We start from the raw sequence: 55,700 nt of genomic DNA on the forward strand, positions 1-55,700 counted from the left end.
GCGCAGTCGATCAGATCGCTCATGCCTTCCAGGGTGCGGATGACGTCGCCCAGCCGGTAGTGATCGGCCGGGCGCGCCAGCGCCAGCCCGCCGCCCTTGCCTCGGGTGGTGACCAGCCAGCCCTGCTGCGCCATGAAGTGCACCACCTTGACCAGATGGTTGCGCGACACGGCGAAGCGCTCGGCGATTTCCGGGATGGTGACCGGGGTGTCGCGTTCGCGGTGGGTCAGGTACATCAATACCCTGAGGCCGAGGTCGGTGAAGCGGGTCAACTGCATGATCGGTTCTGTCTCGAATGATGCGGGCAGGATACCCCTCCCACCCGCGCGGCACAATCAGCCGGCTATGGTATGCGAGCCGAACACTTCGTAGTGGATGCGCCCGCCGTCCACCCCGGCTGCCAGCAGCCAGTCGCGCTGCGCCAGCATGAACGGCAAGGGGCCGCACAGGTAGTAGTCGGCGTCGGGCAGCAGCACCTGCTCGCGCACGGCGCCCAGGTCGACGCGGCCTTGCAGGTCGTAGTCTTTGCCCTGGCGGTCGTCGGCACCCACTTCTTCGTAGAACACCACCTTGCTGACGTTGTCGCATTCCGCCGCCAGCTGGTTGACGTGGCGCTTCATGGCGTGCACCGCACCGTTGCGGCAGCCGTGGACGAAGGCGACGCGGCGCGGGCTTTGCGTCAGCACCAGGTGGTTGAGCATGGCGATCATCGGCGTCTGGCCAACCCCGCCGCTGATCAGCACGACCGGGGTGCTGCGTTCTTCGTGCAGGAAGAAGTCGCCGCCCGGCGGGGCCAGTTCGAGCTGGTCGCCTTCGTGCACGGTGTCGTGCAGCAGGTTGGAGATGCGTCCGGCCGGGGTGGCGCCGTTGCCGGGTTCGCGCTTGACCGAGATGCGCAGGTAGTCCTGGCCTGGCGCGTCGGACAGGCTGTACTGGCGCGGCTGCAGCAGCCCCAGCTCGGGGACGTAGCGTTTCAGCGTGATGTACTGGCCGGGACGGAAGCCGGGCACCGCGCCCTTGTCGGACGGGGAGAGGTAGAACGAGGTGATCTCGCTGCTTTCCGCCACCTTGCGGGTGACGGTGAAGCTGCGTACGCCGGACCAGCCGCCGCGGCTCAGCGCGCCGTCGGTGTAGAGCTGTTGTTCCGCCGCGATCAGCAGGTCGGCAAGCTGGCCGTAGGCCAGGCGCCAGGCTTCCAGCAACTCGTCGCTGGCGGCCTCGCCCAGCACTTCGCTGATAGAGGACAGCAGGTGATGGCCGACGATCGGGTAGTGCTCGGCCCGGATGCCCAGGCCGACGTGCTTGTGGGCGATGCGCATCACCACCGGCGCCAGCACCGAAGGGTCGTCGATGTGTTCGGCGTAGCCCAGTACCGCCAGCGCCAGCGCCTGCTGCTGCTGACCGGCCTCCTGTTTGGCCTGGTTGAACACGTGCTTGAGTTCCGGGTTGTGGCTGAACATGCGGCGGTAGAAATGGCTGGTCAGGGCGACGCCGTGTTCGCGCAGAACCGGTACGGTGGCTTTGACGAGTTCGCGGTGCTGGCTGCTGAGCATGTGAAGTCCTTATAAGTTGTCAAAAAAATACATCTTATCGGCGATACCTATATCAGCATGTTCTGATGCTGGACGCGCCGTCACTAAAGATGTATCAATAGTACATGTTTAAAAAGGATGCTGTCACCTGGCACGTGCAGCGCCGTCGGCAAAAGGTGCGAATCATGCAACAAGGAATGGAACGTATTGCCCTGGTCACCATGCTGGTGTCGTTGTCGGTGTTCAGCGTCGGGGTCTACACCGCCTATTTTCGCGACGCGGAGGTGGCGATGCCGCTGCTGATCGCCGCGCACCTGTCGCTGACGGTCGCGGCCGGTCTGTTCAAGGTGGGGGCGGTGGTGCTGATGGCCTGCCGCAAGGCGCGACGGACCGCGTGACGAGGTTGGCCGAAGGGCTTCGGCCAACCTTTGGCCTTTACTGGCGCGCGGTGCGCACGTTGGCCGGCGCCGGCTCGCCGCTATTGCTGCGGAAGGGGTTGATGTCGAGGCCGCCGCGTCGGGTATAGCGCGCGTACACGGTGAGCTGCTGCGGCTGGCAGGCGCGCAGCACGTCGGTGAAGATGCGCTCCACGCACTGCTCGTGGAACTCGTTGTGCTGGCGGAAGCCGATCAGGTAGCGCAGCAGGCTCTCGCGCTCGATGCGCGGTCCGATGTAATGGATCTGCACGCTGCCCCAGTCGGGCTGGCCGGTCACCAGGCAGTTCGACTTCAGCAGGTTGGAGCACAGCGTCTCGCTGACGATGTGCGACAGATCGGCCGAGAGCCGTGCCGGATCGGGGTGATAGTCGCAGACGTCGATGTCGATGTCGTCGATGTACTCGCCGGCCAGCTCGTCGATCCGTTCCCGCGCAAAATCCTGCGGACTCGCCAGGCTGACGGCGACCGCGCCACCGGCCGCGCGCGACAAGTCCAGGGCGAGCTGGGCCTGCAATTGTTCCATGCTGTCGAGCCGGGTCTGGTTGAAACTGTTCAGGTAGAGCTTGAACGACTTCGACTCGATCAGGTTCGGGGTGTCCGCCGGGATGCGGAAGGTGGCAATCGCCACCTGCGGCTTGCCGCGGGCGTTGAGCCACGACAGCTCGTAGCCGGTCCAGATGTCGACGCCGGCAAACGGCAGCGCCGAGCCGTCCACGCCGATCTCGTCGCGCTTTTGCTGGCGCGGAATCGGGAACAGCAGCTCCGGTGCGTACTGGTCCTGGTACTGCACGGTCTTGCCGAGCGGCGACTGTTCGGGGGTCTTGGTGTTGTTCGCCATCGTCTCGTTACTTTCCTTATTCCGGACAGGGCCAAGGCCGGCCCTGTCCCGTTGCTCAGTGTTCGCGGCGCATGAAATCGCTGGGTCGGAAACCCTGTGCGAACAGCAGGCCGAAATACATCACCACCCCGGCCATGATGATGGCCGACAGCCAGGTCACACGCAGCCAGGAATGGCCGTGCCAGTTGATCGGCAGCCACAGCGCTGCCACCAGCAGCGCCGCCATGCCGCCCACCGCCACGCCCAGGCGCAGCAGGAAGGAGCGCCAGCCCGGCTGCGGTTCATACACCCCCTGCTTGATCAGCAGGTAGAGCAGCAGCCCGGCGTTGAGGCAGGCGCCCAGTCCGATCGACAGCGCCAGCCCCGCGTGTTTGAGCGGAAACACGAAGGCCAGGTTCATCAGTTGGGTCAGCAACAGGGTGAGGATAGCGATCTTCACCGGCGTCTTGATGTTCTGGCGCGCGTAGAAGCCGGGTGCCAGCACCTTGACCAGGATCAGCCCCAGCAGGCCGATGGCGTAGGCGATCAGGGCGCGCTGCGTCATCAGCGCGTCGTGCGCCGAGAACTTGCCATACATGAACAGCGTCGCGATCAGGGGCTGGGACAGCACCGCCAGGCCAACCGTGGCCGGCACCGCCAGAAGCAGCGACAGGCGCATGCCCCAGTCCAGCAGCTTGGAGTAGTCGTCGGCGGAATTGTTGGCGGCGTGCTTGGACAGCGACGGCAGCAGGATGGTGCCGAGCGCCACGCCCAGCACCCCGGTGGGGAACTCCATCAGGCGATCGGCGTAGTACATCCACGACACGCTGCCGGAGGCCAGGAACGAGGCGAAGATGGTGTTGATCACCAGCGAGATCTGCGCGATCGACACCCCGAAGATCGCCGGCCCCATCTGCCGGATGATGCGCCATACCGCGGCATCCTTCAGCGCCAGGCGCGGCCACGGCAGCATGCCCACCTGCTTCAGGTAGGGCAGCTGGTAGGCCAGCTGCAGGATGCCGCCGATGAACACCGCCCACGCCAGCACCAGCACCGGCGGGTGGAAGTAGGGCGCCAGCACCAGGGCGCACAGGATGAAGGAAATGTTCAGGAAGGTCGGTGTGAAAGCCGGCACCGAGAAACGGTTCCAGGTGTTGAGCACGCTGCCCGCCAGCGACGACAGCGAAATGAACAGGATATAAGGGAAGGTGATGCGCAACAGCTCGACGGTCAGGTCGAACTTGCCGGTATCGTTGGCGAAGCCGGGTGCCGAGATCCAGATGATCCACGGTGCGACCAGCATGCCGAGCGCCGTCACCACCAGCAGCACCAGCGCCAGCATGCCGGACACCGCGGCCAGAAAGTGCCGCGTTTCGTCCTCGCCGCGCTGCTGCTTGTATTCCGCCAGCACCGGCACGAAAGCCTGGGAAAACGCGCCTTCGGCAAACACCCGGCGCAGCAGGTTGGGGAGCTTGAACGCCACGAAGAAGGCGTCGGTGGCGAGCCCGGCGCCGAAGACGCGGGCGATGATGGCGTCGCGGACGAAACCCAGCACGCGCGACACCATGGTCATGCTGCTGACGGTGGCAAGAGCCTTGAGAAGGTTCATTGGGCGGAAAAACCGGTTGGGAGGATTTGCAAGCCGGCTAGTTTACGCGGGACGCATTGCTGTTGCAAAACCAGAGTATAGGGCTTAGAATCGCGGGTTTCAGATTCCGCTCATCAGGAGAAAGTTTCATGGCTAATAGCGCACAAGCTCGCAAGCGTGCACGCCAGGCTCTCAAGCAGCGCGCGCATAACGCCAGCCTGCGTACTGCGTTCCGTACCGCAGTGAAGAAAGTGATCAAGGCTGTTGAAGCCGGTGACAAGGCTGCTGCCAAAGACGTGTTCCAGGCTTCCGTTAAAGTGATCGACCGCATTGCCGACAAGGGCGTGTTCCACAAGAACAAGGCTGCTCGTCACAAGAGCCGTCTGTCCGCCCAGATCAAGGCCATGGCTGCCTGATCCGTCCGCAAGGACAGCGAATATGCAAAGGCCCCGCGATGCGGGGCCTTTTGTTTTTCGGAACCGCCGGTGCCGGCTGGGGGTCATACCTTCTTTTTTTGCCGATGACGCCCATGTCCATTCTGCGCTGGCTGCCGGGCTTGCCGCTCCTGCTGCCGCTGATGAGCCATGCCGAGAGCGCCGAGGAGGCGTTGGGCCGATGCGCCGCCTTGCCCGCGGCCGAGGCGCGGCTCGCCTGTTTCGACACTGCCGCCATGGCGGCCCGGCCACCGGTCGCTACCATCGCCGCCGCGCCGGCCCCGGCAGAACCCGCCCCGAATCTTACCGAAGCGATGCCCGCACCCGCTGCCATTCCACCTGCCGCGGAAGAGCGTGCCGAGCCGGTGCCGGAGAGCACGGCGCTGGCCAAGCTGTGGGATCTGGATCGGGACGCCCCGCACCGTACCTTCCTGCTGCGCGGCCACCGGCCATCGTATTTCCTACCCGGCTGGTACCAGGTTGCTCCCAACTCGACACCGTCCACGCCGACGCACGGCGTCGCCGGACAGGATCTCGACCACACCGAAGTCAAGTTTCAGCTCTCGTTCAAGAGCAAGATCTGGCAGAACGTGCTGGGCACACCGGCCGACCTGTGGTTCGGCTATACCCAGCAGTCGCACTGGCAGCTCTACAACAAGCCGCAGTCTTCGCCGTTTCGCGAAACCGACTACGAACCCGAAGTCATGGCCAGCCTGCCGGTCGATTGGTCCGTGCTGGGCTGGCGGGTGCGTCTGTTGGGCGGCGGCTTCGTGCATCAGTCTAACGGCCAGAGCGACCCGTTGTCGCGCAGCTGGAACCGGGTGTACGGTATGCTGGGCATGGAGCGCGGCCCGCTGACGCTGACGGCGCGCTTGTGGCAGCGGCTGCCGGAGCCGCTAGAGAGCGACGACAACCCCGACATCCTGCGCTACTACGGCTATGGCGACCTACAGGCCCAGTACCGCTGGAACGACCATACCCTGGCGGCGCTGGCGCGCTACAACCCATCGTCCGGTAAGGGCGCGCTGCAACTGGGCTGGACTTTTCCGCTGGCCGGCCGCCTGCGCGGCTACTTGCAGTATTTCAATGGCTACGGCGAGAGCCTGATCGACTACAACCATCGCAACCAGGGCATCGGCTTCGGCCTGATGCTCAACGACTGGGCGCAGGGCTGACGTCGGCGCTCAGCCCAGCAGCGCGGCGGCGCTACGCAGCATTTCGCCTTCCTCGTCGGTGGGGATCATCCAGGCGCTGCGCGGGCTGGCTGGCGTCGTCAGGCGGCGCGCTTGCGCCAGGTTGGCCGAAAGATCCAGTTCGAAGCCGAGCCAGCCCAGCTGCTTGACGACGCGGGCGCGGATTTCCGGCGAGCGCTCGCCGATGCCGGCAGTGAAAATCACTGCGTCCAGCCCCTTCATCGCCGCCGCCAGTGCGCCGATTTCCCGTACCACGCGGTAGCAGAACAGCTCGACCGCCTCGCGTGCCGCCGGTGCGTGGCTGGCGAGCAGTTCGCGCATGTCCGCCGACAGCCCCGATACCCCCAGCAGACCCGAGTTCTTGTAGAGCTCGCGCCGCACCTCGGCCACCCCCATGCCCTCGTGCTCCATCCAGTACAGCAGCACTTCCGGATCGAGCGCGCCGGGGCGGGTGCCCATCAGCAGGCCGTCCACCGCGGAAAAGCCCATGCTGCTGGCAACGCTGCGCCCCTGCACCATGGCGCAGGCGCTGGCGCCGCTGCCAAGGTGGCACACCACCACCTTGGCTTCGGCCAACCCCAGTTCGGGCAGGCGGTGCGCGATGGCGGCGTAGGAGAGGCCGTGAAAACCGTAGCGCCGCACGCCCTCCGCATGCCAGTGGCGGGCGATGCCGAAACGTGTCGCCACCTCCGGCTGGCTGGAGTGGAAGGCGGTGTCGAAGCAGGCGATCTGCAGCAGCCGCTCGTCCAGTGCGGTGAAGGCGTCGATCACCGCCAGGCTCACCGGCTGGTGCAGCGGGGCGAGTGCGACGAATTCCTCCAGGCTGACGCGCACCTGCGGCGTGAGCCGGACCGGTTCGCTGAAGCGGTTACCGCCGTGCACCACGCGGTGCAGCACCGCCGCCACCGTCAATTGGCGGTCGGCCAGGGCGTTGATCACCGCCGCCACCGCCAAGTCGCGGCCGGTGCCGGCCAGTTCCTGCTTGAGCAGCGGCAGCCCCTTGCCATCGGTCAGCGTCAAGCGCCCGCCGTCCTGGCCGAAGTGTTCCACCAGCCCCTTGACCAACAGGCCATGGCTGTCGGCGGCGTAGGCGCGGAACTTCAGCGTGGCCGAGCCGGCGTTGATCGCCAGATGCACTTTCCTCATGCCAGCGACTCCCGCCTTTGCTTGCCGTGCGCCAGCAGGTTCGCCACCGCGGTGGAGGCGAGCCGGCCGTTGGAGTCGTCGGCGCGACTGGTGAGCACGATCGGCACGCGCGCGCCCATCACGATCCCGGCCGAGGCGGCGGCGGCGAGGTAGGACAGCTGCTTGGCCAGCATGTTGCCGGATTCCAGATCGGGCACCAGCAGGATGTCCGGGTCGCCCGCCACCGGTGAGACGATGCCCTTGGTCGCCGCCGCCTCGCGCGAGATGGCGTTGTCGAAGGCGAGCGGGCCGTCCAGGATGGCGCCGGTGATCTGGCCGCGGTCGGCCATCTTGCACAGCGCGGCGGCGTCGATGGTGGAGCGCATCTCCGGGTTGATGGTCTCCACCGCCGACAGGATCGCCACCTTGGGCCGGGCGATGCCCAGGGCGTGGCACAGGTCGATGGCGTTCTGGCAGATGTCGCGCTTGGCGGTGAGGTCGGGCTCGATGTTGATCGCCGCGTCGGTGATGAACAGGTAGCGCGGGTAGCTCTCCACCTTCATGATGAACACGTGGCTGATGCGGCGCTCGGTGCGGATGCCGCTGCTGCGCGCCGTCACCTCGGTCATGAATTCGTCGGTGTGCAGGCTGCCCTTCATCAGGATGTCGGCGTAGCCGTCGCGCACCAGCGCCACCGCCTGCTCCGCAGCGGCGTGGCTGTGCGGCACGTCGATGGTCTCGAAGCGCGTGAGGTCGACGCCGAGTTCCTCGGCCAGTTTCTTCAGCTTGACCTGCGGCGCGATCAGGATCGGCCGGGCGATGCCGTGGTCAGCGCTCTCCACTGCGCCCATGAGCGCCTCGCGGCTGCACGGATGCGCCACTGCCATCGGCAACGGCCCGAGCTGCTCGGCCTGTTGCAGGATATCGTCGAAGGCTTGATCGTCATGCGTCATGCTCGGTGCCTCTCTTAGGCCATGATGTGGTAGCCGCCGTCGACATAGAAGGTGTCACCGGTCAGCGAACGCGCCGCGTCCGAAATCAGGAAGGCGCAGGTCTGGCCGACGTCCTCGATGTCCACCAGGCGGTTCTGCGGCGCGCGCGCGATGGCGTCGTCGATCAGTTGGTCGAAATGCGCGATGCCGGAGGCGGCGCGGGTTTTCAGCGGCCCCGGCGACACCGCGTGCACGCGGATGCCCTGGCTGCCCAGCTCGTGCGCCAGATAGCGCGTGACGCTCTCCAGCGCCGCCTTGACCGGTCCCATGATATTGTAGTTCTGCACCACTTTGTCGGCGCCGTAATAGCTCATGGTGATCAGCGTGCCGCCGTGTTTCATCAGCGGTTCGGCCAGGCGCGCGGTTTCGATGAAGGAATAGCACGATACCTGCATCGCCTGCTGGAAACCGGCCAGCGACACGTCGGTGACGCGGCCGTGCAGATCCTGCATCGGGCAGAAGGCGATGGAGTGGATGACGAAGTCCAGTTCGCCCCACTGCTGACCGATGGCGTCGAACACCGCGGCGAGCTGGCCCGGCTGTTCCACGTCGAGCGGCAGCACCAGCGGCGCCGCCAGCGTGTCCGCCAGCGGGCGCACGTACTTCTCGGCCTTTTCGTTGAGATAGGTGACGGCACACTCCGCTCCCTGCGCCTTGAGCACTTTGGCGCAGCCGTAGGCGATGCTGTGCTCGTTGGCGATGCCGATGATCAGGCCCTTCGTGCCGGCGAGCGGTGACTGACTGTTTTTCATGAGCTTCCCTTTCCTGCTGACGCGTTCAGACAACAGCTTCGCCGTGTGGGATTGCGGTGGTGTGACGAAACAGTATTTTTGTGTTGCACTGGCAGTCAGATATAATCACTCGTTTGTGGACCGCTGCTTGCGTTGCGGTGGGATGCCCCCACCTGAGCGGAAGCCAGTACTGGCAAGCGTTCACTGTAGCAAGAAACATGCCGTCTATGCCATTGTCAATGGCGGGTGAAGGAGAGAAACATGCCGATTTATGAATACCGTTGCGATGCCTGCGGGGTTGCCAAGGAACACCTGCAGAAAATGAGCGATGCGCCGATTGCCGCCTGCCCCGAGTGCGGCAGCCACGACTACCGCAAGCAGCTGAGCGCGGCCGGTTTCCAGCTCAAGGGTTCGGGCTGGTACGCCACCGACTTCAAGAACGGCAGTTCCCCGGCGCCGGCCGGCGGCCACAGCTGCGGCACCGGCGGCTGCGGTAGCTGCAGCTGATGCCGCGTCTGCAGCTCAATTTCAAAGGGCACCTGGTCACGGGCCTGCTGATCTGGCTCCCGGTGGCGGTGACGCTGTGGGTGCTGAACCTGATCGTCGGCACGCTGGACCAGACCCTGACCCTGCTGCCGGAGCACTGGCGTCCGGAGGCGCTGATCGGGTTCCACATCCCCGGTCTCGGTGTACTGCTGTCGGTGTTGATCCTGCTGGGCACCGGCATTCTGGCCGCCAACGTGCTGGGCCAGCGGATGTTCAGTTTCTGGGACGCGCTGATCTCGCGCACCCCGGTGGTGAAGTCGATCTACAGCAGCGTCAAGCAGGTTAGCGACACGCTGTTGTCCGACTCCGGCAATGCGTTCCGCCAGGCCCTGCTGGTACAGTTTCCGCACCAGGGCGCCTGGACCGTGGCATTCCAGACCGGCACCCCGGCGGCCGACGTGGCTTCGCACCTGGACGGTGAGGAATACGTCAGCGTGTACGTGCCGACCACGCCCAACCCGACTTCGGGCTACTTCATCATGGTGCCGAAGAAGGATACGCGCGAACTCGACATGAGCGTGGATGCCGCGCTGAAGTACGTGATTTCCATGGGGGTGGTAGCCCCCCCGGGCAAGGACGAATAAGGGGCTCATTAGGCGGCTGCGCCTGCGCATCTTGAGCGCCGGTAATGTTCGGAATCCTCATGTACTTTGTGTACATTCCGGTTCCTGTGCGTTGGCGGCACTCAACCTGCTTTGGCTCGCTCGCCTACTGAAATGGACTCTGAAGCTTTACCGAATTTTTACGATTGAATTCAGGATATTATGCGAACCAATTACTGCGGGCTGATTGACAAGGCCTATCTCGGCCAGACCGTGACGGTGAAGGGCTGGGTGCATCGTCGTCGCGACCACGGCGGCGTGATTTTCATCGATCTGCGCGACCGTGAGGGTCTGGTGCAGGTGGTGATCGATCCGGACACCCCGGAAGCGTTCAAGACCGCCGACAGCGCGCGCAACGAATACGTGCTGTCGATCTCCGGCATCGTGCGCGAGCGCCCGGCCGGCACCGCCAACGCCCACCTGGTTTCCGGCGGGATCGAAATCCTGGCCAAGGACATCGAGATCCTGAACTCGGCCGCCACCCCGCCGTTCCAGATCGACGACGAAAATCTGTCGGAAAACGTGCGTCTGACCCACCGCGTGATCGACCTGCGCCGCTCGGCGATGCAGAAGAACCTGCGCCTGCGCTACCGCGTGGCGATGGGTGTGCGCCAGTTCCTCGACCAGCAGGGTTTCATCGACATCGAAACCCCGATGCTGACCCGCTCCACGCCGGAAGGCGCGCGCGACTACCTGGTGCCCTCCCGCGTGCACCCGGGCGAATTCTTCGCGCTGCCGCAGTCGCCGCAGCTGTTCAAGCAGCTCCTGATGGTGGCCGGCTTCGACCGCTACTACCAGATCACCAAGTGCTTCCGCGACGAAGACCTGCGTGCCGACCGTCAGCCCGAATTCACCCAGATCGACCTGGAGACCTCGTTCCTGAACGAGGACCAGATCATGGACATCACCGAAGGCATGGCGCGCCAGATCTTCCGCGACGTGATGGACGTGGAACTGGGCGACTTCCCGCGCATGAGCTACGCCGACGCCATGCACTACTACGGCTCCGACAAGCCGGACCTGCGCGTCAGCCTGCAGTTCACCGAACTGACCGACCTGATGAAGACCGAGGAATTCAAGGTGTTCCGCGGTGCCGCCGACCTGCCGAACGGCCGTGTCGTGGCCCTGCGCGTGCCGGGCGGCGCGGCGCTCTCCCGCAAGGAAATCGACGACTACACCCAGTTCGTCGGCATCTACGGCGCCAAGGGGCTGGCCTACATCAAGGTCAACGACAAGAGCAAGATCAGCAACGACGAGAACAGCGGCCTGCAGTCGCCGATTGTGAAGTTCCTGTCGGTGAACGCGCTGAACGAGATCATGGCGCGTACCGCAGCCGACAACGGCGACATCATCTTCTTCGGCGCCGACAAGGCCAAGGTGGTGAACGAGGCGATCGGCGCGCTGCGCATCAAGATCGGCCACGAGCGCGGCCTGGCCGGCGGTTACTTCGTCAAGGAGTGGCGTCCGCTGTGGGTGGTCGACTTCCCGATGTTCGAGTACGACGAGGACGACGATCGCTGGACCGCCTGCCACCATCCGTTCACCAGCCCGAAACCGGGCCACGAGGACCTGATGGACAGCAACCCGGGCGCCTGCCTGGCGCGCGCCTACGACATGGTGCTCAACGGCTGGGAAATCGGCGGCGGCTCGGTGCGTATCCACCGCGCCGACATCCAGGAGAAGGTCTTCGCCGCCCTGAAGATCAGCCCGGAAGAGCAGCAGAACAAGTTCGGCTTCCTGCTCGACAACCTGAAGTTCGGCGCCCCGCCGCACGGCGGCCTTGCGTTCGGTCTGGATCGTCTGGTCACGCTGATGGCCGGCGCCGAGTCGATCCGCGACGTGATCGCCTTCCCGAAAACCCAGCGCGCGCAGTGTCTCTTGACCAACGCGCCGGGCGCGGTGGACGAGAAGCAGCTGCGCGAACTGAACCTGCGTCTGCGTCAGAAGACCGAGACCAAGGCCTGAGCCTTGATCTCACCATGACAAACGGGAGCCTTGGCTCCCGTTTTTTTTATGGTGCTTATAGCGGGTCGCTGGAAGTCGTGTCGGCGTACGGTGGTCGTCTCAGGCCTGAGATGCGGGGCCGGCGGCTCGCTCGATCCTCAGCGGCAGCGAGGCGTAGCCGCTGGCCGGGTAGCTCGCCCGCACCGGAGCCTTGCCTGCCACGGTTCCGATCCGCTCCGTTTGACTGAGCAGGGCTTCCATCACGATCTTCAATTCGAGCCGGGCCAGCGGAGCGCCGGGGCAGACATGAATCCCTGCGCCGTAGAGGAGGTTGTCGGCCGGATCGCGGTCAAGGCGGAATTCGTCGGCGTCGCCGAAGACGGTTTCGTCGCGATTGGCCGAAGCCCATATCAGAGTGACTCGTTCGCCGGCTTTCAACTGGCGGCTGCCGATTTCCACATCCCGGGTGGCGATTCTGCGGTTGGCGATCAGGGGCGCATGGATGCGCAGGATCTCGTCGATGGCGGCTGGCAACAGCTCCGGCTGCCGTCGCAGCCGTTGCTGCAACTCGGGCCGTTCGGCCAGGTACTTGGTGAGAATCCCGACGCAGGAGGAAATGGTGGACAGCTCGCCGACCGTCCAGTTGCGCACGATGCTGACGATCTCGGCGTCGCTCAGTGTCCGGCCCTGCAGCGTTTCCCCGAGGAGGCGGCGGGTCACGTCATCGGGGGCCTGGCCGCCCGCCGCCCGGCGGGCGTCGAGTTGCGCCCGGATGTAGCCGTCGAATTCGAGCGCGACGGCCGCCATGGCCGCGCGATCCGCCGCCAGCGTGGCTGCGCGATTCCGGTGGGTCCAGCGGCGCAGGGGTTCGTGCAGCGCCACCGGCCACCCCATGAAGGCGCACTGGATTTGCAGGGCGAAGTCCTCGGCGAATTGCTCCATCAGCTCCACTTCGCCCGCTGACGGCAGCTCGTGCACTAGGTCTGCGGCGATACGCCGGCACACCGGCTCGAATCGGGCCATGGCCTCGGGGGCAAAATAAGATTCGATCAGCATGCGGTAGGCCGTGTGCTCGGGTGGGTCCATGCCATTGGGGATGGACGGGTAGCTGGAAACCGCGTTGCTGAAGGTCTTGGGGTCGGCCAGGGCCTGCATCACATCGTCGTGGCGGAACAGCGACCAGTTCAGGTACTCGCTGTAGGCCACCGGGCAACGATGTCGCATGTCGTCGTAAGCCCGAATCTGGTCCTGGAGGACGGCAGGGGCGCGGGCATCCCAGTCGGGGCTTGGCCGTTGCGCCCCGGCGTCCCGAGGCGCTGTCTGCTTTGTGTTCATGTGATCACCTTTCATTGCTGCGCTGAAGCGGCGCCCGTCCGCCCCGACGAGGAAGCGGCATCGTCCATCGTGGAGGACAAGGGCTGCCGTGGCAAAGTGCGGGGTAAGGCACCGGTCGGGCCTGGTTGGCTTCCCGAAACACGCCCGTCGATGCTGCGTAATGTTGAGTAATTTACTCGGATATTCGGCCGCAGCATTGATGCCGGTCAACGCTGTCCGGATCACTGACGAATTGACCGGCGGTGTTACCAGTGCGACCATCGCTTGCCGCCACTCCGCCATGATCAGTGCCTCCGGGTAACCCGTCCTTGCTACCCGTGCATGGGGCATCGCTCCGAATCCGGCGTCCTTTCATGTCTTCTTGTGCGGACGTTGCGGTGGCCTGTTGCTGATGTGCGGAGGATCCACCTTGGCGCTACTTGAAAAACCGCCATGCGGGTACCACAACGATAAGACTCCACTACGGTGGCCAATATGATTGGCATTCGCTATCGGCATGATATGGAATTCCAATTGGCGGCGACCGTTCACCCTGATTTATAAAACCCCGCATTGACGATGGCCGCCCGCTGCTAGTGGACGGTCCATCCTGTGATGACCTGAAAGGAGCAATTCCATGGCTGTACTGGTAGGCAAACAAGCCCCGTTCTTCGATTGTGCCGAGAAGACCTTCGCTGCGGTTCAAGGCGATGGCCAGATCGTTGAAAACTTCAACTTCAAGAACGCTACCGCCGGCAAATACGCTGTGGTGTTCTTCTACCCGCTGGACTTCACCTTCGTCTGCCCGTCCGAGCTGATCGCTTTCGATCACCGCCTGGAAGAGTTCAAGAAGCACAACGTGGAAGTGATCGGCGTGTCCATCGACAGCCACTTCACCCATGCCGCCTGGCGTAACACCCCGGTGGACAAGGGCGGCATCGGCGCCGTTGGCTACACCCTAGTGGCCGACATCCAGCACGAACTGTGCAAGGCCTTTGACGTGGAAGCCGACGGTGGCGTGGCGTTCCGCGGTTCTTTCCTGATCGACAAGTCGGGCGTGGTGCAGCATCAGGTGGTGAACAACCTGCCGCTGGGCCGCAACATCGATGAAATGCTGCGCATGGTCGACGCGCTGCAGTTCTTCGAAGAGAACGGCGAAGTGTGCCCGGCCGGCTGGAGCAAGGGCAAGAAGGGCATGCAGGCGAGCCCGGAAGGCGTGGCCGCTTACCTGGCGGAAAACGCCAAGGACCTGTAATCCGCCACGCGGAGCACGGACCACGAAAAACCCCGCAGCGTGCTGCGGGGTTTTTTACGTCCTTTTGGGGTGGGGGCGGCGCCGTGCGCGTGGACGCGCCGCCTCAGGGCGCGCCCAGCACGGCGGCGAATTGGGCCAGCCAGGCGGGATGGGCCGGCCAGGCCGGCGCGGTGACCAGACGGCCGTCGGTGACGGCGGCGGTCACGGCGATCTCCATGTACTCGGCTCCGGCCAGCCGCACTTCGGGGGCGCAGGCCGGGTAGGCCGACACCTTGCGGCCGCGGATGACATCGGCGGCGGCCAGCAGCTGCGCGCCGTGGCAGATGGCTGCGATCGGTTTGCCGGCGTCGGCGAAGTGGCGCACCAGACGCAGCACCTGGGCATCCAGGCGCAGGTATTCGGGGGCGCGGCCGCCGGGCACCAGCAGGGCCTGGTAGCTGGTGGCGTCGATCTGGTCGAAGCTGGCGTTGAGGGTGAAGTTGTGACCCGGTTTCTCCGAGTAGGTCTGCGCGCCTTCGAAGTCGTGGATCGCGGTCTTGATCTGCTCGCCGGCCTGTTTGCCGGGGCAGACCGCATCGACGGTGTAGCCCATCGCCTGCAGGGCCTGGAACGGGACCATCAGTTCGTAGTCTTCGACGTAGTCGCCGCAGATGATCAGGATGCGCTGTGCCATGTAGTTCTCCTTGGTGAGTGCCGCTCGGGCTTCTTCACTGTAGAAGGTAAAGTGCCGCGCCGGGTAGCTGGCGTGGCTGGGCGTGTTCACTGACCAGGTTGGCCGAAGACGGGCTCAGAACCCGTTCACGATCTTGCTGCGCTTCCCTATCGGGGCTCATGTGCTCTGCGTGCCAAGCTATCGCAGAGATTGGCTCTGTGATCAGAAATCCTCATGTGCTCCAGTCCATTCCGGTTTTTGCACTGCTCTTCACCCCGCTGAGGGCTGCTCGCGACAGGCCGTGAACAGGTTCTTAGGACAGCGGCAGCTTGGCACGCACCGTTTCCATCATGCGCGGCTGCACCTCGGCGCTCGGATGGAGACCGTCGTGCTGGAACTTGCTGGTGTCGGCCTCGAAGTCGGCCATCAGGCGCGGGACGTAGTTCAACTCGTACTGCCGTGCCAGCGAGTCGTAGACCGCGTGGAACTCGTCGCGGTATTTCGGGCCATAGTTGGGGGGCAGGATCAGGCCGACCAGCAGCACCTGCGTCTTGCCCTGTCTGGCGAGGCGGATCATCTGCTCCAGGTTGTTCTTCATCGCCGTGAGCGGCAGGCCGCGCAGGCCGTCGTTGGCGCCCAGCTCCAGCACCACCACGTCGGGGCGGTGGCGCGCCAGGGCGGCGGGCAGGCGCGAGAGTCCGCCGGCGGTGGTTTCGCCCGACACGCTGGCATTGATCACGCGATGGTGCGGTGCCAGACTGTGTTCCAGCAGTGTCACCCAGCCTTGGCCAGGGGAGAGGCCGTAGCCGGCCGACAGGCTGTCGCCGAACACCAGTACCGTTGCCGCCTGCACCGGCAGGGCCATCAACAACAATGCGATCAGACGCAGATAACTGAACATGCTCACATCCATCGATGACAAGGCGGTATTGTCCGCCGTGGGGATAGCCAAGCAGGTGGAGTTTCACGGCGAATCGCTGTCCATCCTGCGCTCTGCCAGTCTGACCCTGTACGAAGGCGAAAGTGTTGCCATCGTCGGGGCGTCCGGCTCCGGTAAATCGACCCTGCTGTCGCTCCTGGCCGGGCTCGATCATCCGTCGGCTGGCGAGGTGGCGCTGTTCGGGCAATCACTGACCCGCTTGTCCGAGGATGATCGTGCGCGCCTGCGCCGCGACAAGGTCGGCTTTGTGTTCCAGAACTTTCAGCTTATGCCACAACTGACGGCACTGGAAAACGTCATGCTGCCGCTTGAGCTGGCCGGCCGGCGCGACGCGCGCGAGGCCGCCCGCGCCATGCTGGAACGGGTTGGGCTCGGGCAGCGGCTGCAGCATTATCCACGGCACCTGTCCGGCGGCGAGCAGCAGCGCGTGGCGCTGGCGCGCGCCTTCGTCATCGAACCCCTGCTGCTGTTTGCCGACGAGCCGACCGGCAACCTCGACCCGGCCACCGGGCGTCAGATCATCGACCTGTTGTTCCAGCTCAACGCCGAGCAGGGCACGGCGCTGGTGCTGGTGACGCACGATGCCGAACTGGCCGGGCGCTGCGACGCCATCTACCGGCTGGTGGACGGCAAGCTGAACGGAGCCGGGCGATGACGTTCTGGGGGCGCTGCCTGCTGGCCTGGCGCTTCACCCGCCGCGAACTGGTGGCGGGCGAGCTGACCGTCCTCGGCCTGGCGCTGCTGGTGGCGGTGGCGGCGATGAGCAGCGTGGCCTTCTTCTCCGACCGCGTCGAGCGCGCGCTCACCGACCACGCCAGCCAGCTGCTGGCGGCGGACCTGGTGCTCAACAGTCCTGAGCCGGCGCCGGCGGCGATCCGTGCCGAGGCGCAGCGGCGCGGCCTGACGCAGGCCGAAAACATCAGCTTCCCTTCCATGGTGTTCGCCAACGGCCAGGCGGCGCTGGCCACGTACAAGGCGGTGAGCGACAACTACCCGCTGCGCGGCGAAATCAGCGTCAGGTTGGCCGAAGGCGGGGTGATGAGCGGGGCGTTGCACCCGCTGCCGGGCACCGCCTGGGCCGATGCGCGCCTGATCAGCCGGCTCAAGCTCAAGCTGGGCGATGCGCTCGAGGTGGGCAACACGCGGCTGACGCTGGCGGGCGAGATCCTGCGTGAACCGGACGGCACGCTCGATCTCTACAACTTCGTGCCGCGGCTGATGTTCAACCGCGCCGACCTCGCCGCTACCGGGCTGGTGCAGCCGGGCAGCCGCCTGCGCTGGCGGTTGATGCTGGCCGGCGACAGCGCGGCCGTGGCCGGCTTCCGGGTTTGGCTCGAACCCCAGCTGAAAAGCGGCATGCGCCTGGAGAGCGTCGAGGAGGCTCGGCCCGAGATTCGCACCGCCCTGGAGCGGGCGCGCCGCTTCCTCGGACTGACCGCCATGCTGACGGTAGCCCTCGCCGCCGCCGCGGTGGGCATGGCGGTGCGCCGTTACCTGGCACGGCACTGGCAGCCGGTGGCGGTACTGCGCTGCCTGGGGCTCAGCGCCAACGAAGTATGGGGGTTGTTCGCCGGGCTGTTCCTGCTGTTGGGGCTGCTGGCCGGTGGGCTCGGCACGCTGGCCGGCTACGCCTTGCAGAGCGGCCTGATGCAGTTGGCCCAGCAGTGGGTCGGCGGCTTGCTGCCCGCGCCCGGACGACTGCCGTGGCTGAGCGGGCCGCTGTCGGCGCTGGTGTTGCTGCTCGGGCTCGCCTTGCCGCCGCTCTTGAGCTTGCGCCAAGTGCCGCCGCTGGCGGTGCTGCGCGACGAGCTGCGTCCCTCGCCTCCGGGGCGGCTGGCGCCGCTGGCGGCGGTGGCGGCGCTGCTGGCTCTGACGGCGTGGCAGGTGGGGGATCTGACGCTGGCCGGCTGGTTGTTCGGCGGCCTCGCCGGCTTCCTCGCCGCGGTAGGGCTGGTGGCGTTCGTCGCGGTATGGCTGATGCGCCGCTTGCCTACCGGCGTGGGCGTCGGCTGGCGCTTCGGCATCGCCAACATGGCGCGCCGGCCGTGGCTGGCGGTGATCCAGATCGTGGCGTTGTCAGTCGGGCTGATGGCGCTGTTGACGCTGACCGTGGTGCGTGGCGACCTGATCGCCGCCTGGCAGCAGAGCGTGCCGGCGGATGCCCCCAACAAGTTCGCCATCAATATCCAGCCGGCGCAGATCGAGCCGTTCAGGGGAAGCTTCGTCGGCCACGCTCTGCCGGCGCCGGAACTATCGCCGATGGTGCGGGCGCGGCTCACCGCCATCAACGGCCACCCGGTGCGGCCGTCGTCCTACGCCTCGGAGCAGGCGCAGCGCCTGGCCGAGCGCGAGTTCAACCTGTCCTGGCGTGCGGCGCTGCCGACCGGCAACCGTGTCAGTGCCGGACAGTGGTGGGGCGAGCGCGCGAAGCCCCAGTTCTCGGTCGAGCAGGGCCTGGCCGAGACGCTGGGCATCCGCCTCGGCAACAGCCTGACCTTCACTATCGGTGGCACGCCGTACGAGGCCCGCGTCACCAGCCTGCGCAAGGTGTCGTGGGACAGCTTCCGCGTGAATTTCTTCGTGGTGGCGCCGCCCGCCTGGTTTGCCGACCAGCCGGCGAGCTACATCACCAGCTTCCGCCTGGCGCCTGCCGACGAGGACTTCGTCAACCAGCTGGTGGCGCAATTTCCCAACGTCACCGTGATCGACGTCAGTGCCATCCTCGCCGAGGTGCGCGCCATGGTCGACCAGCTGTCGCGCGCTGTCGAGGCCCTGTTCGTGCTGGCGCTGGCTGCCGGCGTGCTGGTGCTGTGGGCGGCGCTGGCCTCGACCCGCGACGAGCGGTTGTTCGACGTCGGCCTGATGCGGGCGCTGGGCGCCTCGCGGCGTCAGGTCCGCAGCGTGGTGCTGGCCGAGCTGATGTGGCTGGGGGCCCTGACCGGGCTGATGGCGGCGCTGGGCGCGACGGCGATCGGCGCCATCGCCGCGGTGAAGCTGTTCAACCTGCCGCTGTTCGTCAACCCCTGGCTGTTGCCGCTCGGGGTGATCAGCGGCATGCTGGTGGTCGGTCTGGCTGGCTGGCCGCTGGTGCGGCGGGTGACGCGCAGTGCGCCGGCGGCGGTGCTGCGCGCGTTGTGAGCAAGAAGGTTGGCCGAAGCCGGTTCGCAAGCCATAAATCAGAAGAGGCCCGTTTTCCGTACCGGGAGGGCAGGGCGAGGAGGAGCAGGAATGGATGCTGCGGTAGTGGAGGGAATGGCCAAGTGGCCTAACGTCCCGGCCGTCTATGGCTGGCTCAGGCTCGATGCGCGCGGCCAGTGGTGGCTGCGCGAGGAGCGGCTCGAGCACGCCGGGATGGTCGAATTCTTCAACCGTAATTACAGCCGGGACGCGCACGGGCGCTATTACGTGCAGAACGGTCCGCAGAAGGTTTACGTCGCGCTCGACAAGGCCCCGTTCGTGGCGCGCCTCGAGGGCGAGGGCTGGCGCACCGTGCCTTATACCGAGGACGATCGCTCGCGTACCGTCTACCTGACCCCGGGCGGTGAACTCTACCTGGAAATCGGCGGCGAGCTGGCGCTGGTGGACGACCGCGACCTGCCGGCCATCTGCAACGCCTTTCCGGCGGATTGGGATGGTTCCCCCGCGCGCCTGCCCGCCTCCCTAGAGGTGGCGGGGCAGGTGCTGCCGCTGGTGATGATCGAGCCCGCCGCGCTGCTGGCGCGCTATGGTGTCGACTGCCACCCCGCCGCGCGCTAGCGGCGGGGCTTCCTTGTCTTCGGTCCCCGGCCCCGGCGAACCGGGTTGCGTTGTGGCAGCCTGACGTTGCCCGGATCGGGTTATCGGCTATCGTAAAAAGACTGTCGTTGCCGGCACGGGCTGACGGGCCAGCCCCAGACGGTCGCCCCGGTCCCTCTCAACATCAGGAGCCTGTCCATGACGCTTTCCATGTATCAAGCCTCGATCCCGGTCCTCATCCGTGGCCTCAACAACCTTGCCGCCATCCTCGACAAGGCCGCCGCGTACGCGGCGACGAAGAACATTGCGCCGGAGGTCTTGCTCAATGCCAGGCTCGCCCCCGATATGTTCCCGCTGGTGCGTCAGGTGCAAATCGTGTCCGACACCGCCAAGGGCTGCGGTGGGCGCCTCGCCGGGGTCGAGGTACCGAGCTTCGCCGACACCGAAACCAGCTTCGCCGAACTGGGAGAGCGCCTCGCCAAGACGGTGGCGTTCTTGCAAAACCTGACGCCGGAGCAGGTCGACGGCAGTGAGGAACGGCCGATCACCCTCAAGGTGCGCGGTCAGGAAATCCATTTCACGGGTCAGACCTATCTGCTGGGGTTCGCCCTGCCCAACTTCTATTTTCACTTCACCACCGCTTACGGCATTTTGCGGCACAACGGTGTCGACATCGGCAAGGTGGATTATCTGGGCAGCGTCTGACGCTGTGGCAAGGAAAGGCCGGCGGGAGCACCGCCGAGGTGGTGCGCCCTCCGCCAGCGATCAGCCGGCCGGGCGACCCTCTGCGCTGAGCCCCCGCAGACGTATCGATACGGCCCGCCGGGCGTCATCCGCCCGGCGGGCCGTGTGCGTGGCCGCGTTGACCGCTACTTCTTGACCCACTGGCCGTCCGCGGAGCGGACGTAGGCCCCCGGCGCGGCCTTCTCGATGGCTTTCTGGCCGGCCAGCGCCGCCACCTGGTCCAGGGTGGCGCCGTTCTTCTTGGCGATGGCATCGTAGGCGGCGCGCCGCTTGGCGTTGATGTCCGCGGCCAGTTCCACCGCCTCCGGCGTGGCCTTGACCACGCCCAGATAGCCGTTGGGCTGCTCTCCGACCAGCCCTTGCGACTTGGCGCCGTCCAGATCCAGTGCCATGGCCAGTGTGCTGCAGACGAGCAGCAGCAGCGCCATCCCTCGTATCGTCGTCTTCATGGCGAGCTCCTAGAACAATGCGCTGTCTTCGCTGATGAGTTTATCGACATCCTTTTCCACCTTGAGGCGAATTTCGTGGTCGATCTTCACGTTCAGATTGATCGTGATCGGTTCCTTGGGGGCCTCCAGTGCGACCCGGGGAGTGCACGCGGCCAGGAGCAGCAAGGCCGGCACGGCCAGCAGCCAAACGGGGTTCATGATGAGTCCTCCAACGTCATGTCAGTGAGAACGCTCCGCCGGCTTTCGGTTCAATACCCGGCGGGAGAGTTCATCGCCGATACGCAGGCTGCGTAACAGCTCGAACAGGTTTTCCCGATGGGTATAGTTTAGTACGACCGGCTGGCCATTTTGCTGCGGGTTCTGCCCCTTGATGGTCACCGCCGCGTCGAGCCAGCCGTCCGGCGGCATGTCCAGGCGAGCCTGGAAATCGTTGATCGCCAGGTGCCCCAGCGTGTCCAGCGCCAGTTGCACCGCGCGGTTGGACTGGCCCATGGCGCCGACGCCGGCAGAGGGCTGGACCTTGAGCACCAGCGGGCCTTCATTGCGGATCAGGCCTCCCTGCAGCGCCAGGGTGTCTTTCATCAGTTGCAGCGGCAGCACCCCGCCCACGCGGCCGGCGAGCTGCACGGTCGGCTCCGGATCGTTTTGCAGCGCGGCCACCTCGGCCAGGTCGATGTGGCTCACCGTCACCGGCTGATACTGCGGCGAGGGCCATTGCAGGCTGGCGGCGTTCATCTGCCCGCCCAGTACCTCGGCGTGGACATCGGCGAGCTGCCAGGTGCTGAGGTCGGACTGCGCCGTCAGGCGGACGTTGCGCACGCGCGTGCCGAGGCCGAGCTCGGCCAGCGTGATGGGGCCGGCGCTGACCAGCTTCAGGCCCGCCTGACCCAATTCGACATGTGCGCTGCCGCTGCCCCCCGTCGCCTGGATGCCGCCCCAGTCGAGCGCGACCCCAGAGGCCGAGAGCGTGCCTTGCAGCTGTCCGCTCCCCAGCCACTGCCAGCGTCCCTGGCCGGTGACACGGCCTTGCTGCAGGGTGACCCCAAGGCCGCGACTCATGGCGGGCGACAACGGGGTATTCAGTTCCAGCGTGCCTTGCACTCCGGTTTTCTGGCCTTGGGCAAGGCGCGCGGCGCTCACGGTAAGGGTGGCTTGCCATGCCGGGATACGCAGGCTGGCGCGGCCCTGCAGCCCGCCCGCGCTGAGTTGTCCGTCGAGCGGGGGTAAGGTTCCGCGCGTTGCCACGATGCCATCCGCCTGCAGCCGCAATTCGCCGAAGACGCCTTGGGGAGAGACGCGCAGCGGCGTGCTGGCGCTGACGGCGATCGGCTTGACCAGGGTGCTGCCGATCAGTCCCTTGGCAAGCGTGACGCGGCTGCCCCGATCCAGAAACCACCGGCCCTGTTGGCCGTACCAGGGCAGGACCAACTTCAGCTCGCCGCCCTGGGTGTAGAACGGCAGCCGCGAGCGGCCATCCAGCGTGCCTTGCCAGCGCTCTCGCTCGTAGCCGACCTGGAGCGTACCCTGGAGCGGGAATTGGCCATAACGGCCATCGAACGCGACCGGCGCCGCCCAGCGTGGCGGGCGCAGGCCGGCTACGGGTACGCGCAGCGCCAGCTTGAGGTCGGGCCGGCTCAGCGAGAGGCGGGCGGGCGCGCCGCTCAAGCCGTCGGCATCGATACGCCCTTGCCACGTCCCCGCGAGATTGATGCCGGCGCTGTTGCCGGCGAGGTCGAGCCGTCCTTGCCAGTCCCACCGGGCCTGCTGCCAGGACAGGCGGCTGTCGACGGTGTTGACGCGTAGATTCTGGTACTGCACTTCGGCGGTGATGGCGCTGTCGCCGCGCGCGGCGAGCGGCACGGTGAGGGGGCGGGGCCAGCTCAGGCGCAGCTCGCCGGGAAGTCGGATTGCCGCCGGCAGCAGCACCAGCTGTCGCCGGCTCCAGCGCAAGGGCACCTCGCCGGCCAGGGCGGGGCCGGCGAGCGTGAGCCGGCCCGGGCCGTGTGCGACCCCGGCACCGGCGGTATCGAGCTCGAGGCGTACCTTGCCTTGCGGACCGCTCGCCAGCAGGTCCAGATGCAGCGACTGCACCCCTTGCAGATCGCCACTGGCGTGCAGTCCCTGCCGGGCTTGCAGGCTCCAGTCCGCACCGAGCGCCAGCGGTGCGCCCAGTTCGGCGTCGAGCTGCCAGCGCCGGGCGGCGAGGCGGGCCGAGAGTGCCGCGTCGGCGCGGCGGGCCTGACCGGCATAACCCAGCTGCCTACCCTGAGCCTGCAACGATCCTTCCAGACGCTGTTCCTGCCACACGCCCTCGCCGGCCACGGCCAGCGCGCCCAGCAGGGGCGGGGAGAGGTCGGCCGCCTGTATCTGTCCTTGCAGCGTCCAGTGCCCGGAGCGGCGCTCGTAGAGCGCACGGGCCTGGCTGTGGCGGAACTGCACCTGCGCCTGCCAGCGTTGCGCGCGCTGACTCACCGTCACCGCCAGCGGCGGCAGGCCGGGCAGGGAGAGGGCGTCGATGGCGAGGTCTAGCGGCGGCATCCAGGGGGGCGGCGCCGGCTCCTTGAACGGTCCGGCGGCGCAGCGGGGCAGGATCATACGGTCGACATGGAGCGTGAGCGGATACCAGCGCGTGACCCGCAGGCGTTCGCCCTGGGCCTGGACGCAACCGTTTTGCAGCCGCTGCCAGCCGGTCAGTTGCAACCCGTTCTGCCAGCTCACCTGCTGGGCACGCACGCCGAGGGTATAGGCGGCCGCCGCCACCGCCAGCAGCAGGCCGAGCGGGAGCAGCGCCAGCACGATCAGCCAGCGATAGCGGCGAAAAGGAGACGCGAGTCCAGAACCGATGCCCATGTACTGCCCATCCGTTGCGGGGTTGGCGAGGGTGAAAAGGTTTGCGGCGAGCCGATGCTCATCCCGCTTTTGATGATATACGCGTGGCGGTCGTCTGTTGCCTGATTCAGGCTACATGGCTCCGCCACGCCGTCGGGAGTGGTGCCAGGAGCGGGCGGCGGCGGGCTCAGGCGGCGGTGCCGGAATCCCGCGCGCGCCAACGGCAAACCCCTACCAGCACGCTGCCGAAGACCAGGTGGGCGAGCAGCGTCACGCCGCCGCGCGAGGCCGAGAACCAGGGAAAGAGCGTGGTGAAACCGTACAGGTTGACGCCGTAGATGATCGCCCCGTAGCCGGCGCCGGCAAGGAGCTCGACGCCAGCCCGCCGGCGTCCGGCCAGCAGGCTCACCGGCACGGCGTAGGCGATGGACAGGGCGAAGTGGATCAGTGTCGCCATCAGCCACACGTCTCCGCGCCACGCCGGCACCGGGGCGAGTACGCTCACTCCCATGGCGATGGCGGCCGTCAGGCGCGCGTCGCGCAGCAGGGTTGCCAGCAGGGGGACCGACGTCAGCCACCACAGCGCCAGTTGCGCTGCGGTGGCGACGCTGCCGGCCACGATGCCGGCGAGCACCGCCGTGGTGGGCCACGCCCGATGACGACGGGGCGGATGGTGGAGTTGCATGTCCCTCGCTTTCCTCGTCTTGGTCGTTCCTGGCGGCCGTAGCAGGAGGCAAACCGGGATGACCGCTCCGTCCTGGGAGGCGAGGGCGGAGTCGGTTTCGACGTCGGACGGGCTGGCCGTCGGTCAAAGTCCGTATCCTGCCCCTTCCTTGCCGACGGTGGGCTTAGCCGATTCGTGCCTCGGCGCTGCCGACCCCGACGAAGTCGACACGGACCGTGACCGGCAGCCCCACCGGGTGCATCCCGTTCCAGGCGCCGGTCGCCACGATGTCTCCCGCCTGCGCCCCGCCGACGTGCTCGATCCACCACGGCAGGCAGAAGAACAGGTCGTCGAGCGGCGGGCGGCCTTGCGTTTCGGCGCGCAGTCCGCCGTTGGCCGAAACACGCACGGTGAGCGCGGCAAAATCCAGCTCGCGCCAGTGCGGAATCGCGTCGCCGACGATCAGGCCGCCATTCACCAGATTGTCGGCCAGGCTCCACAGCGGACCGGCCACCTTGGGCGCGGCGAGCCGGGTGTCGATCAGTTCGATGGCGACGTGGACGCTGGCGATCGCGTCGAGAATCTCGTCGCGGGTATAGCGCGTGGCACGTGGCGGCAGGTCGTGGCCGAAGCGCACCGCAATTTCGGCCTCGATCCCCAGGCCAAGAAACGACGCGGCGGGTAACGTGGCACCAGAGGCGGCGAGGCGCTGTGGAAAGATCGGCGCGGCGGTGGGTTCGGCCTCGCGCGTCGGGGCGCCCACTTTCCACGCCGTTGGGCGGGCTCGGCCGACCAGGGTTTGCCAGATCGCCCGTTGCGTGGCATAAGCCTGTTCGCGGCTGGCGGGGCCGGCGTCGGCGGCCACCGTCACGGCACGATGCTCGCGGTAGGCCTGGAGCAGGGGAGCGGCGAATGTCTTGGTATCCATGCCCGGTATCATAGCGCGGCGGCGGCTGGCGCGGGTCGCCGCGAGGCGTTGCGGAGGAGACGAACTTGCCGCGCCCCGCCCGGTCCCATTCGGGTTCGCGGCGAAACGTGCGCAAGAGGCGACATGGTATGATTGATGCTTCGCCAAACCAGTCGGACCCGCCGCCGGCCACTCCGTCCAACTTGATCTGAACATGATGCACACGTTTTTCTTCCGCATGACTGCCACCCTGGCGGCACTGCTCGCGCTGTGGCTCGCCTGGGTGGTGGCCGTGCCGGTGCCGCTGCCCAAGGCGCCTTACAGTATCGCCGTCGGCGCCAACCGCACGCTGGGCCAGGTGGCGCGCGCGCTGGACCAGGACGGCATGATCCGCAACCGCTGGGTGATGGTGGCGCTGATGCGCATCAGCGGCACCGACCGCAAGGTCAAGGCCGGCCTGTACGAATTTTCCCGCCCGGTGGCGATGTGGGAAGTGCTGCGCCGCTTCGCCCAGGGCAACCCGGACCAGGCCAGCGTGACGGCGATCGAGGGCTGGACCTTCCGCCAGTTCCGCCAGGCCCTGGCCAGCGAGCCCGACCTGCAGCACGTCACCGCCAGCTGGAGCGACGAGCAGATTTTGCGCGAAATCGGCGCCAGCGAGGCTCATCCTGAAGGCCTGTTCTTCCCCAGCACCTATTTCTACGTGCCGGGCTCGAGCGATCTCGAGGTCTATCGCCGCGCCTACCGCACCATGCAGCAGAATCTGGAAAGCATCTGGCTCGCGCGCCGGCCGGATCTACCCTACGCCTCGCCGTATGAACTGCTGATCATGGCGAGCCTGGTCGAGAAGGAAACCTCGCGCGAGAGCGACCGGGCGCAGGTGGCGGCGGTGTTCCTCAACCGTCTGAAGATCGGCATGCGCCTGCAGACCGACCCGGCGGTGATCTACGGCATGGGGGCCAGCTACCAGGGCAACATCGGCAAGGCCGGTCTGCGCCGCGACACGCCGTACAACACCTACACCCGTTCCGGCCTGACGCCGACGCCGATCGCTCTGCCGGGGCGCGCCGCGCTCGACGCCGCGGCACATCCGGCGGACACGCGCGCGCTGTACTTCGTCGCCCGCGGCGACGGCACCACGCATTTCTCCGAAACACTGGACGAACACAACGGCGCGGTGCGCCAATTCATCCTGAAGAAAGGCTCCTGATGCGGCGCGGAACATTCATCACGCTGGAAGGCGTGGACGGGGCCGGCAAGAGCACCCAGCTCGCCGCGGTGCGCGACTGGTTGGCCGAACAGGGCATCGACGCCGTGTTCACGCGCGAACCCGGCGGCACGGTGCTGGGCGAGAAGCTGCGCGAGCTGCTGCTGGCGGTGGACACCGAGGTGACGCTGGAGACCGAGACGCTGCTGATGTTTGCCGCGCGCCAGGAACACATCGCGCGCGTGATCGAACCGGCGCTGGCCGCCGGCCGCTGGGTGGTGTCCGACCGCTTCACCGACGCCACCTTCGCCTACCAGGGCGGCGGGCGCGGGCTGCCGTTCGCACGCATCGAGGCGCTGGAAGACTGGGTGCAGCAGGGGCTGCAGCCGGACCTGACGCTGCTGTTCGACGTGCCGCTCGAGGTCGCCGCCCGGCGCATGGCCGGTGGCGAGCGCGTGCTCGACCGTTTCGAGCAGGAGGCGGCCGATTTTCATGCCCGCGTGCGTGCGGCCTACCTGCAGCGCGCTTCGGCCAACCCGCGTATCGCGGTGGTCGACGCCAACCGTTCCGCCGAACAGGTGCGCGCCGAGGTGATGCGCCGCCTCGACGCCGTGCGGGAGCGTCGCTGATGCTCTATCCCTGGCAAGCCGCCGACTGGCAGCGCCTCAACCGCGAACGCGAGCGCCTGCCCAACGCCTGGCTGTTCACCGGTCCAACCGGCATCGGCAAGCTGGCTTTCGCCGAACATTTGGCGGCCTCGCTGCTGTGCGAATCGCCGCGCCCCGACCACGCCGCCTGCAGTCAGTGCGAGGCGTGCCGCTGGTTCGCCCACGGCAGCCACCCGGACTTCCGCCGGCTCACTCCGCTGGGCGACGAGGAGGACGAGGCCAAGGAGGGTAGCAAGCCGACACGCAAGCTGCCGGTGATCAAGATTGAGGCGGTGCGCGAGGTGATCGACTTTGCCCACCTCACCGCGCACCGCGCCGGACGCCGCATCGTGCTGGTGGAACCGGCCGAGGCGCTCAATCCGGCGGCGGCCAACGCGCTCCTGAAGATCCTCGAGGAGCCGCCCGCCGAGGTGCTGTTCCTGTTGGTGGCACACGCCCCGCAGCGGCTGCTGCCGACCATCAAGAGCCGCTGCCGAGCCTTTCCGCTGACCGCGCCGACGGAAAGCGAGGCGCTGGCCTGGCTGGAAGCAGCCGGGGTGGACAACGCCCGCACCGAGCTGGCGCACCACGGCGGCACGCCGCTGTTCGAGCACGACGCGGCGCTGGCCAAGCTGCGCCAGCAGTTTCTCGACGTTCTGGCGCGGCCGACGCTGGCCGACGCCATCTCGCTCGCCGAGCAGATCGACCGCCACAAGCTGCCGCTGGCGCTGCCGCTGGAGTGGCTGCAAAAGTGGCTGCACGATCTGGCCGGTTTGAGGCTGGGGGGCCAACTCCGCTATTATCCCGATCATCAGGCGGCACTGCAGGCCCTGGCCGAGCGTGCCGACCTCGCCTTGCTGATGGGTTGCTACCAGAGCCTGATTCAGCTGGCCCCGTTCGGTCAGCACACGCTGAACGTACGCTTGCAGCTCGAAGCGCTGTTGATGGACTATCTGAACGTGTTCGCGGCCCGCACGGCCGCGCGCTGAAACCACTGCAAGGGAAGCCCGGCGCATGGAACTGGAGAAAGAGAACGTCGTTACCCGCCCGGACGGCAACCGCCCCGGCGTCATGTCGCTGCACATCAAGGAGCGCGGCGCGCTCTACGCCGCCTACATGCCCTTCCTGCGCAACGGCGGCATCTTCATCCCCACCGGCAAGGCGCTGGCGCTGGGCGAGGAGGTGTTCCTGCTGCTGACGCTGATGGACGACCCGCAAAAGGTGGCGGTGCAGGGCAAGGTGGTGTGGATCACCCCGGCCGGCGCCAACAACAGCCTGGCCCAGGGCGTCGGTGTCGAGTTCGCCAGCAGCGACGAGGGGCGCCAGGCGCGCAGCAAGATCGAGGCCTTGCTGGGCGGTGTGCTTAATTCCACCCGTCCCACCCATACCATGTAAGGGCCTGTTCACGCTCTTGCTGCGCGATCCCTGATCGGGGCTCATGTGCACTGCGTGCCAATCTATCGCTGGGCAAATCAAAGATTTGCACGCAGAGATTGGCTCAGCGATCGGAAATCCTCATGTATTACTTGTACATTCCGGTTTCTGCGCTGCTCTTCACTCGGCTGAGGGCCGCGCGCGACAGATCGTGAACAGGTTCTAAGCGGCGCGCTCTGCCCGCCGAGAAAACATTACGCGCCCGCCCGGCGGGCGTGCAGGATGCAACCATGCTTGTCGATTCGCACTGCCACATCAATTTTCCCGACCTTGCCGCGCGCCTGCCCGAGGTGCTGGCCAACATGCGCCACAACGGCGTCAGCCACGCCCTGGTGATCGGCGTCAGCCGTCCCAAGTACCCCGAGGTGCTGGCGCTGGCCGAGGCGCACGACAACCTGTACGCCACCGTCGGCGTCCATCCGGACGACCCGGACGCCGAAGAGTACAGCGAGGACGAACTGGTTGCCCATGCCGCCCATCCCAAGGTGGTCGGCATCGGCGAGACCGGGCTCGACTACCACTGGTGCCAGGGCGACCTCGCCTGGCAGCACGAGCGCTTCCGCACCCACATCCGCGCCGCGCGCCGCGTCGGCCTGCCGCTGGTGATCCACACCCGCGAGTCGGCCGCCGACACGGTGCAGCTGATGCGCGAGGAGAACGCCGGCGAGGCGGGCGGGGTGATGCACTGCTTCACCGAGAGCTGGGAAGTGGCGCAGCAGGCGCTGGACTTGGGCTTCTACATCTCGCTGTCCGGCATCGTCACCTTCAAGAACGCGCTGCAGGTGAAGGAAGTGGCGCAGAAGGTGCCGCTCGACCGGCTGCTGGTGGAAACCGATTCGCCCTACCTCGCGCCGGTGCCGTTTCGCGGCAAGACCAATGAACCGGCGTACGTGAAGCATGTCGCAGAACATATCGCCGAACTGCGCGGGCTGAGCTTCGAGGCGGTGGCCGAGGCCACCACCGACAATTTCTTCCGCCTGTTCGCCAAGATTCCGCGGCCGTGACCCGGTGCCTGACCGGCCCCGGCCTTCGGCCAACCCTTTGACGAGTGATTCCAGGCAACCGTCGAAACGAGACAACGCAGCCCGGCAGGATGGGGTGCTACAAAACCGAGGCGCAGGCTAAAGAATGCCGCCGACGGTATTGTCGTTTCGAGGGCGTACTGGAATGAAAGCGAGTAGTCGTGTCGAGTGTCGAATTGACCGTCCTCGGCTGCGGGTCCAGCTCCGGAACCCCGGCCATCGGCTGTGATTGCCCCACCTGCACCTCGCCGGACCCGAGGAACCGGCGCAGCCGCGCCAGCGCCTACCTGCGCGTCGGCGACACCGCCTTTCTGATCGACACCGGGCCGGATCTGCGCCATCAGGCGTTGCGCGAGGGCATCACCCGGGTCGACGCGGTGCTCTATACCCACCCGCACGCCGACCACCTCAACGGCATCGACGACCTGCGCGCTTTCTGCTACGTGAAAAAAGGGGCGATCACCCTGTTCGGCAACGGCTTCACGCTGGCCAACGTTCGTTCCCGCTTCGACTACGCGCTGCACGCGCCGTCCAAGGCCTGGGACAAGCCGGTGCTGCTGACCGAGGAGGTGGGCGGGCCGTTCGAATTCGGCGGCGTGATGGTGACGCCGATCCCGCTGATGCACGGCAGCTGGCCCTGCCTGGGCTGGCGCATCGGCAACGTCGCCTGGCTCACCGACCTGTCCGACATCCCCGAGCACAGTCTGGAGAAGCTGCAGGGCCTCGAGGTGCTGTTCCTCGACTGCCTGCGGCGCGAGCCCTATCCCTCGCACCTGTGCGTGGCCGACTCGCTGCGCTGGGCCGAGCACATCGGCGCCCGTCGCACCATCCTGATCCACATGACGCACGGTCTGGAATACCATGCGCTGTCGGCGGAGTGCCCGCCGGGGGTGGAGGTGGGCTACGACGGACTGCGCGTCAGCGTGCCGCTGGCCTGATCCTCTTCGCTGAAACGCTTCGGCCAACCTATCCCGGTTGGCCGAAGCGTTTGGGGCCCTCACAGCGGCGTCTGTCGCCCCTGGTACAGCTTCATCTCGCTCGCGACGAAGTGCCCGATCATGGTGCGATACACCGCCGCAGTGAGTTCCGGGTCGGCACCGAGCTCGCCCGCCAGCCGTGTCACGCGGCGTATCACCTGATCGACGCGCTTGCCGCCCTCTACCTCGGCCGTGCTGTTCTTGAAAGCGGCCGCCTGCTCCACGTACAGGCCGCGCTCGGCGATCAGCGCGACCAGCGCCTGGTCGATGCGGTCGATCTGCTCGCGCACCTCGTCCAGGCTCTGGCATTGGTAGATAAAATCCATGGGTACTTTCCTTCGATGTGAGTGCTTCGGCGCCACCGCAACACACGCCTTGAGAGAGGCTGTGGCCCGGCCTGGCATCGGAGCTGGTGAGGCACCCGGTAGTCGTACGGCGGCCGGGATCAGTAGTAATTCAACCCCATCGCCGCTTTGACTTCGGAGAGCGTCACGGCGGCCACCTGGCGCGCCTTGGCGGTGCCTTCTTTCAGCATGGCGAGCACTGCCGCCGGATCGCGGGCGTATTCCTCTCGGCGCCGGCGGATCGGTTCCAGCAGCGCCTGCAGCTTGTCTTCCAGCCGAGACTTGAGCACCGAGTCGCCCAGCCCGCCGTGGCGGTAGTGCTTCTTCAGCTCGGCCACGGCCGCAACGTCGTCGTCGAAGGCATCGAGGTAGCTGAACACCACGTTGCCCTTGACCTGGCCCGGGTCCTCCACGCGCAGGTGATTCGGGTCGGTGTACATCATCTTCACCGCTTGGCGGATTTCGTCGGGGCTCGCCGACAGCGCCAGCGCGTTGCCGAGCGACTTCGACATCTTCGCCTTGCCGTCGATGCCCGGCAGCCGTGCGCCATGCTCCGGCACCACGGCGCGCGTCTCCACCAGCAGCTCCTGGCCAACGCTGGCGTTGAAGCGGCGCACGATCTCGTTGGTCTGTTCGATCATTGGCACCTGGTCGGCGCCCACCGGCACCATGGTGGCCTTGAAGGCGGTGATGTCGGCGGCCTGCGCTGCCGGGTAGGTCAGGAAGCCGGCCGGGATGTCGCGCTCGAAGCCGCGCTGCTTGATCTCGTCCTTGATGGTCGGGTTGCGCTCCAGCCGCGCCACCGTTACCAGGTTGAGGTAATAGGACGCCAGTTCGGACAGTTCTGGCACCAGGCTCTGGATGAAGATGGTGCTCTTGGAGGGGTCGATGCCGACGGCGAGGTAGTCGAGCGCGACCTGCAGCACGTTGTCGCGCACCTTCAGGTAGTTGCCCATGTTGTCGGTCAGCGCCTGGGCGTCGGCCAGCAGCAGGAACTGGGTGCAACGCTCCTGCAGCAGGACGCGGTTACGCAGCGAGCCGACGTAATGGCCCAGGTGCAGCGGGCCGGTAGTGCGGTCGCCGGTGAGGATGACGTCGTTCGGGCTGATGCTGTCGAGATTCATGCTGTGCTCCACTAGGGTTCAGGGAGACTGCCAGCAAGGAGGGGGTGGAAAACGAAAACCCCGGAGCGCCTGCTGGCAGCTCCGGGGTTTTCGGGTGTACGCAACCGCGGTGCCGCCTAGGACAGGCGCCACCAACCAAACGAGAAAGCGATTGCGAATGAGGTATTCATGTTTTTCATCAAACCATGGCGACCGAAGCGGCGTCAAGCACCATCAGTGCGGACGGCTCAGAACCGCCGCGTCAGGTTGGCCTTGTGCATGATGGTCGAGGCGATTTCCTCGATCGACTTGTGCGTGGTGCTGATGAACGAAATGGCGTGGTGGCGGAACATCGACTCGGCCTCGTTCACCTCGGAGCGGCAGTTCTCGATGCTGGCGTATTTGGAGTCCGGGCGGCGTTCGGAACGGATGTGATGCAGGCGCGCCGGGTCGATGGTCAGGCCGAAGATCTTCTGGCGGAACGGCAGCAGCATCTTGGGCAGCGTCGGGCTGTCCAGGTCTTCCGGGGTCAGTGGGTAGTTGGCGGCCTTGATGCCGTATTGCAGCGCGAGATACAGGCAGGTCGGAGTCTTGCCCGAGCGCGACACGCCGACCAGGATCACGTCGGCCTCGTGCAGGTCCTTCAGCTTCACCCCGTCGTCGTGGTTGAGCGAGTAGTTCACCGCCTCGATACGGTGATCGTACTGCGACTCGTTCATCATGCCGTGCGCCTTGCCCACCGACAGCGTGGCCTTCTGGTGCAGTTCCGCTTCCAGTTCGCCGATGAAGGCCTCGAAGAAGTCGATCACCAGCGCATGGTCGACGCGCAGCGCCTGGCGCACCTCGGCGTTGACGATGCTGGTGAATACCACCGGCTTCTGGTGATCGTCGGCGGTACGCTGGCGAATCATCTCGGCCACTTCCTGCGCCTTCTCCACCGTGTCGACGAAGGGGATGGTCTCGCGCTTGAATTCGATGGTGTCAAACTGCGTCAGCAAGGTGTTGCCCAGGGCCTCGGCGGTGATGCCGGTGCGGTCGGAAACGAAAATGGCGGAGCGGAGGTGTGGCATGAATGCACCTGTCGAAAAGAAATAGCGGAGAGTCGTGAGCCGATTATACCCGTCCCGCCGCCGCCGTCAGCGTTCTCACCGCGCAGCCCGCCCCCAGTGGGGCCAATCTCCCGCCCCGTTTGGCTTTACAGTAGTGTTAACACTACATGACAAAAGGCTTTTTCCCGCCGGGCGGGTGCGATGGTGCCAGAACGGCAGGATGGAAGTCCTTGATTAAGGGCAAATCCTTACCTTGTGCAATGCAAAAGACGCTACGCAAGCCGGGCGTTAATCGGCTAGAATGCGGCTTTCTATCGTCTCCAATCCAATACAGGAAGTGAAGTGATGGCAGAGAACTACGTCATCTGGTTCGAGAAGCTGCGCATGACCGACGTTGAACAGGTAGGTGGCAAGAATGCCTCCCTGGGCGAAATGATCAGTCAGCTGGCCAACTCGGGTGTCCGTGTACCCGGCGGTTTCGCCACGACGGCGGATGCCTATCGTGATTTCCTGCAGCATAACGGCCTGGCCGAGCGCATCAGCGCCGCGCTGGCCAAGCTGGACATCGACGACGTGACCGAACTGGCCCGCGTCGGCAAGGAAATCCGCCAGTGGATTATCGATACCCCGTTCCCTGCCAAGCTTGATGCCGACATCAAGGAAGCCTGGGACAAGATGGTGGCCGATTCCGGCGGCGCGGACATCTCCGTCGCCGTACGCTCCTCCGCCACCGCGGAAGACCTGCCGGACGCCTCGTTCGCCGGTCAACAGGAAACCTTCCTGAACATCCGTGGCCTGGACAATGTCAAGGAAGCCATGAAGCACGTCTTCGCTTCCCTGTACAACGACCGCGCCATCTCCTACCGCGTGCACAAGGGCTTCGCCCATGACGTAGTGGCTCTGTCGGCCGGCGTGCAGCGCATGGTGCGTTCCGACTCCGGCGCGGCCGGCGTGATGTTCACCATCGATACCGAATCCGGTTTCGAAGACGTGGTCTTCATCACCGCTTCCTACGGCCTCGGCGAGACCGTGGTGCAAGGCGCCGTGAACCCGGACGAATTCTACGTTCACAAGCCGACCCTGAAGGCTGGCCGCCCGGCCATCCTGCGCAAGACCCTGGGCTCCAAGCTGATCAAGATGGAGTTCACCGACGCCTCGCAAGCCGGCCGTTCGGTGAAAACCGTCGACGTGGCCGACGCCGACCGCAAGCAGTTCTCCATCACCGACGCCGAAGTGGCAGAACTGGCCCAGTACGCGCTGATCATCGAGAAGCACTATGGTCGTCCGATGGACATCGAGTGGGGCCGCGACGGTCTGGACGGCAAGCTGTACATCCTGCAGGCCCGCCCGGAAACCGTGAAGTCGCAGGAAGACCGCAAGGACACCCTGCGCCGCTACCGCCTGAACACCAAGTCCACCGTGCTGGCCGAAGGCCGCGCCATCGGCCAGAAGATCGGCCAGGGCACCGTGCGCCTGATCAAGGATGCGTCCGAGATGGATACCGTCAAGGCCGGTGACGTGCTGGTGACCGATATGACCGACCCGGATTGGGAACCGGTGATGAAGCGCGCCGCCGCCATCGTCACCAACCGTGGCGGTCGTACCTGCCACGCCGCGATCATCGCGCGCGAACTGGGCATCCCGGCCGTGGTCGGCTGTGGTGACGCTACCGACGTGCTGCGTGACGGCATGCAGGTCACCGTGTCCTGCGCCGAAGGCGACACCGGCAACATCTACGACGGCCTGCTCGAAGTCGAAGTCATCGACCTCGAACTGGACAAGATGCCGGAATCCCCGGTCAAGATCATGATGAACGTCGGCAACCCGGAACTGGCCTTCGACTTCGCGCAGCTGCCGAACGAAGGCGTGGGTCTGGCGCGCATGGAGTTCGTGATCAACCGTCAGATCGGTATCCACCCGAAAGCGCTGCTCGAGTTCGATACGCTGTCGGCCGACCTGAAAGCCACCATCACCGATCGCATCGCCGGTTACGCCAGCCCGGTCGACTTCTACGTCGACAAGATCGCCGAAGGCGTGTCCACCCTGGCGGCCGCGTTCTACCCGAAAAAGGTCATCGTGCGTATGTCCGACTTCAAGTCGAACGAGTACGCCAACCTGATCGGCGGCCAGCTGTACGAACCGCACGAAGAGAACCCGATGCTGGGCTTCCGTGGCGCCGCACGCTACGTGGCCGAGAGCTTCCGCGACTGCTTCGAGCTGGAATGCCGCGCCATCAAGAAAGTGCGCGACGTGATGGGCCTCACCAACGTGGAAGTGATGATCCCGTTCGTGCGCACCCTGGCCGAAGCCGAGAAAGTCATCGAGATCCTGGCCGCCAACGGCCTGAAGCGTGGCGATAACGGCCTGCGCCTGATCATGATGTGCGAACTGCCGACCAACGCGGTTCTGGCCGAGCGCTTCCTGGAGCACTTCGACGGCTTCTCCATCGGCTCCAACGACATGACCCAGCTCACCCTGGGCGTGGACCGCGACTCCGGCGGCCCGATCGCTTCGACCTTCGACGAGCGCAACGACGCCGTGAAGGCCATGCTGCACATGGCGATCCAAGCTTGCCGCAAGCTGAACAAGTATGTCGGCATCTGCGGTCAGGGCCCGTCCGATCATCCGGACTTCGCCAAGTGGCTGGTGGAAGAGGGCATCGAGACCATCTCGCTGAACCCGGACACCGTGGTCGAGACCTGGATCTACCTGGCCAAGGAACTGAACGCCTGAGTCGTCGCCCGTCGATGACCCACGAAACCGCCCCTCGAGGGCGGTTTTTCTTTGCTCGCAGCGCCGATGCAGCTGGTCAGGCCTAGGCAAGGTGACCATGAAGGCGGGCGTGATCGACCGAGCATGGTTGGCGGGAGGGATTAGAATCGTCCTGCATTTGTCGTTGCGGGCGCTATGCTGAAGTTGTGCCCGCCTGACGGGCTTTCCTCATCTCCAGGGAGAACAACATGAGCAAGCACGTCTACAAGATGGTGGAACTGGTCGGTTCCTCCTCCGAGGGCAGCGACGATGCCATTCGCACCGCCATCACCAAGGCCGGTGCCACGCTGAAGCACATCGACTGGTTCGAGGTGCTGGAAACGCGCGGCCATGTTGTCGACGGCGCCATCGCCCACTGGCAGGTGACGATCAAGGTGGGTTTCCGCGTCGAGGATTGAGCCTGACCGGTTCGCCGCTGTTGTTCAGGAATGGCGCTCGTCGTCGCCCAGGATGGTGCGCAGGCGCGGCACCACCAGTTGCAGGAAGGCTTCGTACTTCTTCGGCATCGGGTGGCGATAGGGGTAGACCAGGAACACCGGCCAGCCGGAAGTGCGCCAGCCGGGCAATACCGGGATGAGTTCGCCGCGTGCCAGCTGCGGGCTGACCACGTATTGCGGCAACAGGCCGATGCCCACGCCGGCACAGGCGGCGTTGGCGATCACCGCGTACTGGTCGCACAGCAGCGTCGGCCGGATGGCGAGCGAAACGAACTGGCCGTCCTTTTCCAGCCGCCAGTCGAGGCCGGTTTCGTTATAGCTGTTGTGTAGCAGCTGGTGCTTGAGCAGGTCTTCCGGCGTCTGTGGGATGCCGGCCCGCTCCAGGTAGGCCGGCGCGGCGTACAGCTCTTCCCAGACGAAACCGATCGATTTGGCTACCAGCCGGTCGTCGTGTACCGCCCGGGAGCGCAGGCAGAAGTCGAGGCCGGCGTCCACCGGGTCCTGCAGCCGGTTTTCGGCCACCAGCTCCATCTCCAGGGCGGGGTGGAGCTCGGCCAGCTCGCCCAGCAGCGGCGCCAGGAGGTATTGCGCGAATGACATGGTCGAGCTCACGCGCAGCGGACCGCCGATGGCGCCCTGGGCTTCCTCGATGTCGGGTCGCACCTTGTCGAGCATGCTGCGCAGTTGTGCAGCATGGCAGGCCAGGCGCCGCCCGGCCTCGGTCAGCGCCACGCGCCGGGTGTTGCGCAGCACCAGCACCGTCCCCAGATCGTGCTCCAGATCCTTCACCAGCTGACTGATCCGGCTCTTGGCGCAGCCGATGGCCTCGGCCGCTGCGGTAAAGCTGCCGAGCCGCGCCAGGGCGTCGAAGGCGAGCAGGGCGTCGGGGGAGGGGATGTGTGGGTTTGTTTTCATACCAGAACAATGTGTTGCTTTTGTCGCTATTTTTATCAGTTTAATGGCTAACTATGCTTTGTGCATGCCTATTTTCCGAACAGTGAGGGCATCATGCACAAATCCTCCTCGTGTGCTGCCGGGGTTTGCCTGGCGCCTGCTCCCAGCTTGGCGCTTCGTTTCGCTAGCGTCTTCCGGCAAGCGTTTTTACTCCGCTGGCGGCGGCGCCACGCCTTGCCCGCCATGCCGGACCAATACCACGCCGAACTGGAGCGGCTGGGCGTGCGGCTGCGGCCGATCGAGCCTCCCTCCGTGTCGCTGCTACGCCTGCCGCCGCCGTAGCCCGCGACTGGGCAGCGGGTATGCCGTCTACGTTCGACAATCGCCAGCCGTCTTTGCGACAATACACTTGTCTATTCAACTCGGCCACCTTTGCCTGGTGGCCGCTTTTGTCATTGTTCAAGGACCGTCATGCTGCCGTACCTGGCCCTGTCGCTCGCCATGTTGTTGTGGGCAAGTTCGTTCATCGCGCTGAAATATGTATTCTCGGTGTTCGACCCGATGGTGGTGCTATTTGCCCGCATGGTGATCGCTACGCTCTGCCTGCTGCCTTTGATGCTGCGTCCCGGCGTACGTCGACGTTATCAGCAAGGCGACTGGAAATGGCTCGTCGCGCTGGCGCTGGCCGAACCCTGCCTGTACTTCCTGCTGGAGGCGCGCGCGCTGGTGTATACCAGTGCCTCGCAGGCCGGGGTGATCACCGCCACGCTGCCGCTGTTGACCTCGCTCGGTGCCTTGCTGTTTCTCAAGGAACGGCTGGGGCGCACGGTCTGGTTGGGTATCGCGGTATCGTTCGCCGGTGTGTTGTGGCTGACGCTGACCGGCGAGCAGAGCGCCGACGCACCGAATCCCTTGCTCGGCAACGCGCTGGAGTTCCTGGCGATGGTGTGTGCCACCGGTTATATCCTGATCGCCAAGAAGCTGTCGGTGCGCTATTCGGCGCTGGTGATCACCGCGGCGCAGACGGTGCTTGGCATGCTGTGGTTCGGCGCGCTGCTGTTCACGCCGTGGGTGACGCTGCCGCAGACCTTGCCGCTGTGGCCGAGCCTGTGGGTGCTGTACCTGGGGGCGGGAATCACGCTCGGCGCCTATGGGCTCTATACCTGGTCGGTGAGCCGCGTGCCGGTGGCGATGGCGGGGGCCTTCGTCAACCTGATTCCGGTGTTCACGGTGTTGCTGGCCTGGATCATCCTGGGGGAGACGCTGTCGGCTCAGCAGCAGCTCGCCTGCCTGCTGGTGTTCGGTGGGGTGCTGATCAGCCAGCGCAAGCCGGGGGCGCGCGCCCAAACCACGCAGGCTTGATTCGCCACGAGGCGGGTCGCTACAGTTCGGCATGACAAAACGCTGAACAAGGAAACCCGCTTCATGACTCGAACCGTTTCGCTGACGGCCCGCCTGCTGGCTGGCGGCCTGGCGCTGCTGATCGGCACGGCTCAGGCCACCGAATCGCCCCCCATCGCTCCCCAGGCCGCGCCGGTATCCGTCCACGCCGACGAACATGGCCATAGTTCCGAGCTGGCCCAGGTGAAGGGAGCGGTCGACGCCATCGTCAACGCCAACCTGCGCTACATGAGGACGCACGCGCCGGGCTACTTCGAGCGCTTTGCCGACAAGCAGACGCCGCGTGCCACGGTGGTCACCTGCTCCGATTCGCGAGTGCAGGCCGACGCCTTCTCTGCCGATGCCGTCAATGAACTGTTCATGGTGCGCGACATCGGCAATCAGCTGGCCACGGCGGAAGGCTCGGTGGAGTATGGCGTGCGCCATTTGCACACACCGCTGCTGCTGATCGTCGGCCATGCCGTGTGCGGCGCGGTGAAGGCGGCCTCCGGCGATTATTCCGGCATCGAGCCGGCCATCGCCAAGGAACTCGCCACCATCAACATTCCCAAGGGCATCGACGTCACCGACGGGGTGTTGCTCAACGTCAACAACCAGGTGGACGCTGCGCTGCTGAAGTTCGCGGGCGAGGTGGAGTCGGGCAAGCTCGCGGTGATCGGCGCCTTCTACGACTTCCGCAACGATCTGCGTCAGGGCTACGGCAAGCTGGTGCTCACCAACATCAATGGCGAGACCGAGCCGGCACGCATCCGCGACATCGTCAAGAACGGCCGCTTTTTCCAGCTCAGCGAGGCGCAGCCGTAACACTCTTTGCTCGTCATCATGCCCAATGACCCGCCCGGCTCCGTGCCGGGTTTTTCATTCCATGGCCAGGGCTGCCTCCAACTGCGAGGTGAGTTCGGCCGCCTGCTGTTGCAGGGCTTTTGCGAAGTGTTCGGCCAACTGCGAAGAGGGGCGGTGCTCGGGGCGCACCACACTGACGGTGAACGGGATCGACACCGTGAAGCGGCGTATGGAGAGGCCGTGGCCGGCGTAATCGAGCGCGGTGAGCGGGTTGATTACGGCCACGCCGAGTCCGGCGCGTACCATGGCGCACACCGAGGCGGCGCTGTGCGTTTCCACTACCAGCCGACGTTCGATGCCGGCCTGGCCGAACAGGCTGTCGAGCTGCTGGCGGTAGGGGTCGGTGGCCGACAGGCTGATGAAGTTCTGCCCCGCCAGGTCGATGGGTGCCAGCGCATTTTTCGCCAGCAGGGGGTGGCCATCCGGCAGCACGCATACCTCGTCGGCCCGCAGCAGCGGGGCGATGCGGGTGCCGGCCGGGGCGGTGCCGTGCTCGGTCAGCCCTAGGTCGTGGCGTTGCGCCGACAGCCATTCCTCCAACAGCGGCGACTCCTGCGGCACGATGCTCAGGCTGACCTCGGGATAGATCTCGAGGAAGCGCCGGCACACCTCGGGCAGTAGCGATTGCGAGAAGGCCGGCAGGCAGGCGATGGAGAGCTGACCCTGCTGGAACTGGCGGATCGAAGCGGCGGTATTGCGGATGCGCTCGAGCCCGAAGTAGGAGCGCTGCACCTCCTCGAACAGCATCAGTGCCTGCGCCGTCGGCTGCAGCCGGCCGCGCACGCGGTCGAACAGGGTCAAGCCGGTCAGCGTTTCCAGCCGCGCCAGTTCGCGGCTGACGGTGGGCTGCGAGGTGTGCAGCAGGTCGGCGGCGCCGGTGACACTGCCGGAGGTCATGACGGCCCAGAAGATTTCGATGTGGCGCAGACTGAGGGACATGGCATGGAGTGGCGGTAGCGAATCAATCCATATCGTACATGAATAACCATGGTGAAAAACGATATTTTATGAAATGGCTGCACTAGGGCATGATGCCTATCGATGCTGCGGCGTTCCGCGCCGCCCCCGATAACCGTGCCGCGCCGGTCGCGGCCCAGGAGCCTTGCCGTATGACGACCCCTTCTCCCGAATTGCTCGACGCCATTGCCCGTGAACACGGTACCCCGGTGTGGATTTACGATGCTGCAGTGATCCGCGAGCGCATCGCCCAACTGCGTGACTTCGACGTGATTCGCTTCGCGCAGAAGGCCTGCTCCAACACCCATATCCTGCGCCTGATGCGCGAGGAGGGTGTGGTGGTCGACGCGGTGTCGCTGGGTGAGATCGAGCGTGCGTTGGCCGCCGGCTTCAGCGGGCGGGGTGAGGAACCGTCCGGCATCGTGCTTACCGCCGACCTGCTCGACCAGGCCACGCTGGCGCGCGTGGTCGAGGAGCAGATTCCGGTCAACGCCGGCTCCATCGACATGCTGCGTCAGTTGGGTGCTGTGTCCCCTGGGCATCGCGTCTGGCTGCGCATCAACCCGGGCTTCGGCCACGGCCACAGCAACAAGACCAACACTGGTGGCGAGAACAGCAAGCATGGCATCTGGCACGAACAGCTGTCGGACGCGCTGAAAGTGATCGGCGAGCACGGTCTCAAGCTGGTCGGCCTGCACATGCACATCGGCTCCGGCGTCGACTACGGCCATCTGCAGCAAGTGTGCGGCGCCATGGTCGAGCTGGTGGCTGGCATGGGGCACGACCTCGAAGCGATCTCGGCCGGCGGCGGCCTGTCGATTCCGTACCGCGAGGGCGATGCGCGCATCGACACCGCGCACTACTTCGGGCTGTGGGACGCGGCGCGCAAAGAGATCGAGGCTAAGCTGGGCCACCCTGTGCGCCTCGAGATCGAGCCGGGCCGCTTCCTGGTGGCCGAATCCGGCGTGCTGCTGGCCGAAGTGCGTGCGGTCAAGGACATGGGCAGCCGCCACTTCGTGCTGGTAGATGCGGGCTTCAACGATCTGATGCGGCCGTCGATGTACGGCAGCTACCACGGCATCTCACTCGTCGCCCAGGGCCGGCCGCAGCCGGCGGCCGATGTGTTGGTGCCGACTGTGGTGGCCGGGCCGCTGTGCGAATCGGGCGACGTGTTCACCCAGGAGGACGGCGGCGTGGTGGTGACGCGCGATCTGCCGCCGTGCCAGGTGGGCGATTACCTGCTGTTCCACGACACCGGCGCCTACGGTGCGTCGATGTCGTCCAACTACAATAGCCGCCCGCTGTTGCCCGAGGTGCTGATCGACGGCGACTTCGCGCGCCTGATCCGCCGCCGCCAGACGATGGTGGAGCTGTTGGCGCTGGAAGCGGTGTAAAGCGCATTCGACACCGCGTGAAAAAGCCGTGCTCCCAAGGGGCACGGCTTTTTTGTCGCTCTTGTCCGCGGGGAGGCCGAGGCGGCGGATCGCCCCCGTCAGGGGGCATCCGCCCTACTGCAGCTCCTTCAGCAGTTCCTTCACCCGCACCACGCGCAGGCCCACGTCGTCGACCTTGACCTCGACGCGAAGCTTGTCCTGGCCGGCGAGCTTGTAGTTCTTCTTGCTCTGGATCAGCGTGATGATCTTCATCGGGTCGATCGGCGGGTTCTTGACGAAGCTGAGCTGGATCGCCGCCTCGCTGGCGTCGAGCTTCTGCACGCCGAGCCGGCGCGCGGCAAGGCGCAGGCGGTGGCTCTCGACCAAGGTCTTGACGGTCTGCGGCGGCAGGCCGAAGCGGTCGATCAGTTCCTCGTGGATGGCGTCGATCTCGGCTTCGGTCTCGCAGCTGGCAAGCCGCTTATAGAGCACCAGCCGTTCGTGCACGTCCGGGCAGTAGCCTTCGGGCAAGAGCGCGGGGCTGTGCAGGTTGATCTCGGTGGTGACACCCAAGGGGGCGTCGAGGTCCGGCGTCTTGCCCTTCTTCAGGTCGCGCACCGCTTGTTTCAACATTTCGGTGAACAGCGCGAAGCCGACTTCCTGCATCTCGCCCGACTGCCCCTCGCCCAGCACCTCGCCGGCGCCGCGGATTTCCAGGTCGTGCATCGCCAAGTAGAAGCCGGCGCCCAGTTCTTCGGACATCTGGATCGCCTCCAGCCGCTTCTGCGCGTCGCGGGTCATGCCGTCCGGCGTCAACAGATAGGCGTAGGCCTGGTGGTGCGAGCGGCCGACGCGGCCGCGCAGCTGGTGTAGCTGGGCCAGGCCGAACTTGTCGGCGCGGTTGATCAGGATGGTATTGGCGTTGGGGATGTCGATGCCGGTCTCGATGATGGTCGAGCACAACAGCAGGTTGAAGCGCTGCTGCAGGAAGTCGCGCATCACCTGTTCCAGCTCACGCTCGCGCAGCTGGCCGTGCGCCACGCCGATGCGCGCCTCGGGCAAGAGCTCGGCCAGCTTCTCCTGCATGTTCTGGATGGTGTCGACCTCGTTGTGGAGGAAGAACACCTGGCCGCCGCGCTTCAGCTCGCGCAGTACTGCCTCGCGGATCACGCCGTTGGCGAGCGGGGAGATGAAGGTCTTCACCGCCAGCCGGCGCGAGGGCGCGGTGGTGATGGCGGAGAAGTCGCGCAGGCCTTCCAGCGCCATCGACAGCGTGCGCGGAATCGGTGTGGCGGTCAGCGTCAGCACATCGACGTTGGCGCGTAGCCGTTTCAACTGTTCCTTCTGGCGCACGCCGAAGCGGTGCTCCTCGTCGATGATGACGAGTCCCAGGTTCTTGAACTGAATGTCAGGCTGCACCAGCTTGTGGGTGCCGATGACGATGTCGACGCCACCGTCGGCTAGCCCGGCGAGCGCCGCCTTGCTCTCCTTGGCGCTGCGGAAGCGCGACAGCTCGGCGATCTTCACTGGCCAGTCGGCGAAGCGGTCGGAGAAGTTCTGGAAGTGCTGCTCGGCCAAGAGCGTGGTCGGCACCAGCACCGCCACCTGCTTGCCGCCCAGCACTGCGACGAAGGCGGCCCGGAGCGCGACCTCGGTTTTGCCGAAGCCGACGTCGCCGCACACCAGACGGTCCATCGGCTTGCCCGAACACATGTCGGCGATCACCGCCTCGATGGCGCTGGCCTGATCCGGCGTCTCCTCGAAGCCGAAGCCGGCGGCGAAGGCGTCGTAGTCGTGGTGGCTCAGGCTGAAGGCGTGGCCCTCGCGTGCGGCGCGCTGGGCGTACAGGTTCAACAGTTCCGCCGCGGTGTCGCGTGCTTTCTCGGCCGCCTTCTTCTTGGCCTTGTCCCAGGCCGGGCTGCCCAGCCGGTGCAGTGTCAGTTGTTCGGTGGCGCCGCCGGCGTAACGGGAAATCAGCTGCAACTGGCCCACCGGCACGTAGAGCTTGGCGCCGTCGGCGTACTCCAACTGCATCAGCTCGGTTTCGCCTTCGCCTAGATCCATCGATACCAGGCCCAGGTAGCGGCCGATGCCGTGCTGCTCGTGCACCACCGGGTCGCCCACCTTGACCTCGGCCAGATCGCGCAGCATGGCGTCGGAGCCGGCGCGGGCGCGCGCCCGGCGCGTGTGGCTCCTGGCCACGTGCTGATAGAGCTCGCTCTCGGTGACGATGGCGAGTTGCGACTCGGCCACGGCGAAGCCGCTGAACAGCGGCGCCACGGTGAGTGCCAGCTTCATCTCACCGTCGGCGAATTCGGCCCAGTTGTCGATCGGCACCGGCTTGATGCCGTTCTCGCTCAGGAACTGGTGCATGGTCTCGCGCCGCCCCAGGCTCTCGGCGGAGAGCAGCACGCGCCCAGGATGGCTGGCGAGATAGTCGGCCAGCTTTTGCAAGGGGTTGTCGGCGCGCCGCTCCACAGCGAGTGGCGGCAGCCCGGTCGGGGCCGGCTCGGCCGGGCACTCGAAGCGCGGGTAGGGCTTGAGCGCGGCCATCAGTTCGTCCGGGCGCAGCACGATCTCGCCCGGCGCCAGTACCGGACGCTCGGTATCGCCGCGTGCCATCAGGTGGCGCTCCTGCACCTCGCGCCAGAAGGTGTCGGCGGCGGCGCTCACGTCGCGGTGGGTCACCACCAGCGCATCCTCGCCGAGGTAGTCGAACAGCGTCGCGGTGGCGTCGAAGAACAGCGGCAGGAAGTATTCGATGCCGGCCGGCGACATCCCGGCGCTGACGTCGCGGTAGATGCGGCTCTTGGACGGGTCGCCCTCCATGCGCTCGCGGTAGTGCTGGCGGAAGGTGGTGATGCCGGCTTCGTCGCTGGGGTACTCGCGCGCCGGCAACAGGCGGATCTCCGGCACCGGGTAGAGCGTGCGCTGGCTGTCCGGGTCGAAGGTGCGCAGGGAGTCGATTTCGTCGTCGAACAGGTCGATGCGGTAGGGCAGCGCCGAGCCCATCGGGAACAGGTCGATCAGGCCGCCGCGGATCGAGAACTCGCCCGGCGCCATCACCTGGGTGACGTGGGCGTAGCCGGCGGTGACCAGGTCGGCGCGCAGCTGGTCGGCATCGAGCCGGGCCTTGGCCTTGAGGAAGAAGGTCCGCCCCAGCAGGTAGCCCACCGGGGCCAGCCGCGTCATCGCGGTGGAGACCGGCGCGATCACCACGTCGCATTCGCGCTGGCGGATCTGCCACAACGTCGCCAGCCGTTCGCTGACCAGATCGGCGTGCGGCGAGAAGTGGTCGTAGGGCAGGGTCTCCCAGTCCGGCAGCAGCGCCACGCGGCAGTCCGGGGCGAAGAACGGAATCTCCGCCTTCAGGCGCTGCGCGCTCTGCGCGTCGGCCGCCAGCACCAGCACGATGGGGCCCTGGCCGGCGAAACGGGCGAACAGGGCGGCGTCCAGCCCTTCGGGCAGGGGAGCGAGCCGGGTTTTCTGGCCGGCCGGCGGCAGCGGGGGAGGAGTGGTCAACATACGACTTCACAAGGAGGGGACTCGCGGTATTATACCAGCCTGCCTTCCCGTGCAGCCGGGCGGCATGATGCGGCCAACGCGACGATAACAATGACAAGGGCCCGCCGACATGGCGGCCCACTGCAGAGGATTTATGGTGAACAGAAAGGAGTGGCTGGCTTCCTGCCTGGCGCTGCTGGTATTTCTTTCCTCGCTGCCCCTGTGGCCCGCCACGGCCGGTACCCTGCCGGGTCCGGCCAGCTTCATTCCGCACGGCCTGTTCCTGCTGTGGGTGGTGCGTCGCCCCGCCAGTTCGGTCTGGTTGTGGCCGTTGCCGGCCTGGGCGCTGGCGAGTCAGTGGGCAGGGCCGCTGTGGGCCGGCAGCCTGGCGCTGTCGCTCTATCTGGTGGTCGGAACCGCTCGGTTCGCCGGCATCCATCGCTCCCGGTTTGCCCTGGATTCGCTCTCGTCGCTGCTGCGGCTGCTGGCGGTACTGCTGCTGGGGCCGGCCGTTGTGGCGGTTCTGCTGCTGTGGGGGGTACAGGGATACTCCGGTGTCAAGGTACCGCTGCCGCAGGCCTTGCTGCACTACGGCGCGCTGGCCCTGGCGCTGGTGTTGTGCGTGCCGGCGGCGTTCGCCGGCGTCGAATACAGCCGGCGTCGCTACGTTGAGCTGATGATCATCGCGCTGGTGACGCTATCGCTGTGGGCGACCGCGCTTGGCGTCGGCCATCTTCCCCTGATACCGATCTACCTCTTGCTCTACCCCTGCCTGTTGTGGGCGGCCTGCCGCGCCGGCATCGGTGGCGCGACGCTGCTGGGACTGCTGATCCTGGTGCTGGCGGCGTTTCTCGACGGCCCGTCGTTTCAGCCGGTCCCCCTGCCGGCCAACGGCATCGTGCTGAACCTGGCGCTGGTGCTGTCGGCGCAGCTGGTGGCGACGCAGTCGGAAGCGGCGGTGCGCCGTATTCGTCAGCTGCAGGACTCGCTGGCGCGTTTCGAAGCCTGGCTGCGGAACAGCCCCAACGTGATGTCGCTGAAGGATCTGGAGGGGCGTTACCTGCTGGTCAACCGCGCCTACTCGCGGGCGCTGGGCAAGGCCCCGGCCGAGCTGATCGGCAAGAAGAGCGCCGATTTCCTGCCGCCGGAGGAGGCGCAGGCGACGGCCGAGCAGGACCGTCAGGTGCTGAACGCGCTGGAGTCGCGCCAGTACGAGCAGACGCTGACGCTGGACGGCCTGCCCGGCGATTTTCTGGTGACCAAGTTTCCGCTGTTCGACGCCGACGGCCTGCCGGCCGGCATCGGCTGCATCGCCACCGACATCACCCAGAGCAAGCGCGAGCGGCAGGCCAAGCAGGAGGCGGAAAACCGTTATCACGCCCTGATCGAGCAGTCGCTGGTCGGCATCTACATCCTGCAGGACGAGCGCCTGGCCTACGTCAACGACAAGCTGGCGGAGATGCTCGGTTACCCGGGCGAGGACTTGCTGGGGAAGCGGATCGAGACGGTGCTGGCGCACGAGGAGCGTCAGCGGTTGCGCCAGCAGATCAACCAGCGTCTGAGCGAGAACATTTCCATCATGCACTTTTCGGCGCGGCTGGTACGGAAGGACGGCCAGTTGCTGGACGTGGAAATCCACAGCCGGCTGTTCGAGTATCGCGGCCGCGCCGCCATCATCGGCGTGGTGGTCGACATCTCCGACCGGGTGCAGGCCGACGCCAACCAGAAGCTCGCCAGCAAGGTGTTCGAGAACGCCGCCGAAGGCATCCTGATCACCGGGGCGGACTACCGCATCATCGCGGTGAACCAGGCCTTCACCCGTATCACCGGCTATCAGTCGGAGCAGGTCATCGGGCGCGTGTCGCGCATCTTCCGTGACAATACCAGCTGGAGCGTGGCGATGCTGGACGGGCTGGCGCGGCACGGCCACTGGCAGGGCGAGATGCTGGACCGGCGCCGCTCGCACGAGTGGTACCCGGCCGAGCTGTCGATCTCCGCGGTGCGCGACGATGCCGGCGTGATCACCAACTACGTCGGCGTGTTCGCCGACATCACGGTGCGCAAGCAGGCCGAGGAGCGGCTGCAGTTCCTCGCTAACCACGACCCGCTGACGCGCCTGCCCAATCGCAGCTGGCTGATCGCGTGCCTGGAAGACCGCATCCAGCAGATCGCCGGTTCCGGGCAGCAGGTGGCGGTGATGTTCCTCGACCTCGACCGTTTCAAGCTGATCAACGACTCGTTCGGCCACCAGACTGGCGACGAGCTGCTGCGCGAAACCGCCAGCCGCCTGGAGCAGGTGGTGGGGGGGCGCGGCCAGATCGCCCGCCTTGGCGGTGACGAGTTCACGCTGCTGGTCAGCCATTTCGCCTCGCAGGCCACCTTGTCGACGTTGGCCGAAGACATCCTGGCGGTGCTGGCGCAGCCCTTGTGGCTGGAGGGACAGGAGCTGATCGTCACCGGCAGCCTCGGCATCAGCGTCTACCCCTGCGACGGCAGCGACGCCCGCACCCTGCTCAAGAACGCCGACGTGGCGATGTACCGCGCCAAGGAGGCGGGCAAGAACACCTACCAGTTCTTCGCCGCCGAGATGAACGCCCAGGCGATCGAACGGCTGCAGTTGGAGAGCGGGCTGCGCCAGGCACTCGAGCGCGGCGAGTTCGAGCTCCACTTCCAGCCTATCGTGGCGGCGGAGACGCACCGCCTGGAAGCGCTCGAGGTGCTGCTGCGCTGGCGCCACCCCGAGCTGGGGCTGGTGCCGCCGGTGCGCTTCATTCCGCTCGCCGAGGAGACCGGGCTGATCCGCCCGATCGGCGACTGGGTTATCCGCCAGGCCTGCCGCCAACTGGCCGACTGGGACTGCCTGGGCCTGCACGTGCCGCGCCTGGCGATCAACCTGTCGGCGCGCCAGTTCGAGCAGCAGGCGCTGATCGTGCAGGTGGCCGGCGCACTGGCCGAGGCCGGCATCGCTGCCGGCCGGCTGGAACTGGAAATGACCGAGAGCATGGTGATGCAGAACCCGTGCGAGGCGGTATCGCTGCTGGGCGAGCTCAAGGCGCTCGGGGTGCGGCTGTCGATTGACGACTTCGGCACCGGCTATTCCTCGCTGTCCTACCTCAAGCGCTTCCCGCTCGACACGCTGAAGATCGACCGCTCCTTCATCGAGGGGTTGCCGGGCGACGGCGACAATGCGGCGATCGCCGAGGCGATCCTGGCGATGGCGCGCAAGCTGTCGTTCAGCGTGGTGGCCGAGGGGGTGGAAACCGAAGCGCAGGCGGCCTTCCTCTCCGCCAAGGGCTGCCAGCTGCTACAGGGGTATCTGTTCAGCCGGCCATTGCCGGCAGGGGAGCTGACGGCCTGGCTGCGCCGGCAGACTCCGCAGCCGCGTACGGCCGACACCGGCACGATGGCAAGCTGAGGCGCGGCGATGGCGGTACAATAGCCGCCATTTCCGTTTTCAGGCTTTTCCCTCATGAGCAACAAGCGCCTCATCCACGGCTTCCACGCCGTCAACGCCCGGCTGTGGCAGAACCCCAAGAGCCTGCTCGAAATCTGGCTCGCCGGCGGCCGCCAGGACGCCCGCGCCCAGGCGGTGCTCGACAAGGCCGCTGTGGAAAACATCAAGCTGCACATCGTCGACAAGGCGCGTCTGGACAGCATGAGCGGCAACGCGCGCCACCAGGGCGTGGTGGCGATGATCGACGCCAGCCGCAGCCACGTCAGCCTGGACGACGTGCTGGAAAACCTGTCCGAACCCCCGCTGCTGTTGATCCTGGACGGCGTCACCGACCCGCACAACCTCGGCGCCTGCCTGCGCGTTGCCGACGCCATGGGCGCGCACGCGGTGATCGCGCCCAAGGACCGCTCCGCCACGCTGAACGCCACTGTGTCCAAGGTGGCCTGCGGCGCTGCCGAAGTGGTGCCCTACATCACCGTCACCAACCTGGCGCGCACCCTGCGCGACCTCAAGGACGCCGGGGTGTGGATCGCCGGCACCACCATGGAAGCCGACACCGACCTCTACCACTTCGACGCCGCCGGCCCCCTGGCCTGGGTGATGGGCTCGGAAGGCGAGGGCATGCGCCGCCTGACGCGCGAGCATTGCGACGTGCTGGTGTCGATCCCGATGTTCGGCAGCGTCGAGAGCCTCAACGTCTCGGTGTCGTCCGGCATGGTGCTCTCCGAGAGCCGGCGCCAGCGCGTGCTGAAGGGCGAGGCCAAGGGCTGACCATGCCCTCCTGCGTGCGATGACGCAGGAGGGCCGCCAAAACAAAACCACCCAGTGTCTGGTGCGAGCACGGGGTGGTTTTGGGTCAAGGTGACGGCCGCCTCGTGGAGAGGGTCACACCTGGTACTGCGAGACCGTTTCCAAAATGTGGCGGGCCTGCTGGCGCAGTTGATCCGCCGCTTCGGCCGAGCCGCTGGCGGCCGCCGCGTTTTCTTCCGCCATCTGGGCGATCTGTTCCACCCGCTGGGCAATGGTATTGCTGGCCGTGCTCTGCTCGACGATGCTGTCGGAGATGTCGCGCACCAGCTCCTGCGCACGCTGGGTATTGCCCTGGATCTGTTCTATGGCCTGATTGGCCTGACGGGCATTGCCGGTTTCCTGGCTTACCCGCTCCACGACTTCCTGCATGCTGTTGACCGCTTCGTGGGTTCCTTCCTTCATCTGGGTAATGACGTTGGCGATCTCCATGGTGGAGTGGCTGGTCCGTTCGGCCAGCTTGCGCACTTCGTCGGCTACCACGGCAAAACCCCGTCCCATCTCGCCGGCACGGGCCGCCTCGATCGCCGCGTTGAGGGCGAGCAGATTGGTCTGCTCGGCGATGTCTTTGATGACACTCACGACCGAGGCAATGGTCTCGCCGTCATTGCGCAAACGGGCAATCTTGCCAGCGGTGCCGTCGATGGCGCCGGCGACATCGGTAATGCCGTGGGCTGTGGCCAGAATCACGGCTCCGCCTTGACTGGCCATCTGCCCGGCTTCTTCCGTTTGCTGGCTGGCGTCCCGCGCGCGGTCGGCCACGTGGTTGATACTGACGGTCAACTGTTCGATCGCAGCCGCCATGCTGGAGGCCGACTCGCTTTGCACCTCCGAACTGCGGGCGATCTCGGTGGTGTTGCAGGCCATGCCTTCCATGGCCTGATCGATGGCGCCGATGCTCTGGCGGATATCCCGGAAGCTTTGCTGCAGCTTGCCCAGCAGTTCGTTGAAGGCGCGGGCGGTCAGGCCGATTTCATCCTGCTTGTCGGCCTTGGCGCGCAGGCGGAAATCCAGTGTCGTGCCAACCTGCTGCATGGTGTCCTGAATCTCGGCCAAATGGCGGCGAATCTGGGTGAAGAGCAGAAAACCCAGCGTGCCGCAGATCAGGATGGCCGCGGCGATGATGGTGACGGAAAGCGTGATGGCATTGGAGTAGGCGGCTGCATTTTCCTTGCCGAGTTTGTCGGCCTGGTCAATGTTGAACTTGACGTGCCGTTCCAGCGCATCGCGTACCGCGGTGGCGCTGCGAGCCATCTCGCCGTTCACCAGTGTTTCTTCTGCTTCCTGGTTCTGGTGGGTGCGCGAGAGTTGCAGAAACTGTGCTCGGCTATCGCGGTAACGCCTGAGCGCCTGGCGGTCGTTGTCGAGCTGCTTGCGATCTTCCTCGTTCGAGATCAGTTCCTTCTCGTAGCGGTTGAGGGTGTCGTCGAGATGCTTGTCCTGCTCGGCAATGACCCGTTCCTGTTCGACCTTTCTGTCGTCGCCATTATGGATGGCGTGGCGAAAGGTGGCCAGACGGCTGCTGGCCAACGCCGATTTGGCTTCGTTCAGGGTGGCGATGCTGGGGAAGGTATTCTCCTTCATGTAGACAAAACGGCTATTGGCATTGCCTTGCTGCCATAGCGCATTGCCGCCGATGCCTAGCAGTGAGAGCAATGCCACGGCAAGGGTTAGCAGGATTCGCTGGGAAATATTCATGTAGTGACCTTCTGTAATGACGATATCTTGTTTGATAATTTTTTGTCATGAATTTGGCGCGCATTATATACAAACGTTGTGCTATTGAAATTAACCCAAATGAATTATTTGGAGTGGCGCACCATCCAAACTGATGGTGCTTTTCCTGCCATTTCTTATTGATACAGAGGCTGTAGTTGCCATTATTCCAAACGAATTATTTTTGACGCTGTGCCAGCTGGTGTGGTAGCGATTGCGATCCCAGTATCCGCAGGGGGAGCGATGGGAGCATGCTGCTGCGGCGAGAGGCATGGTGATGTTGCGGTGGGTTGATTTTGTCGCCTCTTCGCTTTCTTTTAATACCCTATAGGGGTATATTCACTGAAAGAGTCTGGAAGGAGAACCGCATGCACCGTCGTCGTTTCCTGGAGTTGTCGCTGGGGCTGGCCACCCTGCCGCTGATCGTGCGCCAAGCCTGGGCCGCCACGCCCCCCGCCATGCCGGGCATGGACCATGGCGCGCATGCCGGCCATGACATGGCGGCGATGGCAGACGCAGCCGGCGGCGTCACGCTGCCCGAAGGACAGCCACTGCCGCCGCTGCAGCGGCTGGCCAATCGCGGCGGCGGCGGACACGTGAGCGGCGAGCTGGTCGCCGCGCCGATCAAGCTGCCGCTGCTGCCGAGGCACCAGCCGACCACGTTCTGGGCCTACAACGGCAGCGTGCCGGGGCCGCTGATCGAGGCCTACGAGGGGGATACGGTCGAGATCGCCTTCACCAACCGGCTTGCCCAGCCCACCACCATCCACTGGCACGGCATGCCGGTGCCGGCCGAGCAGGACGGCAACCCGCACGATCCGGTGCCGCCGGGCGCCGAGCGCCGCTACCGCTTCACCCTGCCCAAGGGCTCGGCCGGCACCTACTGGTACCACCCGCACCCGCACGGCTACACCGGGCAGCAAGCCTACATGGGGCTGGCCGGGACCTTCATCGTGCGTCGTCGCGACGACCCGCTGGCGCACTTGCCGGAGCAGTTGCTGGTGTTGTCCGACCTCAAGCTGGATGGCGACGGCGGCATCGCCGCCAACTCGATGGCCGACCGGCACGACGGCCGCGAAGGCCAGTTCGTGCTGGTCAACGGCGCGCTTCGGCCAGCCTTGGCGCTGGCCGAGGGTGAACGCCAGCGCTGGCGCCTGTGGAACGCCACCAGCGCGCGCATCCTGAAGATCGCGCTGCCGGCGCACGAGGTGCACCTGGTCGGCACCGACGGTGGGGCCATCGCCGCGCCGCGCCGCATCGAGCACCTGCTGCTGTCGCCAGGCGAGCGCGCCGAGCTGGTGGTGACCGGGCGTTTCGGCGCCGGCCAGACGCCCGGCCTGGTGGCGCTGCCGTACTCGCGCGGCAAGGCGATGCACCCGGAGCAAGACGCGGTGCTGCCGCTCCTGACGTTGATCCGTCACGGCCGCCGCGCCAGTGCCCCATTGCCGGCCCGTCTTGCCGAAGTGCCTGCCCTGCCGGCAGCGGCCGTGAAGCGGCGCGTGGAGTTTTCCGAGAACATGGCCGATCCGAAGGCGATGTTCCTGATCAACGGTAAGACCTACGACATGGCGCGCATCGATTTCGAAGGCAAGGTGGGCCAGGTGGAAGAGTGGGAAATCGTCGGCAACGCCCATATGGACCACCCCTTCCACCTGCACGGCACGCAGTTCCAGGTGCTGGCACGCACCGAGGACGGCCAGTGGCGTGACGAGCCGTACCTGGCCTGGCACGACGTGGTCAACGTGGCGGCCGGCGAGAGCGTGCGGCTGCGCTTCCGCCAGAATCTGCCCGGCCTGCGCATGTTCCACTGCCACATTCTCGAGCACGAGGACCAGGGCATGATGGGGCAGCTGCTGGTGCGCGCCTGACTGGCCAGAAGCCTAAACTGATAACAGGGGCGGCCTTTGACCGGGGCGCCGGATGCGTCACAATGCCGGATTGTGTTTCCCTCCGAGGAGTCGTCATGCAGCAGTGCTGTGACCAGGAATCCCCGGGCAGCGACAAGCTGGTCGTGCAGCCCAACAAGAGCGCCTTGCTCAAGCGCCTGGCGCGGATAGAAGGGCAGGTGCGCGGCATCAGCGGCATGATCGAAGGCGATCGCTACTGCGTCGACGTGCTGACCCAGATCGCCGCGGTGAAGTCGGCGCTCGACGCGGTGTCGTTGCAACTCTTGGAAAACCACATGAAAGGCTGCGTGGCGCAGGCCTTGCGCGCCGGCGACGCCACCGGCGTGGTAACCGAGCTGATCGACGTGGTAAAGAAGGTGCGCTGACGCTGTCGCCACCGGGCGGCGGGAGGTGAACATGGACAGGTTGGTGCGCGCGCTCTTGCTCGCGCTGTGGTGCGGACCGCTCGCCGCGCTGGCGGCGCCGATTCCATTCAGCGTCTTCATCCGGCTCGACACCGGCATGAGCGAGGCCGAGGTGCTCGAGCTGACCGGGCCGCCCGATTACGTCAGCGACGGCGGCTCGGTCCGTTACCGCACGCGGCACGGCTTTGGCTACGGCGACCGCAAGATCATGACCTGGTACGCGGATGGCGTTGAGCCGCATACCACCACCATCACCTTCCGCAACGGGCGGGTGAGCGATATCGAGCGACACAAGAAATTCTGAACAAGGAGGCTTCATGGAGAAAATCATCCTGCACGTCGAGGGCATGACCTGTAACGGTTGCGCCAACAGCATCAAGAACGCCCTGGGCCAGCTGGAAGGGGTGCGCCAGGTCGAGGTCGACCTGGCGAGCGGCAAGGTCGAAGTGTTGTGCGACGCCGGCATGCCGACGCGCGACAGCCTGGCCGAGGCGGTGAGTGATGCCGGCTACGACGTGGTCGGCTGAGAACCCGCTCACGATCTTGCTGCGCGTCCCTGATCGGGGCTCATGCGCTGCTCGAAATCCTCATGGACTCCATGTCCATTCCGGTTTCTGCGCTGCTCTTCACCCCGCTGAGGGCCGCTCGTGACAGATCATGAACAGGTTCTACGCGTGTGCAAATTAATCTGCTGTGCCCCCCAATCCTGGCCCTGCGATGCTCGCCGTACCATTTGTACGGCTGTGCTTCTCGTACCAGCCTTGGGGCGCGGCGATGACCGCAGGGAATCCCTGTGGGGCGATTTCTTCGACAAGCTCTGGGCTCGTGATTGAGACGTTTCGCTATCCACACCACAGCCGCCAGCCCAAATCATTGGGGCGGCGGCTGTTTTTCGTTGCCCTGTCCGATAAAGGTGCGTAGAATTCTGCGGTTCTCAACCCTTGCCTTTCTGCTACCGCATGGCGGAAAGGCTTTATAGCCACAAGGAGTTCACATGCGTCATTACGAAATCGTGTTCATCGTCCATCCGGACCAGAGCGAACAGGTTCCGGCCATGATCGAGCGCTACAAGGGCATGGTTCTGGCCGCCGAAGGCAAGATCCATCGTCTGGAAGACTGGGGCCGCCGTCAACTGGCTTACCCGATCCAGAAGCTGCACAAAGCTCACTACGTTCTGATGAACGTCGAGTGCCAAGCAGAGACCCTGGCCGAGATCGAACACGCGTTCAAATTCAACGACGCCGTTCTGCGCCACCTGACCATCAAGCTGGACCGCGCCGTGACCGAAGCGTCCCCGATGATGAAGGACGAGAAGGCCAAGAATCTGCTGGAACCGCAACAGCCGGCCGCCGAGGCTGAAGTCGCTGCCTGATCGCGACTCCACCTTGCAGAACCAGCTGGTACTGACCGCCGCTGTCGAACGCGAAGACGCCCTGAGATACACCCCCGCCGGCCTACCGGTGCTGGAAATGTGGCTCAGGCATCAGTCCCGGCAGCGTGAAGCGGGGTTCGAAAGGGATGTGAATTGCGAAGTGCAGGCACTCCTGATCGGCGAAGTGGCCCGGAAGTTTTCCGGCAATCTGGCAGGCAAGATGGTGACCGTCAGCGGTTTCCTCAGCCAGCGCAGTCTTCGCAACCCTCGGTTGGTACTGCATATCGAACACGTTGAATTTGTTAAAGGTTAGTCAAAATGGCTCGTCAACTCTTCAAGCGCAAGAAGTTCTGCCGCTTCACGGCAGAAGGCATCAAGGAAATCGACTACAAATCCGTTGATCTCCTGAAGGATTTCATCGCCGAAAACGGCAAGATCATCCCGTCCCGCATCACCGGTACCAAGGCCCGTTATCAGCGTCAGCTGACCACCGCGATCAAGCGCGCGCGTTTCCTGGCCTTCCTGCCGTACACCGACCAACACTAAGCCGGGAAAGGATACGACAAGATGCAAATCATTCTGCTCGAAAAAGTGGCCAACCTGGGTCAACTGGGTGACGTGGTTAAGGTCAAGGACGGTTACGCTC

54 protein-coding genes (2 of these 54 cut by a window edge) are annotated in these 55,700 nt (G+C 65.8%); 32 read left to right on the forward strand and 22 right to left on the reverse strand.

Going from position 1 to position 55,700, the window contains the following annotated elements; translation table 11 throughout:
* On the reverse strand, window positions 1-278 hold the 5' portion of the coding sequence (locus B9N72_RS02100; RefSeq protein ID WP_008953364.1) for an RrF2 family transcriptional regulator. The gene continues 184 nt to the left of window position 1, outside the view; only the first 278 of its 462 coding nucleotides appear in the window; it begins with the start codon at window positions 276-278; its stop codon lies beyond the left edge, outside the window.
* A 57-nt stretch (window positions 279-335) separates the two neighbouring features.
* A complete protein-coding gene (gene hmpA / locus B9N72_RS02105) occupies window positions 336-1,553 on the reverse strand; it encodes an NO-inducible flavohemoprotein (RefSeq protein WP_085274791.1) in 1,218 nt (405 codons plus the stop codon).
* Between the two features lie 176 nt (window positions 1,554-1,729).
* Between hmpA and B9N72_RS02110 the strand changes: the two genes are divergently transcribed.
* Window positions 1,730-1,930 (forward strand): hypothetical protein, encoded by a 201-nt coding sequence (locus tag B9N72_RS02110; RefSeq protein WP_234985859.1) that lies wholly within the window; start codon window positions 1,730-1,732, stop codon window positions 1,928-1,930.
* Window positions 1,931-1,967: 37 nt separating this feature from the next.
* Here B9N72_RS02110 and queF read toward each other — a convergent pair whose 3' ends face one another.
* Both queF and murJ read right to left on the reverse strand, forming a co-directional pair.
* Entirely contained in the window at window positions 1,968-2,807 is an 840-nt protein-coding gene (queF, locus tag B9N72_RS02115; protein WP_085274792.1) for an NADPH-dependent 7-cyano-7-deazaguanine reductase QueF, read from the reverse strand.
* 55 nt (window positions 2,808-2,862) lie between these two features.
* A complete protein-coding gene (murJ, locus tag B9N72_RS02120; RefSeq protein ID WP_085274793.1) occupies window positions 2,863-4,395 on the reverse strand; it encodes a murein biosynthesis integral membrane protein MurJ in 1,533 nt (510 codons plus the stop codon).
* A gap of 128 nt (window positions 4,396-4,523) precedes the next feature.
* Here murJ and rpsT point away from each other — a divergent pair, with 128 nt between their 5' ends.
* Together rpsT and B9N72_RS02130 are read left to right on the forward strand one after the other, a co-directional pair.
* Window positions 4,524-4,790 (forward strand): 30S ribosomal protein S20, encoded by a 267-nt coding sequence (gene rpsT, locus B9N72_RS02125; protein WP_008953359.1) that lies wholly within the window; start codon window positions 4,524-4,526, stop codon window positions 4,788-4,790.
* A 113-nt stretch (window positions 4,791-4,903) separates the two neighbouring features.
* Complete coding sequence (locus tag B9N72_RS02130) at window positions 4,904-5,983, forward strand: phospholipase A (protein ID WP_085274794.1); 1,080 nt, start codon at window positions 4,904-4,906, stop codon at window positions 5,981-5,983.
* A gap of 9 nt (window positions 5,984-5,992) precedes the next feature.
* Here the strand turns inward: B9N72_RS02130 and B9N72_RS02135 are convergent, their stop codons facing one another.
* The 3 genes from B9N72_RS02135 to fabI are packed head-to-tail and all read right to left on the reverse strand — an operon-like array spanning window position 5,993 to window position 8,870.
* Window positions 5,993-7,147, reverse strand: coding sequence for an acetate/propionate family kinase (locus B9N72_RS02135; protein ID WP_085274795.1), 1,155 nt, complete (start codon window positions 7,145-7,147; stop codon window positions 5,993-5,995).
* A complete protein-coding gene (locus B9N72_RS02140) occupies window positions 7,144-8,079 on the reverse strand; it encodes a phosphate acetyltransferase (protein ID WP_085274796.1) in 936 nt (311 codons plus the stop codon). Before B9N72_RS02140 ends, B9N72_RS02135 begins: the two co-directional genes overlap by 4 nt.
* Window positions 8,080-8,093: 14 nt before the next feature.
* The gene (gene fabI, locus B9N72_RS02145) at window positions 8,094-8,870 is read right to left on the reverse strand and encodes an enoyl-ACP reductase FabI (RefSeq protein WP_085274797.1); all 777 of its coding nucleotides are present in this window, start codon (window positions 8,868-8,870) and stop codon (window positions 8,094-8,096) included.
* A 240-nt stretch (window positions 8,871-9,110) separates the two neighbouring features.
* Here fabI and B9N72_RS02150 point away from each other — a divergent pair, with 240 nt between their 5' ends.
* From B9N72_RS02150 to aspS, 3 genes are all read left to right on the forward strand, one after another.
* Complete coding sequence (locus tag B9N72_RS02150) at window positions 9,111-9,356, forward strand: FmdB family zinc ribbon protein (RefSeq protein ID WP_085274798.1); 246 nt, start codon at window positions 9,111-9,113, stop codon at window positions 9,354-9,356.
* A complete protein-coding gene (locus B9N72_RS02155) occupies window positions 9,356-9,979 on the forward strand; it encodes a DUF502 domain-containing protein (RefSeq protein ID WP_085274799.1) in 624 nt (207 codons plus the stop codon). Before B9N72_RS02150 ends, B9N72_RS02155 begins: the two co-directional genes overlap by 1 nt.
* 180 nt (window positions 9,980-10,159) lie before the next feature.
* On the forward strand, window positions 10,160-11,962 hold the full coding sequence (gene aspS, locus B9N72_RS02160; protein ID WP_085274800.1) for an aspartate--tRNA ligase: 1,803 nt from the start codon (window positions 10,160-10,162) through the stop codon (window positions 11,960-11,962).
* A 99-nt stretch (window positions 11,963-12,061) separates the two neighbouring features.
* Here the strand turns inward: aspS and B9N72_RS02165 are convergent, their stop codons facing one another.
* On the reverse strand, window positions 12,062-13,276 hold the full coding sequence (locus tag B9N72_RS02165) for a cytochrome P450 (protein WP_085274801.1): 1,215 nt from the start codon (window positions 13,274-13,276) through the stop codon (window positions 12,062-12,064).
* Window positions 13,277-13,892: 616 nt separating this feature from the next.
* Between B9N72_RS02165 and B9N72_RS02170 the strand changes: the two genes are divergently transcribed.
* The gene (locus B9N72_RS02170; RefSeq protein WP_085274802.1) at window positions 13,893-14,510 is read left to right on the forward strand and encodes a peroxiredoxin; all 618 of its coding nucleotides are present in this window, start codon (window positions 13,893-13,895) and stop codon (window positions 14,508-14,510) included.
* 103 nt (window positions 14,511-14,613) lie between these two features.
* Here B9N72_RS02170 and B9N72_RS02175 read toward each other — a convergent pair whose 3' ends face one another.
* Window positions 14,614-15,273 carry a DJ-1/PfpI family protein gene (locus B9N72_RS02175; protein WP_327078268.1) on the reverse strand — a complete coding sequence of 220 codons (660 nt, stop codon included), beginning with the start codon at window positions 15,271-15,273 and terminating at the stop codon, window positions 14,614-14,616.
* A gap of 202 nt (window positions 15,274-15,475) precedes the next feature.
* A complete protein-coding gene (locus tag B9N72_RS02180) occupies window positions 15,476-16,063 on the reverse strand; it encodes an arylesterase (protein WP_085274804.1) in 588 nt (195 codons plus the stop codon).
* Here B9N72_RS02180 and B9N72_RS02185 point away from each other — a divergent pair.
* The 4 genes from B9N72_RS02185 (at window position 16,062) to B9N72_RS02200 (ending at window position 20,542) form a co-directional block, all read left to right on the forward strand.
* Entirely contained in the window at window positions 16,062-16,757 is a 696-nt protein-coding gene (locus B9N72_RS02185) for an ABC transporter ATP-binding protein (RefSeq protein ID WP_085274805.1), read from the forward strand. The genes B9N72_RS02180 and B9N72_RS02185 overlap by 2 nt on opposite strands.
* Window positions 16,754-19,240 (forward strand): ABC transporter permease, encoded by a 2,487-nt coding sequence (locus tag B9N72_RS02190; protein WP_085274806.1) that lies wholly within the window; start codon window positions 16,754-16,756, stop codon window positions 19,238-19,240. Before B9N72_RS02185 ends, B9N72_RS02190 begins: the two co-directional genes overlap by 4 nt.
* 90 nt (window positions 19,241-19,330) lie before the next feature.
* Window positions 19,331-19,858 (forward strand): DUF2946 family protein, encoded by a 528-nt coding sequence (locus B9N72_RS02195; protein ID WP_085274807.1) that lies wholly within the window; start codon window positions 19,331-19,333, stop codon window positions 19,856-19,858.
* Window positions 19,859-20,035: 177 nt separating this feature from the next.
* Window positions 20,036-20,542 carry a DUF1993 domain-containing protein gene (locus B9N72_RS02200; protein ID WP_085274808.1) on the forward strand — a complete coding sequence of 169 codons (507 nt, stop codon included), beginning with the start codon at window positions 20,036-20,038 and terminating at the stop codon, window positions 20,540-20,542.
* 164 nt (window positions 20,543-20,706) lie between these two features.
* On the opposite strand, the gene B9N72_RS02205 is transcribed toward B9N72_RS02200, so the two are convergent.
* The 5 genes from B9N72_RS02205 to B9N72_RS02225 all read right to left on the reverse strand — a co-directional run bounded on the left by B9N72_RS02205 (window position 20,707) and on the right by B9N72_RS02225 (window position 25,451).
* Window positions 20,707-21,030, reverse strand: coding sequence for a YdbL family probable chaperone protein (locus tag B9N72_RS02205; protein WP_085274809.1), 324 nt, complete (start codon window positions 21,028-21,030; stop codon window positions 20,707-20,709).
* A gap of 9 nt (window positions 21,031-21,039) precedes the next feature.
* Window positions 21,040-21,228, reverse strand: a complete 189-nt coding sequence (locus tag B9N72_RS02210) for a YnbE family lipoprotein (protein ID WP_085274810.1) — start codon at window positions 21,226-21,228, stop codon at window positions 21,040-21,042.
* Window positions 21,229-21,249: 21 nt separating this feature from the next.
* Window positions 21,250-23,880: an intermembrane phospholipid transport YdbH family protein gene (locus tag B9N72_RS02215; RefSeq protein ID WP_085274811.1), complete on the reverse strand. Its 2,631-nt coding sequence runs from the start codon at window positions 23,878-23,880 to the stop codon at window positions 21,250-21,252.
* A 166-nt stretch (window positions 23,881-24,046) separates the two neighbouring features.
* Entirely contained in the window at window positions 24,047-24,544 is a 498-nt protein-coding gene (locus B9N72_RS02220; RefSeq protein WP_085274812.1) for a hypothetical protein, read from the reverse strand.
* A gap of 163 nt (window positions 24,545-24,707) precedes the next feature.
* Window positions 24,708-25,451, reverse strand: a complete 744-nt coding sequence (locus tag B9N72_RS02225; RefSeq protein ID WP_234985860.1) for a 2-keto-4-pentenoate hydratase — start codon at window positions 25,449-25,451, stop codon at window positions 24,708-24,710.
* A gap of 193 nt (window positions 25,452-25,644) precedes the next feature.
* Between B9N72_RS02225 and mltG the strand changes: the two genes are divergently transcribed.
* The 6 genes from mltG to B9N72_RS02255 all read left to right on the forward strand — a co-directional run bounded on the left by mltG (window position 25,645) and on the right by B9N72_RS02255 (window position 30,678).
* On the forward strand, window positions 25,645-26,640 hold the full coding sequence (mltG, locus tag B9N72_RS02230; protein WP_085274814.1) for an endolytic transglycosylase MltG: 996 nt from the start codon (window positions 25,645-25,647) through the stop codon (window positions 26,638-26,640).
* Window positions 26,640-27,266, forward strand: a complete 627-nt coding sequence (gene tmk, locus B9N72_RS02235) for a dTMP kinase (protein ID WP_085274815.1) — start codon at window positions 26,640-26,642, stop codon at window positions 27,264-27,266. Before mltG ends, tmk begins: the two co-directional genes overlap by 1 nt.
* Complete coding sequence (locus B9N72_RS02240; RefSeq protein WP_085274816.1) at window positions 27,266-28,273, forward strand: DNA polymerase III subunit delta'; 1,008 nt, start codon at window positions 27,266-27,268, stop codon at window positions 28,271-28,273. Before tmk ends, B9N72_RS02240 begins: the two co-directional genes overlap by 1 nt.
* A 25-nt stretch (window positions 28,274-28,298) precedes the next feature.
* Complete coding sequence (locus tag B9N72_RS02245) at window positions 28,299-28,679, forward strand: PilZ domain-containing protein (RefSeq protein ID WP_085274817.1); 381 nt, start codon at window positions 28,299-28,301, stop codon at window positions 28,677-28,679.
* A 269-nt stretch (window positions 28,680-28,948) separates the two neighbouring features.
* On the forward strand, window positions 28,949-29,722 hold the full coding sequence (locus B9N72_RS02250; RefSeq protein WP_085274818.1) for a TatD family hydrolase: 774 nt from the start codon (window positions 28,949-28,951) through the stop codon (window positions 29,720-29,722).
* A 179-nt stretch (window positions 29,723-29,901) separates the two neighbouring features.
* Complete coding sequence (locus B9N72_RS02255; RefSeq protein ID WP_085274819.1) at window positions 29,902-30,678, forward strand: MBL fold metallo-hydrolase; 777 nt, start codon at window positions 29,902-29,904, stop codon at window positions 30,676-30,678.
* Window positions 30,679-30,737: 59 nt separating this feature from the next.
* Here B9N72_RS02255 and B9N72_RS02260 read toward each other — a convergent pair whose 3' ends face one another.
* The 3 genes from B9N72_RS02260 to ppsR all read right to left on the reverse strand — a co-directional run bounded on the left by B9N72_RS02260 (window position 30,738) and on the right by ppsR (window position 33,234).
* Complete coding sequence (locus B9N72_RS02260) at window positions 30,738-31,043, reverse strand: chorismate mutase (RefSeq protein WP_085274820.1); 306 nt, start codon at window positions 31,041-31,043, stop codon at window positions 30,738-30,740.
* Between the two features lie 119 nt (window positions 31,044-31,162).
* Window positions 31,163-32,185 (reverse strand): tryptophan--tRNA ligase, encoded by a 1,023-nt coding sequence (trpS, locus tag B9N72_RS02265; protein WP_085274821.1) that lies wholly within the window; start codon window positions 32,183-32,185, stop codon window positions 31,163-31,165.
* A gap of 227 nt (window positions 32,186-32,412) precedes the next feature.
* Window positions 32,413-33,234 carry a posphoenolpyruvate synthetase regulatory kinase/phosphorylase PpsR gene (ppsR, locus tag B9N72_RS02270; RefSeq protein ID WP_085274822.1) on the reverse strand — a complete coding sequence of 274 codons (822 nt, stop codon included), beginning with the start codon at window positions 33,232-33,234 and terminating at the stop codon, window positions 32,413-32,415.
* A 324-nt stretch (window positions 33,235-33,558) separates the two neighbouring features.
* Here ppsR and ppsA point away from each other — a divergent pair, with 324 nt between their 5' ends.
* Together ppsA and B9N72_RS02280 are read left to right on the forward strand one after the other, a co-directional pair.
* A complete protein-coding gene (ppsA, locus tag B9N72_RS02275; protein ID WP_085274823.1) occupies window positions 33,559-35,946 on the forward strand; it encodes a phosphoenolpyruvate synthase in 2,388 nt (795 codons plus the stop codon).
* 227 nt (window positions 35,947-36,173) lie between these two features.
* Window positions 36,174-36,383, forward strand: a complete 210-nt coding sequence (locus B9N72_RS02280) for a dodecin (RefSeq protein WP_085274824.1) — start codon at window positions 36,174-36,176, stop codon at window positions 36,381-36,383.
* Between the two features lie 24 nt (window positions 36,384-36,407).
* On the opposite strand, the gene B9N72_RS02285 is transcribed toward B9N72_RS02280, so the two are convergent.
* Window positions 36,408-37,337 carry a LysR family transcriptional regulator gene (locus B9N72_RS02285; RefSeq protein ID WP_085274825.1) on the reverse strand — a complete coding sequence of 310 codons (930 nt, stop codon included), beginning with the start codon at window positions 37,335-37,337 and terminating at the stop codon, window positions 36,408-36,410.
* A gap of 450 nt (window positions 37,338-37,787) precedes the next feature.
* On the opposite strand from B9N72_RS02285, the gene B9N72_RS02290 reads away from it, so the two are divergent.
* Both B9N72_RS02290 and B9N72_RS02295 read left to right on the forward strand, forming a co-directional pair.
* Window positions 37,788-38,678, forward strand: coding sequence for a DMT family transporter (locus B9N72_RS02290; RefSeq protein WP_085274826.1), 891 nt, complete (start codon window positions 37,788-37,790; stop codon window positions 38,676-38,678).
* A gap of 63 nt (window positions 38,679-38,741) precedes the next feature.
* Window positions 38,742-39,521: a carbonic anhydrase gene (locus B9N72_RS02295; RefSeq protein ID WP_085274827.1), complete on the forward strand. Its 780-nt coding sequence runs from the start codon at window positions 38,742-38,744 to the stop codon at window positions 39,519-39,521.
* A gap of 54 nt (window positions 39,522-39,575) precedes the next feature.
* On the opposite strand, the gene B9N72_RS02300 is transcribed toward B9N72_RS02295, so the two are convergent.
* On the reverse strand, window positions 39,576-40,499 hold the full coding sequence (locus B9N72_RS02300) for a LysR family transcriptional regulator (protein WP_085274828.1): 924 nt from the start codon (window positions 40,497-40,499) through the stop codon (window positions 39,576-39,578).
* A 170-nt stretch (window positions 40,500-40,669) separates the two neighbouring features.
* Between B9N72_RS02300 and lysA the strand changes: the two genes are divergently transcribed.
* Window positions 40,670-41,911, forward strand: a complete 1,242-nt coding sequence (gene lysA / locus B9N72_RS02305) for a diaminopimelate decarboxylase (protein WP_085274998.1) — start codon at window positions 40,670-40,672, stop codon at window positions 41,909-41,911.
* Window positions 41,912-42,025: 114 nt separating this feature from the next.
* Here the strand turns inward: lysA and mfd are convergent, their stop codons facing one another.
* Window positions 42,026-45,415 carry a transcription-repair coupling factor gene (gene mfd, locus B9N72_RS02310; protein WP_085274829.1) on the reverse strand — a complete coding sequence of 1,130 codons (3,390 nt, stop codon included), beginning with the start codon at window positions 45,413-45,415 and terminating at the stop codon, window positions 42,026-42,028.
* A gap of 133 nt (window positions 45,416-45,548) precedes the next feature.
* Between mfd and B9N72_RS02315 the strand changes: the two genes are divergently transcribed.
* Both B9N72_RS02315 and rlmB read left to right on the forward strand, forming a co-directional pair.
* Entirely contained in the window at window positions 45,549-48,809 is a 3,261-nt protein-coding gene (locus tag B9N72_RS02315) for a sensor domain-containing protein (protein WP_085274830.1), read from the forward strand.
* 54 nt (window positions 48,810-48,863) lie between these two features.
* A complete protein-coding gene (gene rlmB, locus B9N72_RS02320; RefSeq protein ID WP_085274831.1) occupies window positions 48,864-49,619 on the forward strand; it encodes a 23S rRNA (guanosine(2251)-2'-O)-methyltransferase RlmB in 756 nt (251 codons plus the stop codon).
* Window positions 49,620-49,733: 114 nt separating this feature from the next.
* Here the strand turns inward: rlmB and B9N72_RS02325 are convergent, their stop codons facing one another.
* Window positions 49,734-51,353, reverse strand: coding sequence for a methyl-accepting chemotaxis protein (locus tag B9N72_RS02325; protein WP_085274832.1), 1,620 nt, complete (start codon window positions 51,351-51,353; stop codon window positions 49,734-49,736).
* 386 nt (window positions 51,354-51,739) lie between these two features.
* Between B9N72_RS02325 and B9N72_RS02330 the strand changes: the two genes are divergently transcribed.
* The 8 genes from B9N72_RS02330 to rplI all read left to right on the forward strand — a co-directional run.
* Window positions 51,740-53,239, forward strand: coding sequence for a multicopper oxidase family protein (locus B9N72_RS02330; protein ID WP_085274833.1), 1,500 nt, complete (start codon window positions 51,740-51,742; stop codon window positions 53,237-53,239).
* Between the two features lie 95 nt (window positions 53,240-53,334).
* Window positions 53,335-53,643: a metal-sensitive transcriptional regulator gene (locus tag B9N72_RS02335; RefSeq protein ID WP_085274834.1), complete on the forward strand. Its 309-nt coding sequence runs from the start codon at window positions 53,335-53,337 to the stop codon at window positions 53,641-53,643.
* A 31-nt stretch (window positions 53,644-53,674) separates the two neighbouring features.
* Complete coding sequence (locus tag B9N72_RS02340) at window positions 53,675-53,986, forward strand: DUF2845 domain-containing protein (RefSeq protein WP_085274835.1); 312 nt, start codon at window positions 53,675-53,677, stop codon at window positions 53,984-53,986.
* Between the two features lie 13 nt (window positions 53,987-53,999).
* Complete coding sequence (locus B9N72_RS02345; RefSeq protein ID WP_085274836.1) at window positions 54,000-54,209, forward strand: heavy-metal-associated domain-containing protein; 210 nt, start codon at window positions 54,000-54,002, stop codon at window positions 54,207-54,209.
* A 467-nt stretch (window positions 54,210-54,676) separates the two neighbouring features.
* Window positions 54,677-55,054, forward strand: a complete 378-nt coding sequence (rpsF, locus tag B9N72_RS02350; protein WP_008953314.1) for a 30S ribosomal protein S6 — start codon at window positions 54,677-54,679, stop codon at window positions 55,052-55,054.
* Between the two features lie 13 nt (window positions 55,055-55,067).
* Window positions 55,068-55,367, forward strand: a complete 300-nt coding sequence (gene priB / locus B9N72_RS02355) for a primosomal replication protein N (protein WP_085274837.1) — start codon at window positions 55,068-55,070, stop codon at window positions 55,365-55,367.
* Between the two features lie 5 nt (window positions 55,368-55,372).
* A complete protein-coding gene (gene rpsR, locus B9N72_RS02360) occupies window positions 55,373-55,600 on the forward strand; it encodes a 30S ribosomal protein S18 (protein WP_008953312.1) in 228 nt (75 codons plus the stop codon).
* A gap of 21 nt (window positions 55,601-55,621) precedes the next feature.
* Window positions 55,622-55,700: the start of a 50S ribosomal protein L9 gene (gene rplI, locus B9N72_RS02365; protein ID WP_085274838.1), read on the forward strand. The gene runs 371 nt beyond the window's last position; only the first 79 of its 450 coding nucleotides appear in the window; the start codon lies at window positions 55,622-55,624; the stop codon falls past the right edge of the window.

Source organism: Pseudogulbenkiania subflava DSM 22618 (assembly GCF_900177275.1).
Classification (GTDB): domain Bacteria; phylum Pseudomonadota; class Gammaproteobacteria; order Burkholderiales; family Chromobacteriaceae; genus Pseudogulbenkiania; species Pseudogulbenkiania subflava.

Coding starts and splice junctions, on each gene's coding strand:
- hmpA (WP_085274791.1), bottom strand. CDS start 1,553: ATGCTCAGCAGCCAGCACCGCGAACTCGTCAAAGCCACCGTACCGGTT.
- B9N72_RS02110 (WP_234985859.1), top strand. CDS start 1,730: ATGGAACGTATTGCCCTGGTCACCATGCTGGTGTCGTTGTCGGTGTTC.
- queF (WP_085274792.1), bottom strand. CDS start 2,807: ATGGCGAACAACACCAAGACCCCCGAACAGTCGCCGCTCGGCAAGACC.
- murJ (WP_085274793.1), bottom strand. CDS start 4,395: ATGAACCTTCTCAAGGCTCTTGCCACCGTCAGCAGCATGACCATGGTG.
- rpsT (WP_008953359.1), top strand. CDS start 4,524: ATGGCTAATAGCGCACAAGCTCGCAAGCGTGCACGCCAGGCTCTCAAG.
- B9N72_RS02130 (WP_085274794.1), top strand. CDS start 4,904: ATGTCCATTCTGCGCTGGCTGCCGGGCTTGCCGCTCCTGCTGCCGCTG.
- B9N72_RS02135 (WP_085274795.1), bottom strand. CDS start 7,147: ATGAGGAAAGTGCATCTGGCGATCAACGCCGGCTCGGCCACGCTGAAG.
- B9N72_RS02140 (WP_085274796.1), bottom strand. CDS start 8,079: ATGACGCATGACGATCAAGCCTTCGACGATATCCTGCAACAGGCCGAG.
- fabI (WP_085274797.1), bottom strand. CDS start 8,870: ATGAAAAACAGTCAGTCACCGCTCGCCGGCACGAAGGGCCTGATCATC.
- B9N72_RS02150 (WP_085274798.1), top strand. CDS start 9,111: ATGCCGATTTATGAATACCGTTGCGATGCCTGCGGGGTTGCCAAGGAA.
- B9N72_RS02155 (WP_085274799.1), top strand. CDS start 9,356: ATGCCGCGTCTGCAGCTCAATTTCAAAGGGCACCTGGTCACGGGCCTG.
- aspS (WP_085274800.1), top strand. CDS start 10,160: ATGCGAACCAATTACTGCGGGCTGATTGACAAGGCCTATCTCGGCCAG.
- B9N72_RS02165 (WP_085274801.1), bottom strand. CDS start 13,276: ATGAACACAAAGCAGACAGCGCCTCGGGACGCCGGGGCGCAACGGCCA.
- B9N72_RS02170 (WP_085274802.1), top strand. CDS start 13,893: ATGGCTGTACTGGTAGGCAAACAAGCCCCGTTCTTCGATTGTGCCGAG.
- B9N72_RS02185 (WP_085274805.1), top strand. CDS start 16,062: ATGCTCACATCCATCGATGACAAGGCGGTATTGTCCGCCGTGGGGATA.
- B9N72_RS02180 (WP_085274804.1), bottom strand. CDS start 16,063: ATGTTCAGTTATCTGCGTCTGATCGCATTGTTGTTGATGGCCCTGCCG.
- B9N72_RS02190 (WP_085274806.1), top strand. CDS start 16,754: ATGACGTTCTGGGGGCGCTGCCTGCTGGCCTGGCGCTTCACCCGCCGC.
- B9N72_RS02195 (WP_085274807.1), top strand. CDS start 19,331: ATGGATGCTGCGGTAGTGGAGGGAATGGCCAAGTGGCCTAACGTCCCG.
- B9N72_RS02200 (WP_085274808.1), top strand. CDS start 20,036: ATGACGCTTTCCATGTATCAAGCCTCGATCCCGGTCCTCATCCGTGGC.
- B9N72_RS02205 (WP_085274809.1), bottom strand. CDS start 21,030: ATGAAGACGACGATACGAGGGATGGCGCTGCTGCTGCTCGTCTGCAGC.
- B9N72_RS02210 (WP_085274810.1), bottom strand. CDS start 21,228: ATGAACCCCGTTTGGCTGCTGGCCGTGCCGGCCTTGCTGCTCCTGGCC.
- B9N72_RS02215 (WP_085274811.1), bottom strand. CDS start 23,880: ATGGGCATCGGTTCTGGACTCGCGTCTCCTTTTCGCCGCTATCGCTGG.
- B9N72_RS02220 (WP_085274812.1), bottom strand. CDS start 24,544: ATGCAACTCCACCATCCGCCCCGTCGTCATCGGGCGTGGCCCACCACG.
- B9N72_RS02225 (WP_234985860.1), bottom strand. CDS start 25,451: ATGGATACCAAGACATTCGCCGCTCCCCTGCTCCAGGCCTACCGCGAG.
- mltG (WP_085274814.1), top strand. CDS start 25,645: ATGATGCACACGTTTTTCTTCCGCATGACTGCCACCCTGGCGGCACTG.
- tmk (WP_085274815.1), top strand. CDS start 26,640: ATGCGGCGCGGAACATTCATCACGCTGGAAGGCGTGGACGGGGCCGGC.
- B9N72_RS02240 (WP_085274816.1), top strand. CDS start 27,266: ATGCTCTATCCCTGGCAAGCCGCCGACTGGCAGCGCCTCAACCGCGAA.
- B9N72_RS02245 (WP_085274817.1), top strand. CDS start 28,299: ATGGAACTGGAGAAAGAGAACGTCGTTACCCGCCCGGACGGCAACCGC.
- B9N72_RS02250 (WP_085274818.1), top strand. CDS start 28,949: ATGCTTGTCGATTCGCACTGCCACATCAATTTTCCCGACCTTGCCGCG.
- B9N72_RS02260 (WP_085274820.1), bottom strand. CDS start 31,043: ATGGATTTTATCTACCAATGCCAGAGCCTGGACGAGGTGCGCGAGCAG.
- trpS (WP_085274821.1), bottom strand. CDS start 32,185: ATGAATCTCGACAGCATCAGCCCGAACGACGTCATCCTCACCGGCGAC.
- ppsR (WP_085274822.1), bottom strand. CDS start 33,234: ATGCCACACCTCCGCTCCGCCATTTTCGTTTCCGACCGCACCGGCATC.
- ppsA (WP_085274823.1), top strand. CDS start 33,559: ATGGCAGAGAACTACGTCATCTGGTTCGAGAAGCTGCGCATGACCGAC.
- B9N72_RS02280 (WP_085274824.1), top strand. CDS start 36,174: ATGAGCAAGCACGTCTACAAGATGGTGGAACTGGTCGGTTCCTCCTCC.
- B9N72_RS02285 (WP_085274825.1), bottom strand. CDS start 37,337: ATGAAAACAAACCCACACATCCCCTCCCCCGACGCCCTGCTCGCCTTC.
- B9N72_RS02290 (WP_085274826.1), top strand. CDS start 37,788: ATGCTGCCGTACCTGGCCCTGTCGCTCGCCATGTTGTTGTGGGCAAGT.
- B9N72_RS02295 (WP_085274827.1), top strand. CDS start 38,742: ATGACTCGAACCGTTTCGCTGACGGCCCGCCTGCTGGCTGGCGGCCTG.
- B9N72_RS02300 (WP_085274828.1), bottom strand. CDS start 40,499: ATGTCCCTCAGTCTGCGCCACATCGAAATCTTCTGGGCCGTCATGACC.
- lysA (WP_085274998.1), top strand. CDS start 40,670: ATGACGACCCCTTCTCCCGAATTGCTCGACGCCATTGCCCGTGAACAC.
- mfd (WP_085274829.1), bottom strand. CDS start 45,415: ATGTTGACCACTCCTCCCCCGCTGCCGCCGGCCGGCCAGAAAACCCGG.
- B9N72_RS02315 (WP_085274830.1), top strand. CDS start 45,549: ATGGTGAACAGAAAGGAGTGGCTGGCTTCCTGCCTGGCGCTGCTGGTA.
- rlmB (WP_085274831.1), top strand. CDS start 48,864: ATGAGCAACAAGCGCCTCATCCACGGCTTCCACGCCGTCAACGCCCGG.
- B9N72_RS02325 (WP_085274832.1), bottom strand. CDS start 51,353: ATGAATATTTCCCAGCGAATCCTGCTAACCCTTGCCGTGGCATTGCTC.
- B9N72_RS02330 (WP_085274833.1), top strand. CDS start 51,740: ATGCACCGTCGTCGTTTCCTGGAGTTGTCGCTGGGGCTGGCCACCCTG.
- B9N72_RS02335 (WP_085274834.1), top strand. CDS start 53,335: ATGCAGCAGTGCTGTGACCAGGAATCCCCGGGCAGCGACAAGCTGGTC.
- B9N72_RS02340 (WP_085274835.1), top strand. CDS start 53,675: ATGGACAGGTTGGTGCGCGCGCTCTTGCTCGCGCTGTGGTGCGGACCG.
- B9N72_RS02345 (WP_085274836.1), top strand. CDS start 54,000: ATGGAGAAAATCATCCTGCACGTCGAGGGCATGACCTGTAACGGTTGC.
- rpsF (WP_008953314.1), top strand. CDS start 54,677: ATGCGTCATTACGAAATCGTGTTCATCGTCCATCCGGACCAGAGCGAA.
- rpsR (WP_008953312.1), top strand. CDS start 55,373: ATGGCTCGTCAACTCTTCAAGCGCAAGAAGTTCTGCCGCTTCACGGCA.